The 49,853-nt window shown below is 69.6% G+C and carries 77 protein-coding genes (2 of these 77 cut by a window edge); 73 read left to right on the forward strand and 4 right to left on the reverse strand.

Going from position 1 to position 49,853, the window contains the following annotated elements; all coding sequences use genetic code 11:
- The 29 genes from ACFYMO_RS03640 to ACFYMO_RS03780 all read left to right on the forward strand — a co-directional run.
- A protein-coding gene (locus tag ACFYMO_RS03640) for a hypothetical protein (protein ID WP_388543862.1) crosses the window boundary here: on the forward strand, positions 1-152 show its 3' end. Its footprint begins 184 nt before the window's first position; the window shows 152 of its 336 coding nt (coding positions 185-336); its start codon lies beyond the left edge, outside the window; its stop codon occupies positions 150-152.
- The gene (locus tag ACFYMO_RS03645; protein WP_388543864.1) at positions 149-571 is read left to right on the forward strand and encodes a hypothetical protein; all 423 of its coding nucleotides are present in this window, start codon (positions 149-151) and stop codon (positions 569-571) included. The genes ACFYMO_RS03640 and ACFYMO_RS03645 overlap by 4 nt, the downstream gene beginning before the upstream one ends.
- Positions 568-954 (forward strand): hypothetical protein, encoded by a 387-nt coding sequence (locus tag ACFYMO_RS03650; RefSeq protein ID WP_388543867.1) that lies wholly within the window; start codon positions 568-570, stop codon positions 952-954. The genes ACFYMO_RS03645 and ACFYMO_RS03650 overlap by 4 nt, the downstream gene beginning before the upstream one ends.
- The gene (locus tag ACFYMO_RS03655; protein WP_388543870.1) at positions 951-1,229 is read left to right on the forward strand and encodes a phiSA1p31-related protein; all 279 of its coding nucleotides are present in this window, start codon (positions 951-953) and stop codon (positions 1,227-1,229) included. Before ACFYMO_RS03650 ends, ACFYMO_RS03655 begins: the two co-directional genes overlap by 4 nt.
- Positions 1,226-1,462 carry a hypothetical protein gene (locus ACFYMO_RS03660; protein ID WP_388543873.1) on the forward strand — a complete coding sequence of 79 codons (237 nt, stop codon included), beginning with the start codon at positions 1,226-1,228 and terminating at the stop codon, positions 1,460-1,462. Before ACFYMO_RS03655 ends, ACFYMO_RS03660 begins: the two co-directional genes overlap by 4 nt.
- Positions 1,459-1,782 (forward strand): hypothetical protein, encoded by a 324-nt coding sequence (locus ACFYMO_RS03665; protein ID WP_388543876.1) that lies wholly within the window; start codon positions 1,459-1,461, stop codon positions 1,780-1,782. The genes ACFYMO_RS03660 and ACFYMO_RS03665 overlap by 4 nt, the downstream gene beginning before the upstream one ends.
- Before the next feature lie 110 nt (positions 1,783-1,892).
- Positions 1,893-2,831: a YqaJ viral recombinase family protein gene (locus ACFYMO_RS03670; RefSeq protein WP_388543879.1), complete on the forward strand. Its 939-nt coding sequence runs from the start codon at positions 1,893-1,895 to the stop codon at positions 2,829-2,831.
- Positions 2,828-3,658 (forward strand): recombinase RecT, encoded by an 831-nt coding sequence (locus ACFYMO_RS03675; protein ID WP_388543882.1) that lies wholly within the window; start codon positions 2,828-2,830, stop codon positions 3,656-3,658. The genes ACFYMO_RS03670 and ACFYMO_RS03675 overlap by 4 nt, the downstream gene beginning before the upstream one ends.
- Before the next feature lie 73 nt (positions 3,659-3,731).
- Entirely contained in the window at positions 3,732-3,905 is a 174-nt protein-coding gene (locus ACFYMO_RS03680) for a hypothetical protein (RefSeq protein WP_388543885.1), read from the forward strand.
- Complete coding sequence (locus tag ACFYMO_RS03685; protein ID WP_388543888.1) at positions 3,902-4,276, forward strand: hypothetical protein; 375 nt, start codon at positions 3,902-3,904, stop codon at positions 4,274-4,276. The genes ACFYMO_RS03680 and ACFYMO_RS03685 overlap by 4 nt, the downstream gene beginning before the upstream one ends.
- A complete protein-coding gene (locus ACFYMO_RS03690) occupies positions 4,273-5,091 on the forward strand; it encodes a DNA adenine methylase (RefSeq protein WP_388543891.1) in 819 nt (272 codons plus the stop codon). The genes ACFYMO_RS03685 and ACFYMO_RS03690 overlap by 4 nt, the downstream gene beginning before the upstream one ends.
- A gap of 99 nt (positions 5,092-5,190) precedes the next feature.
- Positions 5,191-5,652: a hypothetical protein gene (locus ACFYMO_RS03695; RefSeq protein ID WP_388543894.1), complete on the forward strand. Its 462-nt coding sequence runs from the start codon at positions 5,191-5,193 to the stop codon at positions 5,650-5,652.
- Entirely contained in the window at positions 5,649-5,927 is a 279-nt protein-coding gene (locus tag ACFYMO_RS03700) for a WhiB family transcriptional regulator (protein WP_388543896.1), read from the forward strand. The genes ACFYMO_RS03695 and ACFYMO_RS03700 overlap by 4 nt, the downstream gene beginning before the upstream one ends.
- A gap of 109 nt (positions 5,928-6,036) precedes the next feature.
- Positions 6,037-6,957: a MarR family transcriptional regulator gene (locus ACFYMO_RS03705; RefSeq protein WP_388543899.1), complete on the forward strand. Its 921-nt coding sequence runs from the start codon at positions 6,037-6,039 to the stop codon at positions 6,955-6,957.
- 17 nt (positions 6,958-6,974) lie between these two features.
- Complete coding sequence (gene dnaB, locus ACFYMO_RS03710) at positions 6,975-8,309, forward strand: replicative DNA helicase (RefSeq protein WP_388543902.1); 1,335 nt, start codon at positions 6,975-6,977, stop codon at positions 8,307-8,309.
- Positions 8,306-8,542 (forward strand): hypothetical protein, encoded by a 237-nt coding sequence (locus ACFYMO_RS03715; protein ID WP_388543905.1) that lies wholly within the window; start codon positions 8,306-8,308, stop codon positions 8,540-8,542. The genes dnaB and ACFYMO_RS03715 overlap by 4 nt, the downstream gene beginning before the upstream one ends.
- Positions 8,543-8,732: 190 nt before the next feature.
- Entirely contained in the window at positions 8,733-9,935 is a 1,203-nt protein-coding gene (locus ACFYMO_RS03720; RefSeq protein WP_388543908.1) for a DNA cytosine methyltransferase, read from the forward strand.
- Complete coding sequence (locus ACFYMO_RS03725; RefSeq protein ID WP_388543911.1) at positions 9,932-10,540, forward strand: hypothetical protein; 609 nt, start codon at positions 9,932-9,934, stop codon at positions 10,538-10,540. Before ACFYMO_RS03720 ends, ACFYMO_RS03725 begins: the two co-directional genes overlap by 4 nt.
- On the forward strand, positions 10,537-10,968 hold the full coding sequence (locus tag ACFYMO_RS03730) for a hypothetical protein (RefSeq protein ID WP_388543914.1): 432 nt from the start codon (positions 10,537-10,539) through the stop codon (positions 10,966-10,968). The genes ACFYMO_RS03725 and ACFYMO_RS03730 overlap by 4 nt, the downstream gene beginning before the upstream one ends.
- Positions 10,965-11,717 carry a helix-turn-helix domain-containing protein gene (locus ACFYMO_RS03735; RefSeq protein WP_388543917.1) on the forward strand — a complete coding sequence of 251 codons (753 nt, stop codon included), beginning with the start codon at positions 10,965-10,967 and terminating at the stop codon, positions 11,715-11,717. Before ACFYMO_RS03730 ends, ACFYMO_RS03735 begins: the two co-directional genes overlap by 4 nt.
- The gene (locus ACFYMO_RS03740) at positions 11,714-12,034 is read left to right on the forward strand and encodes a hypothetical protein (protein ID WP_388543919.1); all 321 of its coding nucleotides are present in this window, start codon (positions 11,714-11,716) and stop codon (positions 12,032-12,034) included. The genes ACFYMO_RS03735 and ACFYMO_RS03740 overlap by 4 nt, the downstream gene beginning before the upstream one ends.
- Positions 12,031-12,546, forward strand: a complete 516-nt coding sequence (locus tag ACFYMO_RS03745; protein WP_388543922.1) for a hypothetical protein — start codon at positions 12,031-12,033, stop codon at positions 12,544-12,546. Before ACFYMO_RS03740 ends, ACFYMO_RS03745 begins: the two co-directional genes overlap by 4 nt.
- Positions 12,543-12,740, forward strand: a complete 198-nt coding sequence (locus tag ACFYMO_RS03750; RefSeq protein WP_388543925.1) for a hypothetical protein — start codon at positions 12,543-12,545, stop codon at positions 12,738-12,740. The genes ACFYMO_RS03745 and ACFYMO_RS03750 overlap by 4 nt, the downstream gene beginning before the upstream one ends.
- Positions 12,737-12,877, forward strand: a complete 141-nt coding sequence (locus ACFYMO_RS03755) for a hypothetical protein (RefSeq protein ID WP_388543928.1) — start codon at positions 12,737-12,739, stop codon at positions 12,875-12,877. The genes ACFYMO_RS03750 and ACFYMO_RS03755 overlap by 4 nt, the downstream gene beginning before the upstream one ends.
- Before the next feature lie 64 nt (positions 12,878-12,941).
- Entirely contained in the window at positions 12,942-13,565 is a 624-nt protein-coding gene (locus tag ACFYMO_RS03760; protein ID WP_388543931.1) for a hypothetical protein, read from the forward strand.
- Positions 13,562-13,792, forward strand: coding sequence for a hypothetical protein (locus ACFYMO_RS03765; RefSeq protein ID WP_388543934.1), 231 nt, complete (start codon positions 13,562-13,564; stop codon positions 13,790-13,792). Before ACFYMO_RS03760 ends, ACFYMO_RS03765 begins: the two co-directional genes overlap by 4 nt.
- 50 nt (positions 13,793-13,842) lie before the next feature.
- Complete coding sequence (locus ACFYMO_RS03770) at positions 13,843-14,022, forward strand: hypothetical protein (protein ID WP_388543937.1); 180 nt, start codon at positions 13,843-13,845, stop codon at positions 14,020-14,022.
- 189 nt (positions 14,023-14,211) lie between these two features.
- Entirely contained in the window at positions 14,212-14,532 is a 321-nt protein-coding gene (locus ACFYMO_RS03775) for a hypothetical protein (protein ID WP_388543939.1), read from the forward strand.
- Entirely contained in the window at positions 14,529-14,783 is a 255-nt protein-coding gene (locus ACFYMO_RS03780) for a hypothetical protein (protein ID WP_388543942.1), read from the forward strand. The genes ACFYMO_RS03775 and ACFYMO_RS03780 overlap by 4 nt, the downstream gene beginning before the upstream one ends.
- Positions 14,784-14,862: 79 nt before the next feature.
- On the opposite strand, the gene ACFYMO_RS03785 is transcribed toward ACFYMO_RS03780, so the two are convergent.
- From ACFYMO_RS03785 to ACFYMO_RS03795, 3 genes are all read right to left on the reverse strand, one after another.
- Positions 14,863-15,336 (reverse strand): GIY-YIG nuclease family protein, encoded by a 474-nt coding sequence (locus tag ACFYMO_RS03785; RefSeq protein WP_388543945.1) that lies wholly within the window; start codon positions 15,334-15,336, stop codon positions 14,863-14,865.
- Positions 15,333-16,826 (reverse strand): peptide deformylase, encoded by a 1,494-nt coding sequence (locus ACFYMO_RS03790; RefSeq protein WP_388543947.1) that lies wholly within the window; start codon positions 16,824-16,826, stop codon positions 15,333-15,335. Before ACFYMO_RS03790 ends, ACFYMO_RS03785 begins: the two co-directional genes overlap by 4 nt.
- A 114-nt stretch (positions 16,827-16,940) precedes the next feature.
- Complete coding sequence (locus tag ACFYMO_RS03795) at positions 16,941-17,213, reverse strand: hypothetical protein (protein ID WP_388543950.1); 273 nt, start codon at positions 17,211-17,213, stop codon at positions 16,941-16,943.
- Between the two features lie 197 nt (positions 17,214-17,410).
- On the opposite strand from ACFYMO_RS03795, the gene ACFYMO_RS03800 reads away from it, so the two are divergent.
- The 24 genes from ACFYMO_RS03800 (at position 17,411) to ACFYMO_RS03915 (ending at position 29,392) form a co-directional block, all read left to right on the forward strand.
- Positions 17,411-17,812 carry a DUF6907 domain-containing protein gene (locus tag ACFYMO_RS03800; protein WP_388543952.1) on the forward strand — a complete coding sequence of 134 codons (402 nt, stop codon included), beginning with the start codon at positions 17,411-17,413 and terminating at the stop codon, positions 17,810-17,812.
- Positions 17,813-17,893: 81 nt separating this feature from the next.
- A complete protein-coding gene (locus tag ACFYMO_RS03805; RefSeq protein ID WP_388543955.1) occupies positions 17,894-18,202 on the forward strand; it encodes a hypothetical protein in 309 nt (102 codons plus the stop codon).
- Positions 18,199-18,444: a hypothetical protein gene (locus tag ACFYMO_RS03810; protein ID WP_388543958.1), complete on the forward strand. Its 246-nt coding sequence runs from the start codon at positions 18,199-18,201 to the stop codon at positions 18,442-18,444. Before ACFYMO_RS03805 ends, ACFYMO_RS03810 begins: the two co-directional genes overlap by 4 nt.
- A complete protein-coding gene (locus ACFYMO_RS03815) occupies positions 18,444-18,761 on the forward strand; it encodes a hypothetical protein (protein ID WP_388543961.1) in 318 nt (105 codons plus the stop codon). Before ACFYMO_RS03810 ends, ACFYMO_RS03815 begins: the two co-directional genes overlap by 1 nt.
- A gap of 90 nt (positions 18,762-18,851) precedes the next feature.
- Entirely contained in the window at positions 18,852-19,019 is a 168-nt protein-coding gene (locus tag ACFYMO_RS03820; RefSeq protein ID WP_388543964.1) for a hypothetical protein, read from the forward strand.
- Positions 19,020-19,106: 87 nt separating this feature from the next.
- Entirely contained in the window at positions 19,107-19,325 is a 219-nt protein-coding gene (locus ACFYMO_RS03825) for a hypothetical protein (RefSeq protein ID WP_388543967.1), read from the forward strand.
- Between the two features lie 18 nt (positions 19,326-19,343).
- Positions 19,344-20,636: a hypothetical protein gene (locus ACFYMO_RS03830; protein ID WP_388543969.1), complete on the forward strand. Its 1,293-nt coding sequence runs from the start codon at positions 19,344-19,346 to the stop codon at positions 20,634-20,636.
- A 14-nt stretch (positions 20,637-20,650) separates the two neighbouring features.
- The gene (locus ACFYMO_RS03835) at positions 20,651-22,774 is read left to right on the forward strand and encodes an FtsK/SpoIIIE domain-containing protein (protein ID WP_388543972.1); all 2,124 of its coding nucleotides are present in this window, start codon (positions 20,651-20,653) and stop codon (positions 22,772-22,774) included.
- Between the two features lie 216 nt (positions 22,775-22,990).
- A complete protein-coding gene (locus tag ACFYMO_RS03840) occupies positions 22,991-23,551 on the forward strand; it encodes a DUF6919 domain-containing protein (RefSeq protein ID WP_388543975.1) in 561 nt (186 codons plus the stop codon).
- Entirely contained in the window at positions 23,548-24,024 is a 477-nt protein-coding gene (locus ACFYMO_RS03845; RefSeq protein ID WP_388543978.1) for a hypothetical protein, read from the forward strand. Before ACFYMO_RS03840 ends, ACFYMO_RS03845 begins: the two co-directional genes overlap by 4 nt.
- 18 nt (positions 24,025-24,042) lie before the next feature.
- Complete coding sequence (locus ACFYMO_RS03850) at positions 24,043-24,267, forward strand: hypothetical protein (RefSeq protein WP_388543980.1); 225 nt, start codon at positions 24,043-24,045, stop codon at positions 24,265-24,267.
- A gap of 11 nt (positions 24,268-24,278) precedes the next feature.
- Entirely contained in the window at positions 24,279-24,455 is a 177-nt protein-coding gene (locus ACFYMO_RS03855) for a hypothetical protein (protein ID WP_388543983.1), read from the forward strand.
- A gap of 12 nt (positions 24,456-24,467) precedes the next feature.
- Positions 24,468-24,779 (forward strand): hypothetical protein, encoded by a 312-nt coding sequence (locus tag ACFYMO_RS03860; protein ID WP_388543985.1) that lies wholly within the window; start codon positions 24,468-24,470, stop codon positions 24,777-24,779.
- 25 nt (positions 24,780-24,804) lie between these two features.
- Positions 24,805-25,194: a hypothetical protein gene (locus tag ACFYMO_RS03865; RefSeq protein ID WP_388543988.1), complete on the forward strand. Its 390-nt coding sequence runs from the start codon at positions 24,805-24,807 to the stop codon at positions 25,192-25,194.
- A gap of 166 nt (positions 25,195-25,360) precedes the next feature.
- The gene (locus ACFYMO_RS03870) at positions 25,361-26,050 is read left to right on the forward strand and encodes a hypothetical protein (RefSeq protein WP_388543991.1); all 690 of its coding nucleotides are present in this window, start codon (positions 25,361-25,363) and stop codon (positions 26,048-26,050) included.
- A gap of 83 nt (positions 26,051-26,133) precedes the next feature.
- Positions 26,134-26,391 carry a hypothetical protein gene (locus tag ACFYMO_RS03875; RefSeq protein ID WP_388543994.1) on the forward strand — a complete coding sequence of 86 codons (258 nt, stop codon included), beginning with the start codon at positions 26,134-26,136 and terminating at the stop codon, positions 26,389-26,391.
- 120 nt (positions 26,392-26,511) lie between these two features.
- The gene (locus tag ACFYMO_RS03880; RefSeq protein WP_388543997.1) at positions 26,512-26,754 is read left to right on the forward strand and encodes a hypothetical protein; all 243 of its coding nucleotides are present in this window, start codon (positions 26,512-26,514) and stop codon (positions 26,752-26,754) included.
- 143 nt (positions 26,755-26,897) lie between these two features.
- Positions 26,898-27,089 carry a hypothetical protein gene (locus ACFYMO_RS03885; protein ID WP_388544000.1) on the forward strand — a complete coding sequence of 64 codons (192 nt, stop codon included), beginning with the start codon at positions 26,898-26,900 and terminating at the stop codon, positions 27,087-27,089.
- On the forward strand, positions 27,089-27,631 hold the full coding sequence (locus tag ACFYMO_RS03890; RefSeq protein WP_388544002.1) for a class I SAM-dependent methyltransferase: 543 nt from the start codon (positions 27,089-27,091) through the stop codon (positions 27,629-27,631). Before ACFYMO_RS03885 ends, ACFYMO_RS03890 begins: the two co-directional genes overlap by 1 nt.
- Entirely contained in the window at positions 27,624-27,866 is a 243-nt protein-coding gene (locus tag ACFYMO_RS03895) for a hypothetical protein (protein WP_388544005.1), read from the forward strand. The genes ACFYMO_RS03890 and ACFYMO_RS03895 overlap by 8 nt, the downstream gene beginning before the upstream one ends.
- A gap of 26 nt (positions 27,867-27,892) precedes the next feature.
- Positions 27,893-28,156 (forward strand): HNH endonuclease signature motif containing protein, encoded by a 264-nt coding sequence (locus ACFYMO_RS03900; RefSeq protein WP_388544007.1) that lies wholly within the window; start codon positions 27,893-27,895, stop codon positions 28,154-28,156.
- A 4-nt stretch (positions 28,157-28,160) separates the two neighbouring features.
- Positions 28,161-28,352 (forward strand): hypothetical protein, encoded by a 192-nt coding sequence (locus ACFYMO_RS03905; protein ID WP_388544010.1) that lies wholly within the window; start codon positions 28,161-28,163, stop codon positions 28,350-28,352.
- Positions 28,353-28,357: 5 nt separating this feature from the next.
- Positions 28,358-28,624 carry a hypothetical protein gene (locus ACFYMO_RS03910; protein ID WP_388544013.1) on the forward strand — a complete coding sequence of 89 codons (267 nt, stop codon included), beginning with the start codon at positions 28,358-28,360 and terminating at the stop codon, positions 28,622-28,624.
- Between the two features lie 282 nt (positions 28,625-28,906).
- Positions 28,907-29,392 carry an HNH endonuclease signature motif containing protein gene (locus ACFYMO_RS03915; protein WP_388544619.1) on the forward strand — a complete coding sequence of 162 codons (486 nt, stop codon included), beginning with the start codon at positions 28,907-28,909 and terminating at the stop codon, positions 29,390-29,392.
- 144 nt (positions 29,393-29,536) lie between these two features.
- Here the strand turns inward: ACFYMO_RS03915 and ACFYMO_RS03920 are convergent, their stop codons facing one another.
- Positions 29,537-29,707, reverse strand: coding sequence for a hypothetical protein (locus ACFYMO_RS03920; protein WP_388544015.1), 171 nt, complete (start codon positions 29,705-29,707; stop codon positions 29,537-29,539).
- Between the two features lie 104 nt (positions 29,708-29,811).
- Between ACFYMO_RS03920 and ACFYMO_RS03925 the strand changes: the two genes are divergently transcribed.
- The 20 genes from ACFYMO_RS03925 to ACFYMO_RS04020 all read left to right on the forward strand — a co-directional run.
- Positions 29,812-30,351: a hypothetical protein gene (locus tag ACFYMO_RS03925; protein WP_388544017.1), complete on the forward strand. Its 540-nt coding sequence runs from the start codon at positions 29,812-29,814 to the stop codon at positions 30,349-30,351.
- Positions 30,352-30,518: 167 nt separating this feature from the next.
- On the forward strand, positions 30,519-32,321 hold the full coding sequence (locus ACFYMO_RS03930; RefSeq protein WP_388544020.1) for a terminase: 1,803 nt from the start codon (positions 30,519-30,521) through the stop codon (positions 32,319-32,321).
- A gap of 13 nt (positions 32,322-32,334) precedes the next feature.
- Entirely contained in the window at positions 32,335-33,765 is a 1,431-nt protein-coding gene (locus ACFYMO_RS03935) for a phage portal protein (RefSeq protein WP_388544022.1), read from the forward strand.
- On the forward strand, positions 33,743-34,510 hold the full coding sequence (locus tag ACFYMO_RS03940; protein ID WP_388544025.1) for a hypothetical protein: 768 nt from the start codon (positions 33,743-33,745) through the stop codon (positions 34,508-34,510). Before ACFYMO_RS03935 ends, ACFYMO_RS03940 begins: the two co-directional genes overlap by 23 nt.
- Positions 34,511-34,519: 9 nt before the next feature.
- Complete coding sequence (locus tag ACFYMO_RS03945) at positions 34,520-35,185, forward strand: hypothetical protein (RefSeq protein WP_388544028.1); 666 nt, start codon at positions 34,520-34,522, stop codon at positions 35,183-35,185.
- 15 nt (positions 35,186-35,200) lie between these two features.
- The gene (locus ACFYMO_RS03950) at positions 35,201-36,163 is read left to right on the forward strand and encodes a phage major capsid protein (protein ID WP_388544030.1); all 963 of its coding nucleotides are present in this window, start codon (positions 35,201-35,203) and stop codon (positions 36,161-36,163) included.
- Between the two features lie 2 nt (positions 36,164-36,165).
- Positions 36,166-37,155 (forward strand): glycosyltransferase family 4 protein, encoded by a 990-nt coding sequence (locus tag ACFYMO_RS03955; protein ID WP_388544032.1) that lies wholly within the window; start codon positions 36,166-36,168, stop codon positions 37,153-37,155.
- A gap of 12 nt (positions 37,156-37,167) precedes the next feature.
- Positions 37,168-37,584, forward strand: coding sequence for a hypothetical protein (locus ACFYMO_RS03960; protein ID WP_388544034.1), 417 nt, complete (start codon positions 37,168-37,170; stop codon positions 37,582-37,584).
- A gap of 32 nt (positions 37,585-37,616) precedes the next feature.
- Positions 37,617-37,946: a hypothetical protein gene (locus tag ACFYMO_RS03965; RefSeq protein WP_388544037.1), complete on the forward strand. Its 330-nt coding sequence runs from the start codon at positions 37,617-37,619 to the stop codon at positions 37,944-37,946.
- Between the two features lie 9 nt (positions 37,947-37,955).
- The gene (locus ACFYMO_RS03970) at positions 37,956-38,285 is read left to right on the forward strand and encodes an HK97 gp10 family phage protein (RefSeq protein ID WP_019357976.1); all 330 of its coding nucleotides are present in this window, start codon (positions 37,956-37,958) and stop codon (positions 38,283-38,285) included.
- Positions 38,286-38,302: 17 nt separating this feature from the next.
- Positions 38,303-38,686, forward strand: coding sequence for a hypothetical protein (locus ACFYMO_RS03975; RefSeq protein ID WP_388544039.1), 384 nt, complete (start codon positions 38,303-38,305; stop codon positions 38,684-38,686).
- Between the two features lie 57 nt (positions 38,687-38,743).
- The gene (locus ACFYMO_RS03980; protein ID WP_237735873.1) at positions 38,744-39,349 is read left to right on the forward strand and encodes a phage tail protein; all 606 of its coding nucleotides are present in this window, start codon (positions 38,744-38,746) and stop codon (positions 39,347-39,349) included.
- Between the two features lie 97 nt (positions 39,350-39,446).
- Complete coding sequence (locus tag ACFYMO_RS03985; RefSeq protein ID WP_388544042.1) at positions 39,447-39,803, forward strand: hypothetical protein; 357 nt, start codon at positions 39,447-39,449, stop codon at positions 39,801-39,803.
- Positions 39,804-39,841: 38 nt separating this feature from the next.
- Positions 39,842-40,210, forward strand: a complete 369-nt coding sequence (locus ACFYMO_RS03990) for a hypothetical protein (RefSeq protein WP_388544045.1) — start codon at positions 39,842-39,844, stop codon at positions 40,208-40,210.
- Between the two features lie 21 nt (positions 40,211-40,231).
- Positions 40,232-45,217 carry a hypothetical protein gene (locus tag ACFYMO_RS03995; RefSeq protein ID WP_388544048.1) on the forward strand — a complete coding sequence of 1,662 codons (4,986 nt, stop codon included), beginning with the start codon at positions 40,232-40,234 and terminating at the stop codon, positions 45,215-45,217.
- A gap of 1 nt (position 45,218) precedes the next feature.
- Positions 45,219-47,459 (forward strand): hypothetical protein, encoded by a 2,241-nt coding sequence (locus tag ACFYMO_RS04000; RefSeq protein ID WP_388544051.1) that lies wholly within the window; start codon positions 45,219-45,221, stop codon positions 47,457-47,459.
- A gap of 1 nt (position 47,460) precedes the next feature.
- Positions 47,461-48,558 (forward strand): DUF5047 domain-containing protein, encoded by a 1,098-nt coding sequence (locus ACFYMO_RS04005; RefSeq protein WP_388544054.1) that lies wholly within the window; start codon positions 47,461-47,463, stop codon positions 48,556-48,558.
- Positions 48,555-49,154: a hypothetical protein gene (locus ACFYMO_RS04010; RefSeq protein WP_388544057.1), complete on the forward strand. Its 600-nt coding sequence runs from the start codon at positions 48,555-48,557 to the stop codon at positions 49,152-49,154. Before ACFYMO_RS04005 ends, ACFYMO_RS04010 begins: the two co-directional genes overlap by 4 nt.
- Before the next feature lie 8 nt (positions 49,155-49,162).
- A complete protein-coding gene (locus ACFYMO_RS04015) occupies positions 49,163-49,774 on the forward strand; it encodes a hypothetical protein (protein ID WP_388544060.1) in 612 nt (203 codons plus the stop codon).
- Between the two features lie 62 nt (positions 49,775-49,836).
- Positions 49,837-49,853, forward strand: partial view of an N-acetylmuramoyl-L-alanine amidase gene (locus ACFYMO_RS04020; protein WP_388544063.1) — the 5' end (the start) only. 805 nt of this gene lie beyond the right edge of the window; 17 of the gene's 822 nt are visible here — the first part of the coding sequence; its start codon is at positions 49,837-49,839; its stop codon lies off the right edge, out of view.

A 49,853-nucleotide genomic window follows, 5' to 3' on the forward strand; every position in this document is an offset into this window, starting at 1 on the left:
CCGCCGAAGTAGGTGAGACGGCGGGCGGAACGTGCGGGGCAAAGCTCACTCCCCGGAGCGGCACCCGGCCGTGCGTGCTCCCCGCCGGACACCCCGGACACCATCAGGACCAGCACACGAACACCTGGCCCAACTCGGGCGGCGCGTCATGAGCCTCGAACTCCGCACGTACCGGACCGCACGCACCGCGAAGCGCTGCAACATGCACCTCTGCCACACCCGAATCCAGCCCGGAGACCGGTACCTGCGCGCGTCGCTCCCGCCGCTGGTCGATCCCAACTCCAGCGAGCACTGGTGGTCGATGAACGTCTGCACCGCATGCATGACCGACGAGGCGAAGGCCGCCGGGGTCCGGGCCGACGAGTTCAACGCCCGGTATCCCGTCGGTACCCGCGTCATCGCCTACCCCGGCGCCCGGCCGGAGGACGACGCCACCGCCACCCGCATCGACACGACGACCCGCAGCCGGGCCACCGTCCTCGGCGGCCACACCGCCGTCGTCTGGGTCCACGGCCACAGCGCCTGCATCGCCCTCACCCACATCGACGTGCTCCCTGGAGGTGCCGCATGACCGCCTGGGAACCGCGGCTGGCGGGCCACAGCCTGCCCACCATCAACCAGAACGGCGACATCGACGGCTTCGTCTACCACCTGCCCGGCACCGCCCAGCAGGGTCTGGCCGCACCGATGACCGACGAGCGGCTGGAGGAGATCCGCCGCACCATCCCCGAGACCTACCGGGGTCCGTGGGTTTACCGACCGAGCGACGAAGGCGACTGGTGGGTCGAGTACCCGTCCGACAACCCGCAGGCGGGGCACGTCGCGACCGTCCCCGACTACGGCGAGAACCTCGCCTTCTTCATCGCCAAGGCGCGCACCGCCGTGCCGGAACTCATCGACGAGGTCATGCGCCTCCAAGCCGAACTGGCCGCCGAGCGGGGTGAGTCCCGATGACGTTCACGCACGACGGCACGGTCTTCGACCTGGACATCGAGCACGCGGATGTGTTCGGCACCCACTGGACGTGGACCGGCGAGCACAGCCCGGCCGGTGAGCCGCTGATGCAGTCGATCCGCCGCCCCTACGGGCCCGGCCGCCCCAGCCACACCCGGCCCTACGACAGCCAGCCCCTCCCACTGCCCGACGTGTACGCCATGTACGGGCCACTCATCCCCATCCACCCGACCCGCATCAACGACGCGGCATGGACCAGAGGGGTGGCCGCGTGAACGGCACCGCCGCCGAGGTGTGCACCTACGCCATGGCCTTCGCCCTCGCCACACTCCGCGAACTCGTCCGCCTGCAGCAGCAGATCGCCGACCTGCAAGACGCCCTCGACGGCGCCCGCGAAGCCGTCGAAGCCGAACAAGCCGCGCACCAGAACACGCGGCTCCACGGCAGCAGCCGGCCCCGGGCGATCCCCGCCGTGACCAACCACGAACTCCCCAAGGAGGGGCAGTGACTCCGCCGATCGAGGCCCGCTGCGACCACTGCAAGCAGACCCGGCCCCTGTTCCTGTACGAGCCCGACCACAACATGCACGCCATCCCCGTGCCCTGCGAGTGGTGCGACCGGGAGAAGCAGCCCCTCCTGTGCGTCCGCTGCTGGGGCGCCGAGCGGGAGCGCGAGGACAACATGCCGATGTCCACCGCAGAGGAAGAGGCGACCGCGTTCCTCCTCGGCGCGGCGGCCAACAACAGCCGCATCCTCGCCCGACAGGCCGCCGACAAGGCCACCTGCGACGGCATCGCCGCCGCTACCGAGCGGGCCGAGGCCGCCTGATTCGTCCCGCGCCGGCGGATGACCAAGGGCCCCCGGCGCGGGCCACCAACCACCCCACAGGGACACCGCACCGCGGTGGCCCCGGCACACCACACCCGAAAGGAGGCGACATGCCCACCACCGAGCACCCCTACGCAGCCCCCGACGGCATCCTCATCGGACACCTCACCCCCGGCACAGCCGCATGGGACGAAGCCCGCACCGGCCTCACCGTCACCGCAACCGAGATCGCCGCCATCCTCGGCCTCTCCCCGTGGCAGTCCCGCTTCAGCCTCTGGCACAAGAAAGCCGGACTGCCCACCGCACCGTTCGAGATGACACCCGCCGTCGAGTGGGGCAACCGCCTCGAAGACCCCGTCGCCCAGAAGTGGGAGGACGAGCACCCCGGCCAGCTCGCGGCCCCCGCGGGCACGTGGCGGCACCGGGACCGCGAGTGGCAGCGCGCCACCCCCGACCGGCTCGTCTACCCCCAGCCCACCGACCCGTTCACCGTGCCCCACGAGGCCAACGGACTCCTCGAGGTGAAGACCTCACCCACCGGCGACGGCTGGGGCCCCACTGGCTCGGACGAGTTCCCCATCTACTACCGCTGCCAGGTGCAGTGGCAGATGGACACCCTCGGCCTCCCGTGGACGAAGTTCGCCGTCCTCATCGGCGGCTGCGACTACCGCGAATACCACGTCGACTACGACGAGGCCGACGCCACGCTCATGCGCGAAGCCGCCCTCACGTTCCTCCACGACGTGCGCCACGGTATCCGGCCCGCCATCGACGACAGCACGGCCACCTACCAGACGGTCCGCGCCCAGGCCGAGGGCCGCGACGACATCGACGTCGAAATCCCCGCCGAACTCGCCGACCGCTACCTCGCCGCCGTCCGCGACGAGAAGACCGCCGAAGCCCACAAGCGGCAGGCCGCCGCCGAAGTCCTCGACCGAATCGGCACCGGCTACCGCGCCGTCCACGGCGACCGGCGCATCGCCTACCGCACCGTCCGCGACGGCCACACCCACTCCCTCACCCCCTACCAGCAGAAGGACGCCGCATGAACCAGATCAGCAACGCCGTCGCCAAGAGGGACGACGGGCCCGCCGCGCAGCTTCAGCAGTACCGGGACGAGTACGCCGCCCTCGTCCCCTCCCACATCAACCTCGACCAGTGGATCCGCCTGGCCGTCGGCGCAATCCGCGGCAACGAAGACCTCGAGGAGGCCGCCCGCAACGACGTCGGCGTGTTCCTCCGCGAGATGAAGACCGCCGCCCGCCTCGGCCTGGAACCCGGCACCGAACAGTTCTACCTCACCTCCCGCAAGTCCAAGGCCCACCGCGGCCAGCCGATCATCAAGGGCATCGTCGGCTACCAGGGCATCGTCGAGCTCGTCTACCGGGCCGGCGCCGTGTCCTCCGTCATCGTCGAGACCGTCCGCCAGAGCGACACCTTCCGCTACACCCCCGGCCGCGACGAACGCCCCATCCACGAGATCGACTGGTTCGCCGACGACCGCGGCCCCCTCGTCGGCGTGTACGCCTACGCCGTCATGAAGGACGGCGCCACCTCCAAGGTCGTCGTCCTCAACAAGCGGCAGGTCATGGAGGCCAAGGCCAAGTCCGACAGCCGCAACTCGCAGTACTCCCCGTGGCAGACCAACGAAGAAGCCATGTGGCTCAAGACCGCGGTACGCCGGCTGGCGAAGTGGGTGCCGACGTCCGCCGAGTACATGCGCGAGCAGCTCCGCGCCGCAAAGGAAGTCGCCGCCGAGCCCGCCCCGGATACGCCGCCCCTGCCGCCCGTACAGGCCGCCCCCCTCGACGACGTCGACCCCGACACCGGCGAAGTCCTCGAAGGCGAACTCCTCGACGAGCCCCCCACCCAGTAACCCGCCCGGGCCGTCCCGCCCGCCGCTAACAGGCGGGGCGGCCCCAAGCCAACCGTACTCACAGGAGGCACCAGTGCAGATCTCAACCACCGGAAACAAGATCCTCGTCGAACTCGACCACGAAGAAGCCGCCGCCGTCCGCGACGACCTCGGCGACATCTGGGCCAGCAAGGTCAGCACCGCTGGCGACCGCCTCCACAGCCTGCTGGAGGACACCACCGCCGTCACCGAGGAGGCGGCCCGATGACCCGCCGCCTGTCTCCGGCTGAGCGTCTGGCCGCCACGGACCGGGACGCCACCCTCGCCGCCATCGCCGCCCGCACGTCCGACTGGGACCGGTTCCTGGTGGAGCAGGCCGTGTGGATGCTCGGCCTCCAGCAGGACGAGTTCTCCGCGAACGACGCACGCGGCCTCCTGCCCGACCTGGCGCACGGGCACCTCGGCGCCGCCTTCAACGCCCTCCGCTCCAGCGGGGTGATCGAACACACCGGGCAGTACGTGCCCTCCACCTCACCCACCACCCACGGACACCCCGTGGCGGTGTGGCAGCTCTCCATCAAGGGCCACCTCATAGCGATACAGCGCCGCCCCCGCCAGCAGGGGAGCGCCGCCGCATGAAGCCGCCGGTGCCGTACTTCGGCGGGAAGGCCCGCATTGCGAAGTGGATCGTGTCGCTGCTGCCCGAGCACCAGCACTACGTCGAGCCGTTCTGCGGCGGCCTGTCCGTCCTGCTCGCCAAGCGACCAGCTGCGATGGAGACCGTCAACGACCTCGACGGCGAGCTGATGAACATGTGGCGAGTCCTGCGCGAGCGGCCCACCGAACTGGTCCGAGCCTGCGCCCTGACCCCGCACTCCCGGACCGAGCTCGCGGTCAGCCACGAGCCCGCGTCCGACGAGCTGGAGGCGGCTCGCCGCACTTGGTCCCGGCTCGCACAGGGACGGTCCGGCACGCTGCGACAGACCGGGTGGCGGCACTACATCGACCCCGCCGGCTCCACCATCGGCATGCCGGGCTACATGTCCGCCTACGTCGACCGGCTCGCCGCCGCAGCGGAACGTCTGTCCGCCGTGTCTCTGGAGTGCCTGCCCGCCCTCGACATCATCGGCAAGTACGGCGCTGCGAAGGACGTGCTGCTGTACGTCGACCCGCCCTACCTCGGCACCACCCGCCCGTTCAGCAACTACCGGTGCGAGATGCGCGGCGAGACAGACCACCGGGAGCTCGCGGCCGCACTGCACGACTGCCGATCCGCAGTGGTGCTGTCCGGCTACGACAGCCCGCTCTACGACGAGCTGTACGCCGGCTGGAACCGCTACACGCAGCAGACCATGACCGGCAACGCCAAGACCGCGAAGGACCGCACCGAAGTCGTGTGGTCAAACCGGGTCCTGGCAGGCCAGTACGACCTGTTCGCGGAGGTCTCGGCATGAGCCTCCTCCACCTCCTCGCCGCCTGGACCGGCATCTCCATCCTCGCCGGCCTCGCACTCGGCGCCGCCATCAACCACAACACCAGGAAGGAACACTGACATGGCCCGCTACGCACACCGGCCCCTCACCGCCGCCCGCACCTACAGCAACGCCTTCCGGCTCACCACACCCCCCGCCGAGCCCACCGACGAGACCACCGGCGTCGACTGGATCGCCGTCGAGCGGGCCGCCCGCGACGACTACGACCCCCGCCTCCTCACCGACGACGAACGCCGCGAAGCCGCGCTCCTCCTCGGCCGCGCCGGATACGGCATCAAACCCACCTCCACCCGCCTGTGCATCTACGAGCGGCTCATCTGCGAATGGTTCGCCGACGCCGGCCTCCTGCCCCCGGAGCGCATCTGCACCGCCGACGGCTGCAACCGGGCCAAGGTCGGACTCGGCCTGTGCATCGGCCACCTCCAGGCCAAGCGAGCCGCAGAGAAGCAGGCGAAGAAGGCAGCCGAGGAAGCAGCAGCCAAAGCCGCCGCCGAGGCCCAACTGCTGGTGGAGGCGGCATGACCATCCGCGACCTGTGGCCCGAGCCAGCGCCCTGCCAGGACGACCCCGACCGTTGGTTCCCGCCCGGCGGCAGCCACACCCACGCCTGGAAGACCGCAGCCGCCCAAGCGATGCGCATCTGCCACACACGCTGCCCCATCCAACCGCAGTGCCTCCGAGACGCACTCACCGCCGAACAAGGGCAGCGGGCCGCCGACCGCCACGGCATCACCGGCGGACACACCCCCCGCGAACGCGCCGCACTCGACCCCACAACCACACGCACCGCCGCATAGCCAGCAAGCCGCCCGTCAGACCCGGAGGAAACGCCGTGACCTTGGATTCTTTGCAGCAGGCGCATGAGCCCGCCCGCCGGGGCGCCGCGCTGCGGGCGGAGGTGCGGTGATGGGCATCAAGCGTGTCGTCGAAGTCCTCCTCCACGCTCCCGCCGACCTGACACCCGCCGAACGCATGGTGCTTGTGGCCATCGGCGAGAACGTCCGGGACGAGGACCCCCAGCGGAAGACGTGGCCTGACTTCAACGCGCACGTCCTGGCGCAGCGTGCGGGGCTCACCGGGCAGGGCAGCCTGAAGTCTGCTCTGCAGCGGTTGGCGAAGCGCGGCCTCGAGGTGCGTATCCCGATCACGTTCGGCAAGGACGGTCGTGCTCTGTATGCGGTGCCGGGCAAGCAGTGCCGGTACCGGTTCCCCACCCTCGCAGAAGGGGAGGCCACAACCTCCCCTTCGAGTGGCCAAGGGGAGGTCACAACCTCGCCAGGGGAGGTCACAACCTCCCCTAAGGGGAGGTCAGGACCTCGGCAGGCGGGGTCAGAACCTCCCCCTACCCCTACCCCTAAGACCCCTCCCCCCTCCAAGGAGGACGAGGGCCCCGCGGCGCCGTCGAACCTTGCCGATCGCAGACAGCAACAGAACGACGACCTCGCCGACGCAGCCGCCTTCCTCGAACAGCTCCCACACCCCTGGACCATCGGACCCGTCACCGCCAAAGCCATGGCACCCGACCTCCTCCAGGCCATCGACAGCCAGGGCTGGGACCTCGACGCCGAGCTCACCGCCAAGCTCACCGAGAACCCCGACGGCATCCGCAGCTACCCGCCGATCCTCCGACGCCGCATCGGAGACCTGCCCAAGCGCATCCGCAAGCCCGCACCCGTTCCCGACCACCTGCCGCCCTGGTGCGGCGAATGCGCCGACGGCAACCGCGTCGCCGCCCAGCAAGGCCACCTCCGGAAGCTCTTCGACGCCGACGGCAACGGACGGCCCTGCCCCAAGTGCCACCCCACCCAGACCAGCCACGCCGCCTAACCCCTCAGGAGCATCCCGTGACCGACGAACACCTCGAGCGCACCCCACCCCAGGACCTCGACGCCGAACGCTGCACCCTCAAAGGGATGATCCTCGCCAAGAGGGCCATCAGCGCCGCCGTCGAAACCGTCGAAGCCGACGACTTCTACCGCCCCGCCCACGCCTCCCTGTTCCGCGCCATCACCGACCTCTACACCCGCACCGAACCCGTCGACCAGGTCACCCTCGCCAACTACCTCCGCGAGCTCGGCATCCTCGGCCAGGTCGGCGGCCCCTCCTACATCGGCGAGATCCTCAGCGCTGGCACCACCCCGGCCAACACCGGCTACTACGCCGAGATCGTCCGCGACTGCGCCGTCCGCCGCCGCATCGTCGAAGCAGGCATCCGCATCACCCAGATCGGATTCAGCGGGGAAGGCGAAGCCAGCGAAGCCCACGACGCCGCCCAGGCCGAACTCGCCTCCGTCACCACCATCCGCGAGGAAGCCGACTGTGCTCTCCTCGGCGACGACCTCCACGAGGTAGCAGCCGAGCTGGAGCAGCTCGCCGCCGAGGGCCGCAGCATGGGCGTCCCCACCGGCTTCGCCGACCTCGACACCCTCCTGCACGGCCTCCACCCCGGGCAGATGGTCATCATCGCGGGCCGGCCCGGGCTCGGGAAGAGCACTCTGGGCGTGGACATGCTCCGGTCCTGCTCCATCCGCTACAACCGGCCCGCCGCCATGTTCAGCCTGGAGATGTCCCGCCGCGGCGTGCAGCACCGCATCATCTCCGCCGAAGCCCGCATCGGCCTGCACAAGATGCGCGGCGGCCAGATGGCCGACCAGGACTGGGCCGCGTTCGCCAACACGCTGACCAAGCTTCAGCAGGCGCCGTTGACCATCGAGGCCACACCCAACCGCACCCTCACCCAGATCAAGGCACGCTGCCGACAGATCAAGCAGCAGACCGGCCTCGACCTGGTCCTCATCGACTACCTGCAGCTCGTCGAGACCAGCGGCCGACGGCGGGCCGAGAACCGGCAGCAGGAAGTCTCCGAACTCAGCCGCGGCATCAAGCTCATGGCCAAAGAGTTGGGCGTCCCCGTGGTGGTGCTGTGCCAGCTCAACCGCGGGCCCGAACAGCGCACCGACAAGAAGCCGCTGCTGTCCGACCTGCGGGAGTCCGGCTCGCTGGAGCAGGACGCCGACGTCGTGATCCTCCTCCACCGCGAGGACGCCTACGACCCGTACTCGCAGCGCGCCGGTGAAGCCGACGTCATCGTCGCCAAGCACCGCGACGGCCCCCAAGCCACGATCACCGTGGCGTTTCAAGGGCACTATAGCCGTTTTGTCGACATGGCGGCGACATGAACTTCACCCCGGAAGACATGGCCGAGATCCGCAAGCAGGGCGATCTGAAGTCGCTGTTCGCCGCGCTCCTCGGCAAGCCCGCCCCGCAGCCCGAGCAGCCAGTCGAGGACGAGGCGCCGCCGTACCACATAGCGCGCCCCGGGGCCTGGCCGTGCGGCACCGCCGCCTCCGGGCCCATCCCCAGCCCCACCTGCCCTGACTGCGCACCCCACTGGAAGGGAGAGACCGCATGAGCGACAACGGCTACGCCGATGGCTGCCCGCGCTGCCTGGCCGGCCCGACGGCGCCGACGACTGGTATCGCCGCCCGCGGGTCCCTCACCGCCGCGTACCGGTGCCGGGCCTGCCGCCACATATGGACCTGCACCTGGGCCGTAGTGCCCGGCCGCGTCCTCCCACCCCCGCCCCGACTGGAGGAGGCCGCATGATCCCGCGTATCGGCTCCCTGTTCACCGGCACCGGCGCCCTCGACCTGGCCGTGCAGGACGTGTACGGCGGCGACCTGGTGTGGCACTCCCAGTTCGAGCCGCCCGACAAGCACGGCAAGCCCGACCGGCACCAGTGGCCCGCGCAGATCCTGCACCGGCACTGGCCGACCGTGCCGAACCTGGGCGACATCACCGCCATCGACTGGCACGCCGTCCTCGAGGAGCACGGCCCGGTCGACATCCTCACCGGCGGCTTCCCCTGCCAGGACATCAGCAGCGCCGGCAAACGCGCCGGACTGGTGCCCGGCACCCGCTCCGGGCTGTGGGCGCACATGGCCCGCGCCATCTCCGTACTCCGACCCCGACTGCTGGTGATCGAAAATGTCGAAGGACTCCTTTCCCGAAAAGCCCACCGTGACCTGGGACCCGACAGCGAAGCTCTGGATGAGGGAACTGCCGGAGGGACTCTTCGAGCACTCGGAGCCGTACTCGGAGACCTGGCCACCCTCAGGTTCGATGCGGAGTGGGCGCGGGTGGCCGCATCGGAGGTCGGCGCTCCCCACGGCCGCAAGCGAGTCTTCATCTGCGCCTGGCCGGCTACTGAAGACGCCGACCGCGCAGCTCGCGGTGAACGGCGGATCGCAGCACCCGGACAAACGCAAGAGCGGGGGGCACGGGCCGACGCTGGCCGACGAGGTCGAGCACCTGCTGCCAACACCGATGGCGGGGGACGCGACCGGCACCCGCAACGCGACAGCAGGACGGTCGAACCCCGACTCGCAGCACCACAACGGGTGGACGCTGTCGGACGTCGTGTTCAGCGGGCAACTCCTGCCGACACCCACGGCTTCGGACGGGGACCGGGCGAGCTCGACGTACAGCCGGGGCAACCCGACACTGAATGGGGCGCTTACGGGCCCGCCATCCGACGCTGGGAGCACGTCCTCGGACGCCGGGCCCCGCGACCAGTTGACGATCTGGGACGCCTGAGCCCCGCCTTCACCGAATGGATGATGGGCCTGCCCGCCGGTTGGGTCGTCGACACCCCGGGCATCACCCGGCCCGCCGCGCTGAAGGCGTTGGGGAACGGGGTGGTGCGGCAGCAGGCCGCCGCCGCGCTCCGGCTCCTGCAGGACCGGATGCCCGCGGCCGCACGACTCGCCCCCGCCGGGCAGCCCGCCCTGGAGCGTGCCGCATGACCGGCCCGGTGCCGTCGTCCCGCCGCGGGCCCAGCAAGCGCCCGCTGAGCGCACACCAACTCGACGCCCTCCGACTCGTCGCCCTCGGCAAGACGCACAGCTACCTCGCCCGGGAGTTCGGCATCGACAGCAAGAGCGTCGGCAAGTTGATGACTGAGGTGTTCCGCAAGCTCGGCGCAGCGAACGCACCGAACGCTGTCCTCCTCGCCTGCCGGGCCGGACTCCTCGATGTGAGTCCTCCCGCCGTGCAGTCCAGCGAACTCCTCACCGCCCGGCAGCACGAGGCGCTGCTGTGGACCGCACGGGGCTGCACCGCGCACGAGGTCGTCGACCGGATGGGCGTGTCTCTCGACACGGTCCGCTGGCTCCTGCGCACCACCCACCGCCGGCTCGGTGCCCGCACCGCTACCCACGCCGTCGCGCTGGCCATGGCGCGGGGGCTCATCACCGCCACCGACATCGCCGAGCCGCCACACGGCCGTGAGAGCGCCGCAGGCGACCGGGAGGCTCCCGAGCCCCACCCGGACCACCAACGGCCGCCCAGCGGGCACACAGCCACCCGCACGGCCCCCGCCGCGACCACACCCAAGGAGGCAGCCGCATGAAACCCATCACCGACCCCTACGACACCCGGGACGAGGACGCCGCCGCGAAAGCCAAAGCGATCCTCCGCGAGGACGAGCCCCTCAACCCCTTGGAGCGGGCCGCCATGGACGCCATCAACGAGAAAGCGTGGGTGCTGTGGCACACCTCCACGATGCTCAGCTACGCCCACGGCGTCATCCGCCTCCTGTCCACCGCCCACCTGCTGCGCGACAAGAAACACGAGGACCACCAGGCGAAGTCACTCTTCGCCGAGGAACGGGCACGCGAGGACCGCAAGGCCCGCACCAACAGGCTGATCACCCGGCTCGACACGGTCATCACCCAGGCCGCCGACGCGCTCCGCAAAGGCGAGGACCCCATCAAGGTCGCCGAGGCACTCGAGAACCACCGGGACCGGGACCGCGGCGACAAGCAGGCCGCCGCGTGAGGGCCGCCGACCAGCCGCTGCTGCACGGCTACAGCATGCGCGATCTCGACCACGTCACCCGCTACACCATCGCCGCCGACCGCTGGCACCTGGCCGGCGCCGACGACCGGTACGCGGCAGTGCACCACGCCATCGTCGAGCACCTCCTCACCACCCCGGAGCGGCCCACCCGCCGTGACCTCGTCAACGTCGGCCTCCACGCCTCCAACGCCCATGTCGCCGACGAGATGCACCACCACGGCTGGGACCGCCGCGACATGCAAGCCGGCCGCGGCGCACTCCCCGGGTTCCAGCGCTTCTGGCAGACCCGCGGCCACCTCCCCTGGGACGAAACCCTCATCGAGCGGTATGCACTCGCCCAGATCTGGCCCCACCTCACCGACCTCCAGCAGCAGGCCATCGAAGCGCTGGCCGCCACCGGCGACCACCAGGCCGCCGCCGATGCTCTCGGCCTGCACCTGCCCGCGTTCTCCGCCCGGCTCCGCCTCGCCCGCCGTGCCGTCCTCGGCCTGTGGCACGAACACGAAACCCCCCGCCCCCTGCCGCGGGACAAGCGGGTCCGCACCAAGACCGGCACCTGGAACGGGCGCCGGCTCCTCACGGAAGCCGACCTCGACAAGCTCCGTCAACGCCGGACCGAGGGCGCCACCTACGCCCAGCTCGCTGCCGAGACCGGCTACAGCGCCGGCGCCCTCTGCAACCTCCTCCGCGGCAAACGCCGCCCAGTCGCCGAAAGGACCGCAGCATGACCCAGCACCCCAGCACCCCCGCCCGTGACGCCCTGTACGACGCGCTCACCACTGGCGTGACGCACGCCCAGCTCCGCCAGCACCACATCGACCAGCACGCCGCCGAAGTGCGCACCGTCGTCCGTGCCGAGACGTACCACGACGCCGCCGACGAGATGGAAGCCCGCCAAGCCCGGACTGAGCACGAGGAGCGCGAAAGGTTCGGCGGGCTCGACCACGAGACCGAGTTGCAGAGTGCCGCTGTTCGCGAGATGGCGGCCTATCTGCGCAAGCGCGCCGGTCAAGTCCGGGCTGCCACCGAGGAGCCGACCCGATGACCGATCCCAGCATCCCCGAGACGCCTGCTGTGCGCCCGCAGGACGGCCCCACAGGGGTTCCGGCGACACCCAGCCTGGCCGACACCGAGAACGCGCCGCAGGCGGGCGCACAGGACCGCGACTGCCCGGCGTGCGACGCGGGTCTCGACCACACCGAGCACTGCCCCACCCCCGAAACCCACAACTGGGGCTGCGGATGCGCGACAGACCAAGCACCCGCCGCATGGCGCCGCGAGCGGTACGCGGAAGCGATCACAGCGGACTACGTGGATCTGCGGTTCGTCCGTGACGACCTCGCCGTCGCCGCCATGGCCGTGGCCGACGCCGAGCAGGCCGAACTCCGCGCCGAGCGTGACCGGGCGCGTGAGGTGGCGGTCCGGCTGGAGAACCAGCTCGCCGCCGTCCGCGCGCTGCACGCCCGCGACGACTCCAACCCGCACGGCCCGTGGTGCAACACCTGCCTCACCACTTGGCCCTGCCACACCATCCGCGCCATCGAGGAGCAGCCATGACGTGGCAGCGGCAGGAGATCACCACAGCCTGTGACTCCTGCCGCGCCTACTGGAACACCCTCCAAGACCTCGGCGCCGAATGGGACGCAGCCGGCCGACCCAACGACCCCGACGGCTGGGGCCAGCAGATCGCCGCAGCCCTCGCCATGTACGGCGGACACCTCGGACAGCACCTCGACAGGAGCCACCCGTGACCGACCCCGCCCGGCAGCGCGAGACGCTCGCCAGCCTCGACCGGGCCCTCGACAGCATCACGGCGGCCGTGTCCGTCCCCGCCACCTTCCGCGCCCACCCAGAGACCACCATCCCCACCCGCCGCTACACCCGCTAGCCCACCGCCCGGCCGCCCCCACGGCCGGGCCACCATCCCGCACCCTGCGCGACAGGAGCCACCCATGGACACCACCACCTGCACCGTCTGCCAGCAGAACCTGTGGGACAGCGAGCTCGGGCATCAGGCGTGTGGCGCCTGCGTGCGCAAGCTTGACCGGCTGCTGCAGGATCTGGCCGGGCCGCGTGGGCTGTACGCCCAGCTCGCCACCGTCCTCACCCCCGGCACCGTCGGCGACAGCGCCCGCGTCTCCGGCAGCCGCACCGCACCGCTGCCCATACGGCTCGAGCCGCTGTCGCTGGCCAGCCGCGGGGGAGTCGTCACCATCCTCCAGACTTGGCTCGTCGACATCCACGAGCACCTGGGCTATCGGCACCCCCGCTGGCAGGGCGGGCTGCAGGGCCAGCTTGATCAGGCCGTCAGCCGGCTCCGCATCCTCCTCCCCTGGGCCGCCGAGAACCATGAGGCGTTCCGTGAACTCTTCACCGAGGTGAGGGACGCCGTATCCGCGTGTCGAGCCCAGGTGTCCGGCGAGCCGCCCGCCCGCCGCGTCACCGTCGTCTGCGCCCTGTGCGACGCCACCATGCGCATCACGCTCGACACCCCCGGCCGGCGCTGCCAATGCGGCACCCAATACGGGTGGGCCGAACTCCGGCAGCTCCCGTTGGCGGAGAGGGCCGCGGCATGAGCGACGAGACGGTTCAGCCGGCCAGCAACCGCATGCCCATCGTCACCGCCACCAACGGGCAGCCCTACATCGCAGCCTGCAACGTCCTCGCCCTCCTCCGAGCCGTCGCCGACTCGTGCCGCAACCTCGCCGACGACCCAGACTGTGACCTCGACACCGCAGCAGCAGCCATCGACCTCGAAGCCGACGCCCTCGAAGTCCGAGCCATCCACCACACCACCGAGTGAACCCGGCCCCCGCCAGCAACCGGCGGGGGCCTCGCCGTGTCACCCCCGGCATGACACCCCTCGACCTGCCCGGCCACGTCCGCATCACCATCGAAGCCGGCGACCCGCAGATCGCCACCCGCGCCGCCTACCAGCTCGCCCACCTCACCGGCGGCAGCGGACCCAGCGAACCCGAGGCCACCAGCGACGGCACATACAGCGTGTGGATCTACGCGCGGCCGGAAGCGTGAACCCTCAACACGGCTTCACCAAAACTCCCACCAAACTCATGGAAGACACCTCAACACATGTGCCCACACCCCTGCGCCGACCTCTACCTCCGCGCTAATGTCGTGTCACTGAGACGAGATATACGCAACCACGAACAGTCACGAGCAACGAGTGTCGAGTTACAGGATTTCTGAGCATGAGGGGCCGGCATGAGCGAACAGCCGTGGACCATCGACACCATCGCCCACGCCCTGCCACACCCCGAGCTCCGTGCGACCTTCATGCGCGACGTCAACCTGACGCCAGTCGACCGACTCCCCGACGTCATCGCCCGATGGACACGCTTCGTCGAACAGTGGGAAGCCTCCAAGCTCGGACTCGATCAGATCCAGTCCTACATTCGGGACCACGGCGAGCTCCCACCCGAGTACCGTGAGTCCCCCGAGGCCGAGGCCCACACCGACACGTTCCTAGAACAGCTCCGGGCCGACGCCGCAAACCGTCGGCAACATGGGAGCAACGCCGCGTGACCTGGCGCGTGATCATTCCGACTGACATCCAGCAGCAGGTATGGGCACTCCCCGACGACGGACGCGACAGCGTGCTCAGCCTCATCGACGACCTACGGGCAGACCCCCACAACGCCACCCAGAAGCTCACCAGGTACGACGACGGCCCCGTCCACATGCGCACCGCCGCAAAGGATCTGGTACTCGTCACCATCACCATCAACGACACCACCGGCGTCGTCACCTTCATGGAGCTCACCACCGCACACTGACCCACACGAAAGCCCCCGGCCGCAACCCGCGGCCGGGGGCATCGTCGTGTACGGGGTCAGGCGGTCAGCGGTAGCTGGGCTACTCCGCCTCGACCCAGTGCGCAGGACGGCTAGACACTCGCGTCTCACGGATGCAGATCCATTCAGCCCGACTGCGAGGCTTGCTGTTGTGCACGATGTTGTGTTGCGGCCGTTCTACCCTGATGGCGTGCGCCTCCACGGCTCGCGCTTCTGCTTGGCTGTCGCACCATTCGAGGCACAGGGTGGCGACCTCCGGCCACCATTTCTTGCTCTGTGCATGCTGTACCCAACGCTGCGGGGGCTTGGTGCTGATGCCGACATAGAGAAGCTGGTCATCACTGTCGCGGAGCCTGTACACCGCAGTACGGACGTCATCGCCCCGCGCTGCCGCCTCTTGCTTGGCGGCTTTCCTCCATGAGGTGTCCTCTTTGGGCTGTACGGCGTACCAGGTGTTTGGGTCATCCTCGATTTCAAAGGGGCCGAGGACAACGTAGTCGGTCATCTCCGAAGCGATGGGGTCGTCGATGCTCATCGTCCCTCCCCGTAGCTCCAGCGGCTCCCGGTGCCCCGATACTCAGATACCGGGATGGGCTCGACGCTCGGCCGCATGCGGGCCCGGTAGAGCATGCCGTGCAGGTGGTCGACTTCGTGGGCGACGAGCCGGGCCACGCCTCGCTCGAAGATCGTGATGCGCTTCTGGCCGTCGATGCCGGTGTGCTCGACGCTGACCGACAGGGGCCGGGGCACCATGCCACGCACGTCGAAAAAGCTCAGGCAGCCTTCGTACTGCTCGTCCGTCTCCTGCGACTCCTCGACGTACCGCGGATTCAGCAGCGTGATGCTCTCGCCGTCGGGGGTGCGGACGATGGCGGCAGCCCGGTCGATGCCGATCTGCGGGGCGGCGATGCCCATGCCCTTGCCGAAGTTGTGCACCGTGGATGCGCGCTCAGTCGCGGACACGAGCTCGGCGATGACGCGGCGGGCGTCCTCGGCCTCGTCAGGCAGGGTGAACTCGCGCGCCGTCTTCGTCAGGATCGGGTCGCCCTCCTGGACGATGCCGATCTCCTGCATGCGGTCGCTGGGCCTCACGGCGGTCACGTCCGTGGTGATCTCCTCCTCTGGTTGACTGCGGAACTTCCATTCGAGCCTGTAGCGGGCATGCAACGGCGGGTCCTCCGTCGACCACGAGAAGACGCGCCGGCCGTCCTCGTCGGTGCGACGGATCGCGGTACGGAACGGCATCGCCGTCGCTGTCATGGTGGTCTCGGTGCCCCACACGGTCGGGGCGAGATCGGCGGGGAAGTCCAGCCGGACGCTGAGCCGGCGGGTCGGGAGCCTCACGGCCCGCTGGAACCAGGATCCCCACTTGTCGTCGCCGACCGTGTAGCTGTACTCCAGCCACGCCGCCTCGCCCGGGTAGAGCGGGTAGCGGCCGTGCTCGTTCTCCAGCAGCAGCCACAGTTCCTTGAACGCGTCCCGGTCGTGCCGCACCGTCCACGTCAACGGCTCACCGTCGATGCTGGCGCTGAGGTCGATCTCTCCCCAGGTCAGCGGGTTCTCCCGATAGTGCTGATTGGAGCGCTCCGGGTTGCCGGGGTAGCGGTCGACGGAGATGCGGATCAGGTACTGGGTGATCGGATCCGGGCTGTCGTTGTACAGGCGGCGGCGCTGCGTGGCCCGGTACGTCGACCCGTCGTAGAACAGGGCGGTGTCCTCGTGCTCGACGATGAGGCTCGCCTCGTGCGGTGCCCCGTGGTCCGGACCCGAATGCTGGGCGGGAACGGGCCGGCCCTGCGCTTCCAGCTCGCGGTAGGCGTGCACGATGGCACCACCAGCCCGGAGCACCGTGTCCGTCTGGCGGGCGAAGGACTCCGACGGTCGCTGGGTGCCGCCCTCGACCTTCGAGACGTAGGACGGCGTGTAGCCCACCGCCTGGGCGAGCTTCGACTGCGAGAAGCCTCGCACGTCCCGCCAGTACTTCAGCTCGGCGACGAAGTCGATGCCTTGCTGCCTTTCAGGCATGGGTCCCCCTGTGCCTGTGCGTGATCTATGAGTGAGTGCTGCTCACGGTGTCCTCATGTGTGCGCTCCGCGATTACCTCAAGGCATGACGGACGACGACATGAGCCAGTACGAATCAGTCGGACGCCTGGGTGCTGCGCACGGTCTTACTGCGCAGCGGAGGGACGCCGGCCTGGATGCCGATACGCCGGATGTGATTCCGATCGTAAGGACTGTGCGCCGCGATCTTCCCGGGGGCGGCGTTGCGCTCCATGAGGTGCTTGACGATCCCAGCTTGGAGAGCTTGGCGGGCCCGGTCGAAGGACTCTTCGGCCTCCCTGTAGGTGGCGGTCAGCTTGTCGAGCTCCGTCAGGGCTGCCGCTTCCCGCTCTCTCTCCTCGCTCGTCATGACGGCATGTTGCCACACGTGGCAGCAGCCGTCCGGGTTCGGTCTCGGGAATCTTCCTCGAAGGACTTGCGCCTGCTTCGTCATGTTGCAACTATAGGTGTCATCGCGGCGGAACAACAGGCCACGAAAAAAGCCCCGTCCGGTGCGCCAACACCGAACGGGGCGAGGAAGCCCCTTATCGCAGAAGGAGCAACCCCATGAGCAGCAGTGTAGCCACGTCCGCCCCCGCCAGCTCGGGGGACCACCCCCGCCAGGCCGTCGCCTACGTCCGCGGTCAGCGTGTGATCGTCGACTGTCCGGCGTGGTGCACCGTCGTGCATGCCGCCCGGGACGAGTACTTCCTGGAGGACGTCTCCCACTCGTCCGACTCCCTGTCGGTTTCGGCGCCGGTGGGCGTGAGCCGCCGGGAGGACGTTCTGGTCGGGCACATCGCCGAGTGGTCGTTCGCCGGCGAGTCCCGCCCGAGGTTCGCGTTCGACGCGACGGGCTCCGGCGAGTTCTCCGAGCTGTCCAAGCACCAGGCGCGCGCCGAGCTGGACCGGATCGCCGCCCACGTCGAGCACCTGCGCCGCGTCGTCGACGCCATGCCCAGCGCCTGATCTCACTCTCACCCCGTAGCGGCCCCGGCCGTGCGACCCAACCGCCGGCCGGGGCCTTGATCCCCCATGGAGGGACCCGCAATGAATCCTGTCACGACCCTGTCCTCGTCTCCCGTCTCCCTGTCCGACGGCGACGCCGCCACGGTTTCGGACCTGTCCGCCCACCGCCGGGCCGCCGTGTCGGTGGCGGACGCGAATGCGGCCTACCGTGCGGAGTTGGTGACGGACTACATCGCCGCGCGTCGGACGGGGGTGTGGTTCGACGAGCTGCGGCTGCTGGCGGAGGCCCGCCGCTACGACGTGGCCAACCCGGACGACTCGGTGCCGCTGTTCGACGAGCTGCACGCCATCGAGCTGTTCGGCGCCCAGCCGGCGGGGGTGGCGGCGTGAGTGCCTGGCCGGCGGGGCTGGTGGCCCGCTATCTGACGGTGGGTGGGGCGGCGGTGGATCTGTTCGGCCCCGACCCGGTCAACAACTTCGGCGGCCCGTGCGGCGGCTGCGGGCAGCAGGTGTCGAACCGTCGGTCGGACCCGGACAGCCCGCAGGCGGGTCTCGCGGACGCCCGCGGTGAGGCGCAGGCCCACGCCAAGCAGTGCCGCGCGGTGCCGCAGCCCGAGGCGGGTGGTCGGTGATGCGGGCTGTTGTGGCGACGGTGGTCGTGTGGCTGCTGTCTCTGGCCGAGTTCTTCGTCTCGTGGGCTGTGGCTGCCGGTCTGGCGTCGTTCCTGTTCACGCAGGGTGTCGGGTTTTTGCCCGCGTTTCTGCTGGCGACGGGCGCCGGTGTGGTGGCCCTGTTCGTGGCTGACGAGTTCGTGTGGCCGGGCCGGTCGCGTCCGCTGGCGGATGTGGCGGCGGAGTGGGCTGACCGTGTCGCCGACTGGGGTGGCCTCGACTGGATCGACGCCGACCCCTCCGAGCAGCAGCCTTCCCGGTCCGATTCGCGGGGCTGACGGCTGCCCGATCCGCCCGGCACACCCCCAGTCGGGCGGTGAGGGGAGCCGGCCAGACCGGCCGGACCACCACTAGGGAGGGAAGACGAGATGGCTTCTAACGAGCTGGCAGACCGCGTGGTGACGCTGATGGAGCGGCTGCAGCGGATGGGTCGTTCCGAGCAGGAGATCAGGGCCGCGGTCGAGGAGGAGCTGGCCCCGCACAGCCGGGGTGAGACCGCGGTCGCCCTGAAGGCCCTGGAGAAGAACAGCCGCTGACCGGCTGTCCGCGGGTGCCCGGCACGAGGTCCGGGCGCCCAAGGAGAACCGGCCAAGCACCCCACCCCTGAGTTTTGGAAGGACGTCATGAACATCTCGATGTTGATCGCGGCGACGAGGGCGCGTCTCGCGCTGCTGATCGCGGGTCTGGCCTGGTTCGTCGGGCTGGACGCCCCCGCCCCGGTACGGCTCGCCATCGCCGGCCTCGTCGTCATGGCCCTCGTGTTCGACGGGGCCATCGACGAAGGCCGCATCCGCACCGATGCCGCCAGCAAGCACCAGAACCGACCGCACTCAACTGTCTGACCGGAAGGAGGCTGACCGATGTCTACCGCTACCGAGCACGTCAACGGCTACGAGCGCCAAGCCGCCGATCCGGTGGAGCAGGCGAAGGCGGACGCGATCCGATCCAAGTCCTACGCCGAGTCCGAAGCCCTGCGCATCGAGGCCGAGGGCAAGGCCAAGGCCGCCGAGATCGTCGCCAAGGAGGAGGCGGAGAAGCAGCGCCTCGCCAACGAGCGGGCCCGGCTGAAGCTGGAGAAGGACCAGGCCGCGCACGACCGGCACATGGCCGAGCAGCAGCGCAAGGCCGCTGAGGAGCGGGCCGCGAAGGACAAGGCCGAGCGGCAGGAAGCCGAGGAGGCGCAGCAAGAGGCTGACCGTGCCGCGGAGCAGCAGCGCAGCGAGAGGTACTGGAAGTGGGGGGCCCGCGGAATCTACGCCGTCGGTCTGATCATCGCCGCGCCGGTGCAGTTCCTGCACTTCTGGGACCCCGAGAGGCCGTTCCTCATCGCCGCGCCCGGCCTGCTGGAGGGTTTCGCTCTGGTCCTCGCGTGCGGCGCCGCGTGGGCGGTGGCCCACAAGCGCGACGTGGCCCCGTACCGGGTGGGCATCATGCTCGGTGCGCTGATCGCCGCCGCCATCAACCTGTACGGCGGTATGGCCGACGCGCGGATCGGTTTCAACGCGGGCCTGATCGGCGCCATCGCCTCGCTGGGTGGGCCGATCGTGCTGATGGCCTACGAGCATGGCATCGCGCAGAAAGCCGACGGCATTCCCTCGTTCCGGGAGCGGCGCGCGACGGAGAAGGCGGAGAAGGCCGCCGCGAAGGATCGGGAGCGGGCGAAGGCCGAGAAACGCGCCGCCGAGGAGAAGTCTGCGGCGGAGCGGCTCGACCAGAAGCGGCGTGCAGAGGTCGAGCAGGAACGCCGCGACAGCGACCGTCAGCGTCGGCACCCGGACGTGTGGGAGGTAGCAGAGTCGCTGCGTTCGGCCCGCGGTGAGGCGGTCGTCACCGAAGCCATCTGGAGCGAGGCGTGGTACGTCGTCACCGGCTCGAAGAGGGTCGGCTACACCACCGAGATTGAGGCGACGGCGCGTGCTGCGCAGGCCCGAATGAAGACGGTCACGGAGATGCCGATAGAGGGCGAGTTCTCCCTGATCACTTCCCAAAAGGCTGCCCGCTCGAAGAAGGCTCCTGACGCGCCCGACGGGCGCCGCTTCAACGGCGGCACACCGCCTCGCCGGACCCCCGGGGACACGCAGCCGTACAGCGCTGGGGCGAAGAAGCAGGCGGCCATCGAGCAGGCCAAGCCGGCTGCCGCCGACGGTAAGTGAGAGGACCCGACGAGATGAGTATCGACACCACTGTGCGGGTCCCCGCCGACGCCGCCGAGGCAGCCACCGACCGGCCTCCGCTGGCCCTCGTGAAGGACACCCCGGCTCCGTTTGAGGGGACGGTGGTCGAGCATCAGGGGCAGTCGGTGCGGCCGGCGTGGATCGAGTCGGGTGCGGCGCTCGCCGCCCGCGCCCGGCAGCACGCCGCAGACAACCGCCTGTACGTCGGGTGGACGGTGCGTGGCTACCGGCAGCTCGGCCGCCGCTGGCTGGACGCCCGCCGCGACGACTACCCGCAGATGATCGCCTCCGCCAAGGCAGAGCTGAAGGCGGCGTCGGGGGATGTGTCGGCCGAGGACTCGGCCCGCCGCAGCCTCACCGAGCGCCGCGCCGCATACCGGCTCCACAAGCGCTGGCACTGGATCAAGACCGGCGGCTGGGGGACCGCGGGCGCTACTGGTCTCGCCACCGGCGTCGTCACCGGAGGACTCTGGGTCGACCTGGCCCTCACCATCGGCACCTTCGTCGTCGGTGCAGTGAACGGACGGCCGACCCCGCCCGCCCCCGAGCCCACCAGGGGCGAGGTCGGCCCGTCCCAGGCGCCGCGGGAAGCGAGCCAGCTCGGCGAGGAAACCATGCGCCGCGCCCTCGTCGAAGCGGGCATCGTCCCCGAACGGCGCGCCGACGAGATCACCGGCGTCGGCCTGCCCCGCACCGAAGGCCCCGGCACCGCCTACACCGCGGAACTCCCCGCCGGTATCCCCGCCACGGCCGCCCTGACCAAGGCCGAACAGCTCGCCTCCGCCCTCGGCGTCCATCGGGACTGGATGGACCTCGACGTCGACCGGGGCGAAGGCTCCAACGCCTCACGCCTGAAGATCTGGGTGTCCGACCAGAACCCCTTCGACGTCGTGCGCCCCTCGCCGCTCCTGCAGCACCGCGGGCCGACCGACACCTGGCACACCGGGATCCCCGTCTCGTTCGGCAAGCGCGGCAACCCGATCTCCTTCCACATTCGCGACACGTCTCTCCTCGTCGGAGGCGCCACCCGCCGCGGCAAAGGCATGTTCCTCGCCAACCTCCTCATCGGGGCAGCCAAGGACCCGTGGGTCAACATCCGCGTCTTCGACGGCAAGGGCACCGCCGAGCACAACCCGTTCGCTCCGCTGCTGGCAACGTTCGTCAAGCGCGACCCCGAGCGCCTCGCCGTGTTCCTCCGCGGCGTGCTCGACGACCTGGACCGGCGGTCCGACATCCTCGACCAGCACAACCTCGAGAAGATCGACGATGAGCACTACGGCGAGCTGATGCGCCTCCTCGGCGGCATCGAGCTGCTCGTCATCGACGAACTCGCCACCTACACGCCCAAGGGCACCAGCAAGTGGGCCGACGAGATCACCGAGAACCTGGCGCAGATCGCCGCCGTCGCTGCCGCGCTCGGCATCATCCTCATCGACCTCACCCAGGTGCCCGAGGTGGATGTGGTCCGCGGCCGGCTTCGGCAGAACCACGTCGGCCGGGCCGCGGTGAAGACCGAGTCTGGTAGTGCCTCGAACACGATCCTCGGCGACGGCATGACTGGGGAGGGGTACAACGCGGCCAGCATCCCCATCAACCAGCCCGGCCGGCACTGGCTGTCCACCCCGGAGACTGGCGTTGTAGATGCCCGCTCCTTCCTGGTGAAGCCGGAGGAGAAGCGTGTGGCCGCGGCCGAGGCGATCGAGCTGCGGCGTGAGGCGGGACGACTGCCGGGTCAGTGGCACGACCCGATCGAGGCATACCTGATGCGAGAGACGGGCGTGTCGTCGGCTGCCGGCGGCGAGCGCGGCAACGGCCGCATCAGCCGGGTGACGGTGCTGGAGCGGCTGGAGATGCTGGCGAAGGCGACCGGCCGCGGGTCGGTCACCAACGGAGAGGTGATCTCTGCGTTCGCTGTGCACGAGCCGTCGAAGTACGCCCGCCGCGACGGGGAGTCCGACCGGGCCTACGCGACCCGCGCCGGGAAGCTCGTCAAGGACGCGCTCGACGCGGCCGGTGTCGAGCTGGAGACCCGCCGAGTGCCGTCCCCGGACGGCGGGGAGCGGTCGACGGGCTACACCCTCGACGACATCGTCCAGGCCGGTCAGAGCGCGAAATGAGGTCCGACAGAGGTACGTCGCCGACGGGATCGCCGCAGGTCGCAGGTCTGACACAGGTCCGACAGTCGCTGTCGGGAGCGCAGTCCTCGGACAGTCCGTGACGTACCTCTGACTGACCTCCCACCTGCACTTATCCCCCCACTGTCGTACCTCTCGACGTACCACAATGCCCGAAAGATCCACATATGCACCATCTGCCGAACAGGAGACTCGATCATGGGAATGTCCCGCGCGGACCGCCGCACATGGGCCGACGCCCGCACCGTCGCAGACCTCGGCCACCTCATGGCCCGCTGGCTGGAGGGCGACCTCAAATCGTGGCCCGGCAACGAAGCCGGCTACGGCCCCGACGAGGAAACCCGCCCGCTCGTGTCGCCTCTGGCTGCCGCCAACCGGGCCGGGTTCCTCACCACCTGCTCGCAGCCCGGGACGGATGGCGCCGGCTACGACGGAGCCCGCTGGAGGCAGCGCGCCGCCGTCGAGGGGTTCGTCGCCGACCCGGACATGCTGCAGCGCGTGAGGCGCGCCGCCCAGCGGCACGGACTCCGGGCCACGACAGGCGGCCAGTGGACTGTCGTCACCGACCGCAACGGCGAGCCGATCACCGTGTTCGGTCAGCGTGTTGACGGTCGGGTCCTGCGCAGCATGTGGCACGGCATCCACCGAACCGCCTACCGGGCCGTCGGCGACGCCCAGCCCGTCGCCGTCGTCCACCCGGTGTGGGGGCCGTCCGGCACCGGACCGCTGCAGAAGTTCCTCGCCGAGGTGGCCCGATGACCGCCGCCACCCTCGCCCCGGCGGTCGCCCCGGCGGGAGAGCTGGACCTGGAGACGCGCATGGCCATGGCCGACGCTGCGATGACCGTCCGCCTCGACGAGGCCGCCCTCGCCCACGCGGTGAACACCGCCCACCTCGACACGCCGACGGTGCCGCACCTGCCCGTCGACACCCAGCCGGCCGTCGAGCAGACCCCCGTCGCCGCGCTCCTCCAACGGGCCCGAGCCCGCATCCTCCGCGACGGCTGGTGCCGAGACGCCGCACACAACAGCGGCGGCGGCATGTGCCTCGCCGAAGCCATCCGGGCCGAAGCCCGCACCCACGCCGACGAAGGCGAAGCCCGTCTGCTGCTGCGCCGGGCTCTCGGCGGCGGTGACCCCATCCCCGAACAGAACCGGCGACTGGCCAGCACCGCGCACGCTGCGGCCGTCCTCGCCCAAGCAGCTACCAGCGCCGCCGACCGCGGCATCTGAAATCTGAAGGAGAAACACATGCCGAGCTACACACCCGCCCCCGGAGACCGGGTCCGAGTCACCCGACGCGACCCGACCGGCCGAATCAAGTTCGTCAAGACCGGGACAGTAGCCGCCCCCGCCGATTCCCAGGCATTCCGCTTTCACGACGACGCCGGCTACCGCGTCCACCTCACCACCGACCAGGCCCTGGCCGAGCACATGCACGGCTGGACACAAATCACCGAACCCATCACCCGCTGAAGGAGAACCCGATGCCCACCGCGAAGTACGTCCTCACCATCCGATCCCGGTCCGGCAAGCGCCTCCCCGGCTGCACCGGATCGAGCACCGGCATCGCCGTCTACAGCGACACCGACCTGAAGAAGCGCCTCAAGGAAGCCGCCAAGGACCCCGACCTCGCCGCGACCTACCGCCGCGCCAACGACTGAAGGAGAAACCCGATGGGTTGGAACATCTCGCACCGCCCCGACTGCGACGACATGCGCCGCTCGTACACCAGCATCAGCAACCTCGGCCAGCACATCGCGCACGTGCTGCCCGGCCGCGACTGGCGCCGCGTGCGCTCCATCTTCGCCCGGCGGTCCGGTGACCCGTTCACCGTCACCGCCCGCGACGCCGGCGACATGGCGCGCATCCTCACCACCGCCGCACAGCACCCCAAGATGCCCGCCGACTGGGCCCTCGACGCCCAGCAGCTCGCCGACTCAGCCCGCAACGCCGCCAACACCCGCAGCGCCTGGACCTGGCGCTAACCACACCCCACCGAAGGAGCACACCATGGGAATCTTCTCCGCCATCGACCAGCAGATCGCCCAGCACAAGGCAGGCAAGGACGGCCGGAAGTTCGCGAAGGCCGTCGTGATCGGCAAGACCTACTACTGCATCGTCCCCAACAAGACCTGGTCCGGCTCCTGGTCCGACCTCGTCCACGAGTACACGTTCACCCGCATGTCGTCGACCATCACCGGCCGGCCCATGCCCATGTGCGGCACCATGTCCGCCGAACGCGCCTGGAACCTGTACGGCCCGTTCTACACACACATCCCCAAGGGCCTGCAGACCCTCGCCGAGTACAACAACAGCTCCGTGTGCACCGACGACGACGTCGCCAAGAAGACCCAGCAGGAGTTCCTCAAGGAACTGGGCAAGGCCCTCGTCCGCGTCTGACCCGGCCCGCCCCTCCCGGGGATATCGGGAGGGGCGGTGTCGCCCACTGTAGGCCCCCGCCGAAGCGGGGGCCGTTGGGGCACGGAACGGTCACACCCGTCGCATACGGCTCCCGACGGCGTCAGGCCGTCGATACGATCCGCTTCTCAACCACAAGGGGGGAATCGTGAAGATCCGCATATACGCGACCGTGGCCGTCCTGTCCCTGCTGCCCCTCACCGCCTGCAGCAACAACGACGGCGGCGGACACGCCGACACCGAGCCGAAGAAGACCGCCGACAAGGGCTGCGGGAAAGACTCCGACCTGTCCCAAGCCGACTGGAACGAACTCTGCGGCCCCAACGCCGTCGGCAACGGCGGCAAACCCCGCAAGCCCGAGCAGCCCAAGAACCACAAGCTCGGCGAAGCACAAACCACCATCGGCGGCGACGGCACCGGCGAACTGGAGATCACACCCACCACCGTCGTCTACGTCGACAAAGCCACCGGCGAAACCCCCGACAACGACCTGTTCGCCGTCGTCACCACCAAAGACAAAGCCACCAACGCCGTCGACACCTCCGAAGAAGCCCCCGCCGGCGGAGGCGGCTGGAAATGGGCCACACCAGACGGGCAGGCCATCGGTGACGGCGACGGAGACGCCGCATTCAACGTCACCCCCGAACACTTCAACGGCGGCGGCAACATCGCAGCCGGCACATGGGCGTGGGACTCCGCCGTATTCGACCTCAGCGACGCCCAGCGCGGCGGCACCCTCCTCTACACCGACGGCGCCGGCACCACCTACCGGTGGAAAATGCCCAAGACCGACAGCGGCCCCGACGTGGACAAGCTGAAGAAAGACCTCGCCTACTAGCCAGCCACCCCCCTTGTGGCCCCGCCAAACCCCCAGTGCGGCGGGGCCACACCTCTACCCTGGAAGCAGCCCTTGGAGGTTCCATGCTCATCGTCCGTGCAGCCCGCGCCTACTACCGCCTGAATGTTCGGGCCTTCAGCGCCATCAAGCGGTCTGTCGAGTGGGTACCGCCGATCGCACTCATGGCCGCTGTGTCTGTCGGCTACCTCGGCTTCATGGCCGGCATGAAGGGCGCCGGTCACGACACCACAGTCTTCGCTCTGGTCGCCTGCCCGCTGTTCCTAGCGCTGGGAATGGCAACGGGACACGCCCATGTGGACCGGGTGACTCGGCGCCGTTGAGGTCTTGCTTGCCGGAGGATTCCCGGCTATGTCACACTGATCGCAGACGGGCTCACTGCGCCCTAAATGCCACCGGACCCCCGCCAGAGTGCGGGGGTTTCGTCATGTCGGGGGTGTGCCGTGGACGTCATCTACCTCCAGGTCGAAGACCTCGTCTTCGCCCACGAAGCCGCCGAACGTACCGGCGTCCCGCAGCAGGTGATCCGCAAGTGGGCGTCACGCGGGAAGATCCGCAAGTTCGACGGTGACGGCCGGCCCCTCGGTATCGGACACTTCGCCCGCACCATGTACGCCCTGCCTGAGATCGAAGCCCTCGCACGCACCTACCGGCCCACACCCCAACGCGCCCCGCGGGCCGCGTAGACCGGGTGCTCCAGCCCAGCTGTTGAGCCCCATGGTGGCCGCCCCGCCGAGGGCACGGGGCGGCCACCAACATCCTGACCCCTGCTGCCCGCCGTCGGGAGGGTGCGGGCAGCAGGACCCTCCCAACACAAGGAGCCCGCGCCATGACCCACGTGAAGAACCCGCCGCCGACGAACTACCACATCGAGTTCCGCGACGGCGACACCTGCACCGCCCGCGCCGTGTCCGCCATCGAGCGAGGGCCCGACTGGCTGACCCTCATGGACGACCAGATGCGCATCCTCTTCAGCGCACCCCGAGAGACCATCCTCTACTACGAAGCGGTGGTGGACTGATGCCGACGAGTGACGCCGAGGGCAAGGACTGGTCCCTGACCCGGTTCGAGCGGCACCTGCCCGACACCGTGTGCGACGTCGGCCCCGGAGAGGGCACCTACGCGCGACTGTTCCGGCCCGTGCACAAGGGCGTGTGGTGGACCGCAGTCGAGATCCACAAGCCCTACGTGGCCAAGTACAAGCTGCGCTCGACGAAGACCCGCACCATGTACGACGAGATCCACATCGAAGACGTGCGCGAGTCGGCGGACCACCTGTTCCACCGGGATCTTGTCATCCTCGGCGACGTCCTCGAACACATGCCGCGCGAAGACGCCGTCGCACTGCTGGAGCGCGTCGAGGCCGCCGGCGCGTGGCACATCCTCGTATCGGTGCCCATCGTCGACTCCCAGCAGGGCGCCGTCGACGGCAACCCGCACGAAGCCCATCTGCACCAGTGGGACCCCGACGACATGGACCACGTCCTCGCCCAGCTCGGCGGCGGCGTCGAGACCATGCGCGGCAACACGCTCGGCGTGTGGTGGTGGTCCCGCCGTGGCTGACCAGCCCATCGGGCAGATGCTCGACGCGATCGGCCTCACCGCCGACATCGACGACGGCGACATGACCATGGACGCCATCGTCATCCTCAAAGTCATCAAAGCCGACGGCAGCGTCCACCTAGTCAAAGGCCGCTCCGACGCGGTCGACTGGGTCACCGCACTCGGCATGGTCACCGCCGCACAAGCCGTCGAAAACAGCGGCTACGACCTCGCCGACGAAGACGACGAACCATGAGCGGCGGCTGGCAGGGCTCGGATCGTGTGAGCCGGCTACCCCGAGGCTGGAAGAAGATCCGCGCCGAAGTCCTCGCCCGGGATCCGATCTGCGTCCTCTGCGGCGTGCGGCCCAGTTCGCACTGCGACCACATCAAAGCCAAGACCGACGACCACCAGCCCGCCAAGTTGCAGGGCGTGTGCGCCGAATGCCACGGCCGCAAGTCCAGCGCCGAGGGCAACGCCGCACAACGCGCCAACCCGCGGCCCGGCAGACGGCGCCCACCCGAACGGCATCCAGGGCTGAGGTGACCACGTGCCCGCGTTCCTGATCCGCTATCCGAAGGGGCAGGGCGAGGACATCCTCGCCGAGGACAACCACCTCACCCTCACCATCGACCACGGCTGGGCTGTACTCGCCGACCCACACGGCACCTGCATCGCCATACCCGCACACAGCGGAGCCACCATCACCCGCATCGACCAGGACCAGCAGCCCGAGGAGTGATCCACGTGGCCAGCAAGGGGCGAGGACGCAGCAACAGGGGCAACCGCGGCAATGCCGCCGCCCTGAAGCAATACTGGGGCCCCGGCAAGGGCGGGACCACCAAGATCCGCTGGAACACCCCGTCGGACTTCACCCGGTGCAAGCGCCACCTCAAGCGCTACCTCGGCAGCCGCGCCGCCGGATATTGCGCCCGCCTCCACCGGGAGATGACAGGGGTCTGGCCCGGCGACCGCCGCAATGTCGGCCGCACTTCAGCACGGCGACGCCGCTGAACGACCACGCTGTCAGGGGCGGTTGAGATACTAGAAGCACAGACCCCGGCGAGTGCGGACACACTCCCGGGGCACGGCCGATCCAAGTAGGAGATCGACATGCCCAAGGCTACCCGCGCATGCGCACACTGCGGAACGGACATATCCCACCGTCACGGCAACGCCAAGTACTGCCAGCCATGCGGCGACCAGCAGGCCATAAACCTGCAAGGCCAGGGCACACGCACGTGCCCCTGCCAGATCGGCAACGAAGAGTGCGTGCCGGGCCGGCTGAGGAACGACATGTGCGAACTCCACTACCGCCGCGCAAGGACGACCGGCACCACGGACGACCCGCACCTGAACAATCTCCTGCGCTACGCCGTCGCCCCAACGGGATGCTGGGAGTGGCAGGGTGCGCGCTATTCCAACGGCTACGGCAGGACCTCACGCCAGATCCACGGGACACGATTGGCCCACCGAGTCTTCTACGCCGAACACTGTGGCCCCATCCCTGAAGGTGCCGAACTGGACCACCTGTGCCGCAACCGGGCATGCGTCAACCCTGGACATCTAGAGCCAGTGGCACGGGCCGTGAACATCCAACGCGGATACGACGCTCGTCAAGGTGGCAGGTGCAAGAACGGCCACGACTTGACTCGATCTGATGCGTATTACGTCGAGCCCAAGTCCGGCAGGCGACAGTGCCGGGAGTGCTGGCGTCGGAACTATCGAACCGCTCGACGGAACCTCAACGCCAGGCGAGCTGCCCAACCCAAGGCGAGCTGACAGGTAGCTGACGCAGCCACAAGGCAACCCTCCGAGCATGGGCAAGGCAGGCTGGGTGCCACCACGTCGGACCCCTCCTCTCCGGTGGTGGGGCACCGGTAGGGGCAGGGCGCAGGCAGGCGTGAGGCCATGCGAGGCATGTGATCAGGTGTCGAGCATGAGCAACTGTTCGAGTTGATGTTCGTCGAGTGATCGAAATCGGTGAGCTGCGAGCGGCGTCGGGCTGTGCGCGGCGGTCGAGGTTGATCGTCGCGAGCCGTGAATGATCAGTCGGAGTGATCGCGCACGATGATCCGTGATCTTCTCGAAGATCATCCGCCTCAAGATCACCTGGGGGGATGATCTTCCCCCCATGATCACAGCCATCGGGGCCGTATAGCACCTGACCGTCTGTACGGGTTCCCTAGGCCCCCGCCCTCTTGATCGTCCACCGTGACTCGGTCGCCCTGGAGGCGCCCACCCGCGGTGCTTCATCCGCCCACCCGCTCGCCCCGGAGGCGGGCCAGACCCTGGAGGTCGCCATGGGCACGCACGGTCCTATCCCCAAGCGCTCGGAGGAGCGGCGACGGCGGAACAAGGACGAGGGCCCCGAACTGGCGAAGGCTCCGTCGGGGGCGCCGGTGGATCTGCCGGAGCTTCCGGAGCCGGACGAGTTGTGGCATCCGATCGCGCGGGACTGGTACCTCAGCCTGCGGGAGTCGGGGCAGGCCGCGTTCTATCAGCCGTCGGACTGGGCGATGGCCCGGTATGCGGCTGAGCTGATGTCGCGGGGCTTGTCGTCGGATCGGCCGCCGAATGGGCAGTTCGTGTCGGCGCTCGACAGCGTGATGGCCCGGCTGCTGACGACGGAAGGGGACCGCCGGCGGGCTCGGATCGAGCTGGAGCGGAAGCCTGCGCAGCAGCAGGCTCCGGCAGGCGTGACAGCGATCGCCGACTACCGTGCTGCGATCGGGGGCTGACGTGCTGAGGTTCCTGGTGTGTGCGGGCAGCATGGAAGAAATGCTGTGCTGGGCTCGGCGGTACGAGATTCCGCAGGGTCAGTTCTCGTTCGCGGATGGCCGCCGGTCGCATGGCATCAGGGATGTCGTCGTGGTGCGGTTGCCTGGTTTCGAGCGGAGTCCTGCTCGTGATCAGGTCGAGGCGCTGGTTGCGCACCTTTCGCGTCGCGGGTTTGTGCTCGGGCAACTCGATGGCTGCGGAGTCTGAGCGGGTCCCCGAGGTCGTCACTCCGTTCACGATCGGGCCGACGTGGAAGCGGGGTCCGGACGGCCGGTTCCTCCTTCCCGAGTACACGCTGGGCTGGCACTGTCTGGCGTGGACTGCGACGTACCTGCAGCACCATGTGGGGGCGCCGTGGCGGTACACGCCCGAGCAGGCCCGGCTGACGCTGTGGTGGTACGCGCTGGATCCGGCGACGAACCGGTTCCTGTGGCGTGATGGTGTCCTGCAGCGCCTGAAGGGCTGGGGCAAGGACCCGGTGAAGGCGACGTGGGCGGGCTTCGAGTTCGTCGGCCCGTGCCGGCCGTCGGGGCGGGTAGCGGACGAGGGCGACGAGTGGGGGATTCCGCCGGGCCAGCCGATCGGGGTACAGCATCCTGCGGCGTGGGTGCAGATCGCGGCGGTGTCGCAGGACCAGACGCGGAACACGATGACGCTGTTCCCGAGCTTGTTCACGAAGCGGGCGCTGGAGGAGTACCGCATCGACCTCGGCAAGGAGATCATCTATGCCGACAAGGGGCGGGCCCGGATCGAGGCGGTGACGAGTTCGCCGCGGGCGCTGGAGGGCGGTCGTCCGACGTTCACGTCGATGGGCGAGACACATCACTGGGTGGAGTCCAACGGCGGCCATGAGATGGCGGCGGTCATCGAGCGGAACGCGACGAAGTCGGCGGATGGCCAGGCGCGGACGTTGGCGGACACGAACGCTTACGAGCCAGGTGAGGACAGTGTCGCGGAGCGGACGCGGGAGGCTTTCGAGTCGTCGCAGTCGGGTCGGGCGCTGGACACGGGCCTGTTCTACGACTCGTTGGAGGCGCCGGCTGAGGCGCTGCTGACGGAGGAGTGGATCGTTCCGACGTTGGAGGCGGTGCGGGGGGATTCAACGTGGCTGGACATCGACCGGTTGAAGGCGTCGATTCTCGATACCCGGAATCCGCCGTCGCGGTCGCGCAGGTTCTGGTTCAACCAGATCGTCGCTGCGGAGGATGCGTTTCTGGCTCGGTACGAGTGGGACGCGAATCCGCACGAGGGGATGGACCTTGCGCCGCGGGATGAGTTGGTGCTGTTCTTCGACGGCTCGAAGAGCGACGACGCGACCGGCTTGGTTGGCTGCCGTCTGTCGGATGGGCTGGTGAAGACGCTGGGTGTGTGGCAGCGGCCGGCGAACTGGCTGGAGGACACGCCGTGGCGGGTGCCGCGCGAGCAGGTCGACGGTGTTGTGGATCGCGTGTTTGCCGAGTACCGGCCGGTGGCGTTCTTCGCTGACCCGGGTTCGGGTTTCGACGAGGCGGACGGCGAGCGGTACTGGGATGGCTACATCGACGCGTGGGCGCAGCGCTACGGGCGTCAGCTGAAGCTGAAGGCCGTGTCGGGTGGCGCGAACCGGCACGCGGTCATGTGGGACATGCGGGACCGGCGCCGTCAGCAGACATTCACGGAGGCCGTGGACCGGTTCTACCGGGATGTGCTTGAGCGGCAGGTGCCGCATGACGGGCACAGGGTGCTGCGGCAGCACATCGCGAACGCTCGGCGCCGGACGAACGCCTGGGGCTATTCGATCGGCAAGGAGCATCGGGAGTCGGCGCGGAAGGTCGACTTGGCGGTGTGTGCGATCGGCGCCAGGATGCTGCGGCGGATGGTGCTGAACAGTGAGCAGTTCGGGAAACGGAAGGGCGCGCCTGGTAAGGGGCGGGTCGTCGTGTTGAGGTGAGGGGCGGTGACCTGTGGCCGCCACGATTCCTGAGCTGCCTTTGCTGGGTTTGTCGGATGATGAGTTGGCGCTGGTGACGGCGCTGCGCACGGATTTGATGGAGCACCGGTTCCGGCTGGAGCTGCTGGACAGCTATTTCAACGGCGAGCAGCTCGTCAGGGACTTGGGCATCAGCATTCCGCCGCAGCTGCAGGGTCTGCATACGGTGATTGGCTGGCCGCGGATCGGTGTGGAGGCGTTGGAGCAGCGGCTGGAGTTGGAGGCGTTCCGGTGGGCTGATGGTGCGGATGCGGAGGATCTGCGGGAGGTCGCCGAGGCGAACGATCTGTTCGATGAGTCGTCGCTCGCGCATCTGGACGCGCTGACCTACGGCCGGGAGTACATCGCGGTCGGGTCGGGGGATTGCGGTACGGATGACTGCCCGCCGCTGATCACCGCCGAGTCGCCGCTGGATATGACGCTGTTCTGGGATGCCCGTGCGCGGGTGGCGACCTCGGCGCTGCGGGAGTCGGTTGAGGATGGCGTGCGCGTGATCACGCTGTATCTGCCGGATGAGACGGTGCATGCGGCGGAGGCGAACGGCGGCTGGGAGGTCTTCGACCGGGACATGCACGGCCTGGGTGTGGTGCCGGTGATTCGCATGGCGAATCGGCAGCGGACCGCGGACCGGGTGGGCAAGTCGGAGATCACGCCGGAGGTCATGTCGATCACGGATGCGGCGTGCCGGCGGCTGATGAGCATGGAGATAACCTCCGAGTTCTATGGGGCACCTCCCAGGTACATCCTCGGTGCCTCGGAGGCCGCGTTTCAGGACGCTGAGGGCAACACCAAGTCGGCGTGGGAGACATACATCGGTCGGGTGCTGGCCCTGGAGCGGGATGAGGACGGGCAGATCCCGCAGGTCGGTCAGTTCCCTGCGCACGATCCGCAGACCTTCACGAAGATCATCGACCTGTATGCGCGGATCATGGCGACGCAGCTCGGTCTGCCGCCGCACTACCTGGGCTACACGACGGACAACCCGGCCTCGGCGGACGCCATCCGTAGCAGCGAGGCGCAGCTCGTGAAGCGTGCCGAGCGCCGCTGCCGCCGGTTCGGCGGGGCGTGGTCGGATGTGATGCGGCTGGCGCTGTGGGTGCGTGACGGAGAGCCGCCGGAGCGCACACGGCGGATCGAGTGCGTGTGGCGGGATCCGGCGACGCCGACGGTGGCGCAGCAGACGGACGCCGCGGTGAAGCTCGTCCAGGCGGGCATCCTCCCGGCGGACGGTGAGGTCGTGCTGGAGATGGCGGGCCTGTCGGAGGATCAGCGGCAGCGTGTGGCGGCGGAGCGGCGCCGTTCGCAGGGCCGCCAGGTGCTGGACCGGTTGAGTCAGCTCGGCGCGGAGGACCAGCCGGACGAGGAGCCAGAGGAGCCTGACGGTGGCGACGACGGTCTCGGATGACGGTGACCGTGTGGGTCGCTGGCGTCGTGCGCAGCGGGGTTTGACGCGGCTGCTCGGGCGGGATGTGCGGAAGCTGCGGCGGCTGATCGTGCCGACCCGTCTGGAGGCGTCGGTGCCGGATTGGGTCGAGGCTGTGCGGGCTGTGGTCGACGACTATGCGGACGCGTCGGTGTCGCTGGCCGCGGATTTCTATGAGGCGGAGCGTGTGGCGGCTCGGGTGACGGGTCGGTTCACGGTGCCGCTGATCGGTCCGCCTCCGGTGGAGAAGACTGAGGCCAGCCTGCGGTGGGCCACGAAGGACCTGTGGCCGCGGACCGAGGAGGAGGCGACGCCGGCGCAGCTTGCGCCGCTGGATGTGCGGCTGGAGCAGGCCGGGAAGAAGGCGGAGGCGGTCGCCCAGAAACTCGTGGCTGATCAGGGCCGGGAGGCGGTGCGGGAGGCCGTGCGCCGGGACCGGCAGGCCACCGGCTGGGCGCGTACCGCGGCGCTCGGAGCCTGCCATTTCTGTAAGGCCCTCGCGATCCGCGGCGCGGTGTATGAGCGGGATACGGCGAACTTCCGGGCCCATGACGGCTGCCATTGCGGCGTGGTCCCGATCTTCCGAGGGCAGTCGTTCGAGCTGTCCGACAAGGCCAAGGAGTGGGAGCGGCTGTACCAGGAGTACGCCGCACCGCACTCCGGAGACCAGTTGGCTCGCTTCCGGCGGGCGCTGGCTGAGCACGGGCATCTGCCTGCTGCTCACTGACACAACCCCGTGGCTGCCCTGGTGGTGGCCCTTTCTCAGCCCCAGGAGGGCGACTCAGCCATGCCCGAAGAGCCGAACAGCCCTGCCCCGGAACAGCCGGCGGAGGGCGAGCAGTCAACCGAGCCGCAGCAGACCGCCGAGCAGCCCCCGGAGGGCGGCAAGACGGATCCGTGGCACGACCCGGAGAAGGCACGCCGGGAGATCGAGAAGCTCCGTAAGGAAGCTGCGAAGTATCGGACTACGGCCAAGGAACTGGAGCCGTTCGCACAGAAGGCGTGGGAGGCCGAGGAGGCGCAGAAGTCGGAGGCCGAGCGGCTTGCCAGCCAGCTCAAGGCCGCCGAGGAGCGCGTCGCTGCGGTGCAGCAGCGGGCGGTCCGCGCGGAGGTGCGGGCTTTGGCCGCTGGCGAGTTCGCCGACCCGGAGGACGCTGCGGCGTTCCTGTCGCTCGACGGCTACGTGAGCGACGACGGAGAGGTCGACGCGGAGCAGATCCGCGCGGACCTCAAGGCGCTCCTCAAGGCGAAGCCGCATCTCGCGAAGCCGGCGGACACCAGCCCGCGGCGGCCTGCTCCGGACCGGTCTCAGGGCTCGTCGGGCAACGGCAATCGAACCCCATCTGACCCGTCGGCGGTGTTCGCCGACTTCATGAAGCAGGGCCTCGCACGGGGCCACTGAGAAAGGTAGCCCCCGATGGCAACCACCGATCCGATCAAGCTGTCTGCGGTCGACCCGGTCTTCCTTCCGGAGACCCTGGTCGCCCCGATCTTCGAGAAGTCCGTCGAAGGCTCCGCGGTCATGTCGCTGGCGCGGCGTGTTCCGCTGTCCATGACGGCGAACACGGCGGTGCCGGTGCCGCTGGACGTGCCGACCGCGGACTGGGTCGCCGAGGGCGGCAAGAAGCCGCTGTCGAGTGGCGGCGTCGAGGTCAAGCAGATGTCCGGAAAGAAGATCGCGACGCTGATCCCCGTGTCCATGGAGGTCGCCCAGTCCAACGCGGCGGGCCTGTGGACCCAGCTGCAGCGGGACCTTCCGACCGCGTTCGCCCGCGCCTTCGACATGGCCACCATCCACGGCAAGAACATGGCCGGCAGCACCGGCCCGTTCGCGGACTACCTGGCAATGACCAGCAAGAGCGTGTCGCTGGGCACCACGGCGCAGAACATGGGCGGCGTCTGGGGCGACTTCGTCGAGGGCCTGGACCAGATCATCGACGACGACTGGGACTACACCGGCACCGTCGCCGACAACCGGCTGAAGCCCAAGCTGCTGTCCGCGACATCGACGACGGGCGAGCCGCTGTTCGTGCAGACCCGGCAGCCGGGCGCCGGCACGGGGGCGGCTCTGCAGGGTGAGCTGATCGGCGAGCCGCTCGCCTACTCGCGTTCCGTCAGCGGCAAGCTGCGCCGTCAGTCGACCAGCACCGATTCCGGACTCCGGGCTGTGGGCGGCGACTGGTCGCAGGCGGCGTTCGGTGTGGGCATGGAGATCAGCGTCAAGCTGTCCCGTGAGGCGACGTACATCGACGAGGAGGGCGGCGTCCACTCGGCGTTCCAGGAGAACCTGGTGCTGCTGCTGGCCGAGGCGTACTACGGCTTCGTCCTGGGCGACGCCGAGGCGTTCGTCAAGTTCACCGGCACCCCCAGCGGGACCTGAGCATGAGGCTCGTCGCCCGGGTGCATGCGGCACCGCCGGAGCACAATGCGGGCGCCGAGCACATGCTCATCAGCATGCTGCGTCCGCTGGTGGAGCGCGGTCACGAGGTGGAGGTGTGGCTGTCCCGGTACGGGAAGGCCCATGAGGTCTACGAGTATCGGGGCATCCGCATCGTGCCGCTGGAGTCGCGCTTGGACTTCGCTACGGCGGTGCGCAGGGCGGATGTGCTGGTGTCGCATCTGGAGTGCGTGCCGTCGACGTCGTCTCTGGCCCGCGGCTACGGCAAGCCGATGGTGGTGATCTGCCACAACACGCACAGGACGACGTTCCGGGACGCCGCGGCTGGGCAGACGGCGCTGGCGGTGTACAACAGCCGCTGGATGGAGGCGGAGGCGGAGCTGTTCTTCGCCGAGTACCCGAAGTCCGTCCGCCCCGCGTCCAGCCTTATCGTGCGGCCTCCGGTGTTTGCCGACGAGTACAAGGCGAAGCCTGGCAGCGCGGTGACGCTCATCAACTGCTGCGAAGCCAAGGGCGGGAACGTGCTGCGGCGGTTGGCGGAGCGGATGCCGGAGCAGCAGTTCCTCGCGGTCCGCGGCGCCTACGGCGAGCAGGTCGACTTCGACGGTCTCGACAACGTCGAGGTGCTGCCGCAGGTGCCGGGGGAGGACATGGCCCAGCAGGTGTACGCCCGCACGCGGGTGCTGCTGATGCCGTCCTCGTATGAGTCGTGGGGTCGGGCCGGCTGTGAGGCGCTCGCTTCCGGGATTCCGGTGGTGGCGCATCCGACGCCGGGGCTGTGCGAGTCGCTGGGTGAGGCCGGGATCTTCGTCGACCGCAACGACCTCGACGGCTACGAGGCGGTGCTGCGGCGACTGCTGGGCGATCCGGCCGAGTACCGGCTGGCGGCGAAGCGGGCCCGTGCCCGGTCCCGGGAGCTGGATCCGGCGGCCGAGCTGGCTGCATGGTGCGACACCGTCGAGGCCCTCGCCTGAGAGGAGACCCAGATGGCGTACACGGTGCCGTCTGCGGAGGATCTGGCCCTGTATCTGGGTCTCGACGAGATTCAGGGGGCTCGGGCGGATCTGCTGCTGCAGCAGGCCACGAATCTGTGTCTGGCGGTGGTGACGCCGCTGCCGGATGGTGCGAAGGCTGTGGTGCTGTCGGCTGCGGGCCGCGCGTATGTGAACCCGCAGAGCGTCAGCTACGAGACGATCGGGCCGATGTCGGTGCAGCGCCCGCAGGGGTCCGGCGGCCTGTATCTGACGAAGGCCGACAAGTCGGCACTCAAGAGCATGGCGGGTCGTGGCGGGGCGTTCACGGTCGATCCGACGCCGGACACCGCGGACCCGTCGCCGACATATCCGATCGACTACTCCTACGGGCCGGGCCTGGAGTACGAGCCTGGCTGGGGCTGGGTCTGATGCCCGCCCCGTACCCGTATGGGGAGACGGTGGTGCGTCTGCGGCGTGGCGAGTCGCCGGGCCGGGACCCGCGGGGTCAGCCGATTCCGGGGCCGCTGGTGGAGACGGACATGCCGGGCTGTGTGGTGACGCCTCGGGCGGAGACGCCTGCAGTGGGTGGCCCGGAGCAGACGGGGCGGGACACGGTCATCGTCGGCTACACGGTCTACACGCCGCCCGGGAGCGATGTGCTGACGACGGACCAGTTCCGTATCCGCGGCGAGGTGTGCGAGGTGACCGGTCAGCCGGGCGACTGGGGCCGCAGCCCCTTCACAGGCACTGCGGGTCCGGTGCAGTTCGCTGCCGATCGGGTCACCGGCTAGGAGGTGCGCATGGCTGCGAAGTTCAAGATGTCCCGGAAGGGTGTCGGGGAGCTGCTGCGTAGCCGCATGGTGGAGGTGGAGATGCTGCGCCGCGCCGACGTCATCAAGGACGCGGCGGCCGGCATCTCCCCGGTGGGTACGGCGGCGTGGGATCCGCACCCGGGTCTGTACAAGGCGTCGTGGCATTCGACGAGTACGCGCCGTGGCGGGCGCCGTAAAGACCGTGCGGTGGCCACTGTGTGGAACAGCGCGCCGTATGCCCGGTGGGTGGAGTACGGCACCGAACGTGTCCACGCGCATCATGTGCTGCTGCGGGCGGCGCAGGCGGGCGGCCGGTGATGGCGGCGGTCGGGTCGGTGGATGTCGAGCTGGAGCTGATCGGCTGGCTGCAGGAGCGGCTCGGCGGCGGCGTGGTGGTGCGCGACGAACTCGACAACAACCTGCTGAACGAGCTGCCGACGGTGCAGGTGCAGCGGCTTCCGGCTGGCGGTGATGACGGGTTCCGGCTGGACCGGGCGCTCGTCGACGTCGACGTGTATGCCGCCACCCGCGGTGAGGCGATCGCCCTGTCGGCGACGATCCGCGGCGCTCTCCTCGGCGAGCTGCGGGGCAGCACGACCAGCAACGCCACGTGGGGGCGAATCTCCTCGGATCCGCCGCCCGCGATCCGCCCATACGAGAACACGGGGCTCCGCCGCTGTGGGGCCACGTATCAGATGTTCGTTCACCCGGTCTCCTGACCGGCCAGGCCCGCGCCGGACCTGTAAGCCAACCCCGCCCGTGTGCGGGGTTTTCGCATGTTGGGAGACCCCCTGATGGTCAACATCACTCGCGCTGCGGACTTGTCAGCGATCGGTGCGAACGGAGGTGGATGGACGGCGCCTGTCGGAACCACCTCCCCTGGCGATCCGCTGATCCAACCGACGGGGCTGTGGCAGCCCATCGGCGGCATCTCGGAGGACGGTCTGACGCAGGGCTTCGACGAGGACTCGGAGGAGTACACCCCCTGGGGCTACACGTCGCCGTGGCGCACGACCATCACCAAGTCCGTCCGCACGTTCGGCCTGACGGCGTGGGAGACCAGCCGGACAACGGTCAAGTCGATCCAGTACCGGATCGCCGAGGCGGATCTGGCGCCCGACGAGGACGGGCTGACGACCTACGCGGAGACCGCGTCGCCGCTGCCGGACCGCCGCGCCTGGTGGTTCATCGTCATCGACGGCAACGTCATGCAGGGGTTCTACGTGCCCGAGGGCGAGGTGTCGGAGCGCTCGGACGTGAACCACAAGCAGGACGAGACGGCCGGCTACGAGTGGACGATCACCGCCTATCCCGACACGGAGGGCAACACCGTCTACCACGCGGACCGTCTGCCTGCGACGCCCGAGTACACCGGGTCCTGACGGACCCCCATGACTGGTGGCGGGCCGCCCTCTGGCGCGGGCCCGGCCCGCCACCTCCCCACTGGCCCGCGCCCGGAAGAGAGAAGAGGCCCGCGCTATGCCCACGACGAAGAAGGAACTCGACGCCGCCGCCGCGCAGGAGGCGGAAGCCGAGCAGGAACTCGACCCCTACGTGCCGGTGCCCCTCGCCGGCTACGACGGCGTCACCAAGGACGTCCGAGCCCTCCCGGCCGGCCGCTGGCGCGCGTCCGCGTTCCGCGCCCTGAACTCCGGCGACATGGACGCCTTCATGGCGCTCGTCCTCCACGAGGACGACGTCGAGGTGTACGAGGACCTCGACCCGGACATGGACGCGATCGGCCGGTTCGCGGAGGCCGCGGCCCGCGCCGGGGGTGAGGACCTGGGGAAATCCGGTGGGCCGTCTCGGTCTGGCAGGAGCACCCGGAGGCGGTAAGAGCTGACCTCATCGACCGGCACTACGACATCACCGACGTGCTGGCCGGGCGGCGGACGTGGGCGTGGCTGCGGGTGCTGATCCAGCATCTGCCGCCCGAGTCGCACACGATGACCGCCATCCGCAACAGCCTGTCCGACGTCGAGCTGGATGAGCAGGCGGACCTGGGCGAGCCGGAGAAGGGCCGCTGGTCGCAGGCCGAGCAGTTGCTGGCGCTGCTGGCGGACCGGGTGGCGCAGCTCCAGTACACGCTGATCTGCGTCAACACGGAGAAGAAGTCGCAGCGGCCGGATCAGCCCGAGCCGATCCGCCGCCCTGGGGCTCAGCCCCGCAAGAAGAAGACGGCACCCATGTCGGACGCTGCCGCCGAGCGGCTGTTCCAGCTCATCAACGGAGGCGCGGCCTGACGCGCGGGAGGGAGTCCTCCTGTGGCCATCTCCGTCGGATCCGTCGAGGTCGATGTCATCCCCAACACCAAGGGGATCTACAACCACCTCAAGTCAGCCTTGGTGCCCGCCGCGGCGAAAGCCGGAGAGGACGCGGGCAAGGCGGCCGGGCGTAGCTTCGGGCCGGCGATGCAGTCCGAGGTGGGGCAGGTCGGCCTGCAGATCGGGCAGCAGATCGGCGCGCAGATCGCCGCCCGCATCACCGCCGAGATCCGCGGTGCGCTGCGGGACGGTGTCACCCAGGGCGGGCGGACTGCCCGCCCGGCGGCGGCGAAGCAGGGCGAGCAGGCGGGCGGGGCGTTCGCGAGGAGCGCCCGCGCCCGCATCGAGGCCGCGTTCCGGTCGCTGCCCGACGTCACCGTCGGCGCTGACACGTCCGAGGCAGACTCCGACCTGCAGGCCCTGCGGGCCCGCATGGAGACCCTCGCGGGCAAGCGCATCGGCGTCGACATCGACACGGGCGAGGCCCGCGCCGAAATCACAGAGCTGGAGGATCAACTGCGGCGGCTGGGCGCCGCTCACCCCAACCCGACTGTGCGGGCCGACACGGCCGCGGCGCGGGCACAGCTCGCCGAGGTGCGTGCCGAGCTGGACCGGATCTCGGCGGACCGCACCACGATCCGCCTGGAGGCCGACGGCACGTTCGGGCAGCGGCTTCGTGCCGCGGTGCAGCAGGCAGAATCGTCCCTCCCCAACATCAACATTGGGGCGGACACCACCCCCGCGCAGGGCGAGATCGCTAGCCTGCGGGCCCAGTTGACGGCGCTGCGGGACGTGCGGGTCGGCGTCGATATCGACGCGGCCACCGCCCAGGCGAAAATCACCGAACTGCAGGGCCGACTGGAGCGGCTTTCCGCCTCGGACGCGGACGTGGCGGTGCGGGTGGACGCGGCTGCTGCCGCGACGCAGCTCGCCGCCGTGCAGGCCATGGTGAACCGTCTCGACGGTCAGACGGCGCGGGTGCGGGTGGACACGTCCGCCGCGGTGCGGGCCCTCATTCAACTGTCGATCGCGGTGGGTGGCGTCGCTGTCCTGCCCGCTGTGCCCGCCCTGGCGGCGGGCCTCGGCGCGGTCACCGCGGCGGCCACCGTCGCGGCGGCCGGTGTGGGTGCTCTGGCCGCGGTCGCGGTGCCCGCGGTGAAGGACATCGCCGGTGCGCTGCAGGCGCAGAAGGCGGCGCAGGAGGCGGCGTCGCGGGCGACCGCGTCCGGCGGGCAGGCGTCTGCGCAGGCGGCCCGGCATGCCCTGACGCAGGCGAGCGCCCAGCAAGCGCTGGCTGCGGCGGAGCGGAACGGGGCCCGGCAGATCGCGCAGGCCCAGCGGCAGGTGCGTCAGGCCCGGCAGGCTGCCGCGGACGCGGCGGCGACCGCGGCGCAGCGGCAGGAGGCGGCTGCCCGTGCGGTGCAGGATGCGGAGCGGGCATTGTCGTCGGCTCAGCGTGATGCCCGGCAGGCGCAGCAGGATCTGACGGATGCGCGCCGTGAGGCGGCCCGCGAGCTGGAGGATCTGAACGCACGGTTGGCTGGGGCACAGCTCTCTCAGCGGGATGCGGTGCTGAGTGTGCGGGAGGCGCAGGTTTCGCTGGCCCGCACGATGAAGGATGCGGGGTCCAGCGAGCTGGATCGTGCTCGTGCGCAGCTCGCCTACGACCAGGCGGTGCAGCGCCTCAAGGACCAGACGGTTGAGACGAAGCGACTGAAGGCGGAGACCGCGGCGGCGAACAAGGCCGGGGTCTCGGGTAGCGACACGGTGCGGTCGGCTCAGCAGCGGCTGGCGTCGACGCAGCAGCAGGTGGCCGACCGGGCGCGCGGGGTGCGGGACGCGCAGGTGGAGGCGGCCCGCGCGCAGACGCAGGCGGCGCGGGATGTGGCTGCCGCGCAGGAGCGGGTGGGTGAGGCCACCCGGAACGTGGCGGTGGCGCAGCAGTCGGCTGCGGATGCGGTGTCGAGTGCGCAGCGGCAGATCCGGTCGGCTGAGCTGTCGGCGGCGGGTGGCGCGGATCAGGCTGCTGCCGCACAGGCGAAATACCGGGCGGCGTTGGCGAAGATGACGCCGGCGACGCGGGGCACGTTCAACGCGTTCGTGTCGCTCCGGAAGGCTTTCACCGCCTGGTCGCGGAGCTTGCAGCCGGCTGTGATGCCGATCTTCACGCGGGCCCTGAACGGGATGAAGAACAGCCTGCCGGGCCTGACGCCGCTGGTACTGGCGGCGGCCCGCGGCATCAAGACACTCCAGGACCGGGTGTCGGCCGGCTTCAAGTCCCCTTGGTGGAAGAGCTTCAAGAAGGACGTGCAGGGCAGTGTCGAGCCTGCGGTCGTCAGCCTCGGCGTCAGCTTCGGCCGGATCTTCAAGGGCATGGCCGGGATCGTCCAAGCGTTCCTGCCGCACATGGACTCCATCTCCGAGCGGATGGAGTCGATCACCGGCCGGTTCGCGAACTGGGGCACCGGGCTGAAGGGCTCGCCTGAGTTCGAACGCTTCCTGGACTACGCGGCGAAGTTCGGACCGAAACTCGCGTCGACCCTGGGCGACCTGGGGCGGGCGTTCCTCGACGTGTCGCAGGCGCTGATCCCTCTGCAGGGCCCGGTCCTCGATGTGCTGGGCGCGCTGGCCCGGGGTATCGCGTCGATCGCAACGACCCTGCCGTGGCTGATCCAGCTCATGTACGCGGCGCTGATCGTGACGCGGCTGTGGACGATCGGCATGGTCATCTTCAACGCGGTCATGCAAGCGAACCCGATCACGTTGATCATCCTGGGGATCATCGCGCTCGTCGCGATTGTCGTCTACGCCTACAAGCGTTGGGGCTGGTTCCGGACCGCTGTGCAGGCGGCGTGGGAGGGCATCAAGACCGCGGCCCTGTGGGCGTGGAACGTGGTGCTGAAGCCGGTTTTCAATGCGCTGGTCGTCGCGATCCGCTGGGTCGCGAAGATCGCCGTGTGGCTGTGGCACAACGTGCTGAGCCCGGTGTTCCACGGGATCGCCGTGGTGGTCACCTGGTGGTGGCAGAACATCGTGCGCCGGTACTTCGGGCTGGTGCGGGGTGCGTTCCGCCTGGTGGCGAAGGTCGCAACGTGGCTGTGGCGGAACATCTTGTCGCCCGTGTTCCGCGGCATCGGGAGGGTCATCTCCTGGTGGTGGACCAACGTCGTCAAGCGCTACTTCGGCTTCGTGAAGTCGGCGATCCGCACGATGGCGGGCGTCTTCAAGTGGCTGTGGAAGAACATCATCAAGCCCGTGTGGTCGGGTATCCGGACGGCGATCCGCGTCGCCTGGGAGAAGGGCATCCGGCCCGCCTTCAACGCCATCAAGAGCGCGGTGTCGAAGGTCGCGGACAGCTTCCGGAAGGCTAAGGACGCCCTGGGCAAATCCTGGGCGAAGATCAAGAGCCTGACGAAGAAGCCGATCAAATGGGTGATCGACTTCGTGTACAACAAGGGCGTCCGCGGCCTGTGGAACACGGCCGCGAAGGTCCTGCCGATCAAGAAGCTGCCGGTGTTCAAGTTCGCCACCGGCGGCCCGGTTCACGGCCCGGGTACGGCGACGTCTGACAGCATCCCCGCACGGCTGTCCCGCGGCGAGCACGTGTGGACCGCGCGCGAAGTGCAGGGAGCCGGCGGACACGGTGCCGTCGAGGGGCTCCGGGCTGCGGCCCGCGGGGGAGCGGGCCAGAGCGGTCCGGCTCCCGCGGCTGGCGGTGTGCCCGGATTCGCACTGGGTGGAGCCGTCGACTGGTTCAAGGGGGCAGGTGAGCAGCTCGCCGGGGGTGCTCGTGCGGTCGCCGGGTCCGTCTCCAAGGGTCTGGGCAAGCTGAAGGATGCCGCCTTGGGCGGCGTGTACAAGGCCGCGTCGGCGGCGGCCAAGCCCATCCGATCCCTGATCAACAAGGTGCCCGGCGGCACCAAGGGCTGGGGCTCGCTGGCCAAGGCCGTCCCCTCTGGACTTCTCACCGAGGCGCTGTCCGCCATCAAGGGGTCGGAGACCTCGGAGCTGGGCGGGCAGGGCGTCGCCCGTGCGCTGAAGTGGGCGCGCTCGCAGGCAGGGAAGCCCTACCAGTGGGGCGGCGCAGGCAACCCGAGCTTTGACTGCTCGGGGTTCCTCAGCAGCATCCAGAAGGTCATCCAGGGCAAGAAGCCCAAGGGGCGCCTGTGGTCCACGTTCTCCTTCTCCGGGAAGAGAGCTCCGGCTGGGTGGGAGTACCACAAGCGCAGCCCGTACCAGATCGGCATCACGAACAAGGGCAAGGGGCACACGGCGGGCACCTTGGCCGGGACGAACGTGGAGTCGCGCGGTGGCGACGGCGTCGTCGTCGGCTCCCGGGCCCGCGGCTACAACAGCCCGATGTTCGGGAAGAACTGGTACGGGTTCAAGCCTGCCATCGGTGGTGGCGGCGGCAAGTCGGTGAAGGCCGCGCAGGCCACGGCTCGCCAGATGTTGGGTGAGTTCGGCTGGTCGCAAAAGCAGTGGCCGCCGCTCAAGAAGTTGTGGACCCGTGAGTCCGGGTGGCGCTGGAACGCGAAAAACCCCAGCTCAGGCGCCTACGGGATTCCGCAGGCGCTTCCGGCTTCCAAAATGCGGTCGGCTGGCGCGGACTGGCGCACCAACCCGGCCACACAGATCAAGTGGGGCATGGGCTACATCAAGAAGCGCTACGACTACGGCACCCCGGCGAGGGCCTGGGCGAGGTGGCAGTCAAGGTCGCCGCACTGGTACGACGACGGTGGTCTGCTCCAGCCCGGCCTCAACCTCGTCGCGAACGGAACAGGCCGGCCCGAGCCGGTACTGACTGGCAGGCAGTGGGACGTACTGACGGGGGCTGCAGCACGTGGCACCGACGAGCCCGCACTCGGCGACCTCTCGGTGACCGTGTACGTCGGCGATCGGGAGATCACGGATATCGCGCGGGCTGAGGTGCGGCGGTCGAACGGTGAGGTTTTGACGGCGCTGGGTGCGCGGGCGGGGAGGTGACATGGCGATCCCGGGAAATCTCCTCAGTGCGACGACGGAGATGGTGGATCCGAACACGTCCGGCTGGGCGGCGCGGCTGAACTGTGCGCTGTCGCTGGCGTCGGGTGGGCGGAATGGTGACGGCTGCCTGAAGCTCACCTCGGCGGCGGCTGGGGAGATGCAGGCGCGCACGTTCTCGTCGGTGCCGGTGGAGGCCGGCTCGCTGTACTGGACGTTCGCGGACGCGTCGTCGTCGGCGCAGCCGGAGCGGATCGGTATCCGCTGGCTGGACGCGGCGGGCGCCGAACTGTCGGTGACGTGGTCGCTGACGACGGCGACAGCCTCGGCGAGCTGGCATCGCGTGTCGGTGGCCGGGGTCGCCCCCTCCAGCGCGGCGCGGGCGCAGGTGCTGCTGTCGTCGACCGTCGCCGGGGCGGGAGTGGTGCACTACTGGGAGAACGTCTACCTGGGCCTGCCGATCCGCTACCCCGGCAACCTGCTGTCCTTCAACGCTGAGGCGGGCGGGGAGGTCGACGCGTCGGCGTGGGCTGCGGAGTCGAACGCGACCGTCTCCCGGATCGCGCCGGTGTCGAGCTGGTCTGCGTCGTTCTACAACGCGGGCGGCGAGCAGGTCGCGGTGACCGCCACAGCGGCGGGTGATGCGAGCGGCGAGTGCGTGGAGCGACCGCCCGTGACGCCGGGCGTCGAGTATGTGGCGTTCGCCTACCTGGGGCCCGCCACCACCGGGTCGGCGACGTGGGTGGAGCTGCGGTTCTACGACGAGACGGACACGGTGCTGGAGGCGCACCGGGGGCCACTGGCGCCGCCGGGTACGGGCATGTACCGGCAGCTCACCTCCGGGATAGCCCCGGCGGGCGCGGTCGCCGCCAGTCTGGCGGTCGGCATCACCGGAGCCGGCGCCGGGGAGACGGTACGCACTGAGGGTGCGTTCGTCGGCGCGGTGGGCGCGGTACCGAACCCCGCGATCCGCACCGGCAACCTCCTCACCTGGGCGGACTGGGACTTCGAGGAAGGCGTCGGATCGTGGGCGGTCGCCTCCGGACCGGCCACCATCGCCCGGTCGTCGCCGTGGGGCGCGGAGCACGTCTTCGACTACTACGCGCTTACCGTGTCGTCGGCCACGGCGTCGGGGAGTGTCCTGCGGTCCGGCATCTATCCAGGTGTGACGGCGGGCGACAACTGGCGCGCCGAGACCTGGTTCAAGGTCAGCGCGGGCGGGTGGCAGATCGCGATCGCTGTCCGCTGGTACGACGACACCGATACCTACCTGTCCAGCAGCACCGCGATCACGTTTGATGCGCCGACGCCCGGCTGGTGGCTCCTCGTCGATGACGCTGTCGCCCCGGCCGGCGCCACTCAGGGCCAGGTGGAGGTCACGCTCACCGCGACGTCGGGTAGCAGCGTCATGCAGCTCGACCGGCCGGCCCTGTGGCAAACCTTGCCGCGGGAAGAGGTAGCTGCGTTCGATGAGCAGGCGATGGTGCAGCTCATCCTGCGGGAGCTGAGCGTCGGGCATCTGATGACGGTGTGGCGGGTTACGCCGGACGGTGGCCGCACTCTGGTCCGCGGCCCGGAGGGGCTGTATGACGGCTACTCGATCCCGGCCGACAGCCTGGTCATCGAGGACTATGAGGCGCCGCTCGGGGTGCCGGTGTACTACGTGATCGAGACGGTGGCGGTCGACGACAGCGCCCACAGCCACAAAATCACGGACACGGTGACGCTCACCGCAGGCGACCCCAACTACGCGTGGCTGACCGATCCGGCCCGGCCGGGTGTGGGACTGCAGGTGGCGGTGAAGACCGGGCCGGAGTGGCAGCAGGCGATCGAGCAGACCGTGTACCGGGTGCGTGGCCGGGCCACGCCCGTGGTGCTGGCGGACGTGCGTCAGTCCCGCGAGGGCAGCCTCGTCTGCTGGACACGCACCGACCAGGAGCGGGACGCACTCCGCTTCCTGCTGTCGACCGGGAACGTGCTGTTGTGGCGGTGCGCGCCCGGCATGGGCGAACCCGACGTGTACGTGGCGGTGGGCGAGGTGCAGTACCCGCGGATCGTGACGTATGCCCGCGAGGAGTGGCGGGAGTGGACGCTGCCGCTGACCGAGGTGGACATGCCCACTGGCGGGCAGGTCGGCTCCGCCACCTGGACCGTGTTCGACGTGGTTCTCGAGTACGACAGCGGCTACGACGTCCTCGACCGCTACGAGACGGTTTTCGACCTCGCCATCGACAGGAGGTCGTGACGTGTACCCGCCTCCCTCCGGCCGGTTCCTGCCGACGCTGGTGGAGGCCCACACCCCCGTCACCGTCGTCCAGCTCCACAAGGCGGACGGCAGTGTTGTGGAGGTGGAGCACACCGCGGGCTCGGTGACGGTGGACAGGTCGCAGGCTGTGCGCCGCACCGCCACCGTGTCCGTCCCCGACACCGGCCTCATCCCCAGAACGCCAAGCGAGCAGCTCACCATCTACGGGGCGCGGCTGCGTATCGAGCGGGGCATCCGCTACGGCAACGGCAGCATCGAGACGGTGCCGGTGTTTTGGGGGCGGGTCGACACAGTGGACGGCGATCCCGACTACGGCCCGGTGGACATCAAAGCCTCGGGCCTCGAGGCGACGGTGGCGGACGACAAGTTCACGGCCGCCTACTCGACGCGCGGCGGTGTCACCGCGGTGACCGCCATCCGCGGTCTCATCCAGGAGTCCATCCCGGGCGCGGTCGTCACCAGCTACGCCACCGACCAGGTCATCGGGGTGCGCACCTGGGATGCGGAGGGGGATCGGTGGGCGGCGGTGCAGGAGTGCGCCACCGCCATCGGCGCCGAGGTGTACGCGGACGCCGACGGGCAGTTCGTCATCGCCGAGCTGCCGGACCTGCTGGTCGCGCCGATCTCGTGGCAGGTGGATGCGGGGGAGCGGGGGGCGCTCGTCTCCGCCAGCCGCGGCTACAACCGCGACGGCATGTACAACTGGGTGACGGCTCGTGGGGAGAACACCGAGGAGGACACCCCGCCTGTCTCGGCCTACGCCGCCGACGAGGACCCGACGTCGCCGACCTACGTGTACGGCAGCTTCGGCCGGGTGCCGACGTTCTACAGCAGCGCGACGTTGACGACGACGACCCTCGCTCAGGCCGCGGCGAACAAGCTCCTCCGCGACAGCCTGAAGCCGAACGCCACCGCGGACCTGTCCAGCGTCCCGAACCCGTGCCTGGAGCCGGGCGACGTCCTCCGCGTCACCTACGCCAGCGGAGACCGCGACCTCCTACAAGTCGAATCCTTCTCCCTCGACCTGGTCGGCGGCGACTTCACCGTGCAGTGCATCGGCGGACGGGAGGACTCGTGACCGGGATCAGCCCCCAGCAGCTCGCCGCAGCCATCCGCGGCGCCGCCGTCGAAGCCGGCCAAACGGCGCCCGTCGTGCGCGGCGCCGACTGGCGGCTCGCCACCGTCACCACCGTCAACAGCGATGGCACCGTCGACTGCGACGAGATCCGCGCCCGCCGTCTGCCCAGCTACCCGGCACCGCAGACGGGGGACGTCATCGTCGTCACCCGCTCCAGCTCCGGCAACTGGGCTGCGCTCGGCCGGCTGGAGAGCAGCGGCGCCGGCTGGACCAGCCTCACGCTCGCATCCGGCTACGTGTGGCCGGGCCACGGCTACAGCCCCGCCTACCTGGTGCAGGGCCGCCAGGTGACGTTCCGCGGTCGGGTCGGGCCGTCATCCGGAACCATCGCCAACGGGTCGACGATCGCCACGATCCCTACCGCGATCCGCCCGCCGGCCGGTGTGGAGGCCGGTTTCGGGGTGGCCCGGGACTCCACCATCAACCCCGCGGTCGTCCGCGCGGAGATCACCGACAGCGGCATTCTGCGGATCTACGAGACGACGAGTCAGCCCTCCTGGATCGCGCTCGACGGCATCACCTACTGGACCATCTAGGAGGCCCCGTGCCCACCGACGACTACGGCCAGGGCGTGCCCTGGCTGGAGAACTCCGACAAGCCGGATCTGCGGGCCGGGACGAAGGGGCTGGCCGACGCCCTCACCCCGCGGTCGATGATGCGGTTCTCGACGGCTGCCGAACGCAACGCCACCATCACGTCGCCCGTGGCCGGGATGGTGGCCTGGCTGGCGACGGAGCAGCTGTTCACGGGCTACGACGGCACCGCCTGGGTCGTCCTCGCCGCGGGCTCCTCCCAGTGGACGACGATCAGCCTCGCGTCCGGCTACGCGCACGACGGCAACAGCAACGGCACCTGCCAGTACCGGTTGGTCAACTTCTTCGGCGAGATCAGCCTGATGTTCCGGGGCGGGGTCGGCATCACCTACTCCAGCGGCAACCCGCCCAACAGCAGCCAGATCAACGCTACGGCGTTGCCCGTGGCCGCCCGGCCGTCGACCAAGCGCACCATCACCTGCGCCTGCAGCGTGGTCGACACCACCCTGTCCAGCGTGAAGTTGGACATCAACCCGGAGGGGACGTTGGTCCTCATCGGCATCGGCTCCTCGTCGGAGAACCCGCCCTGGGTCAGCCTCAACGGGACGTTCTGCTCCCTCTGAACCTGCACCACCTACCGCAGCCCCCGCCGCGTCGGCCGGGGCCTTTTCTGTGAGGAGGCCCCATGGCCACACCCATGTC

This window comes from Streptomyces sp. NPDC007025 (genome assembly GCF_042869455.1).
GTDB lineage: Bacteria > Actinomycetota > Actinomycetes > Streptomycetales > Streptomycetaceae > Streptomyces.

Excerpts from the sequence above, each read along its gene's own strand:
- ACFYMO_RS03645 (WP_388543864.1), top strand. The coding sequence starts at position 149 with ATGAGCCTCGAACTCCGCACGTACCGGACCGCACGCACCGCGAAGCGC.
- ACFYMO_RS03650 (WP_388543867.1), top strand. The coding sequence starts at position 568 with ATGACCGCCTGGGAACCGCGGCTGGCGGGCCACAGCCTGCCCACCATC.
- ACFYMO_RS03655 (WP_388543870.1), top strand. The coding sequence starts at position 951 with ATGACGTTCACGCACGACGGCACGGTCTTCGACCTGGACATCGAGCAC.
- ACFYMO_RS03670 (WP_388543879.1), top strand. The coding sequence starts at position 1,893 with ATGCCCACCACCGAGCACCCCTACGCAGCCCCCGACGGCATCCTCATC.
- ACFYMO_RS03675 (WP_388543882.1), top strand. The coding sequence starts at position 2,828 with ATGAACCAGATCAGCAACGCCGTCGCCAAGAGGGACGACGGGCCCGCC.
- ACFYMO_RS03685 (WP_388543888.1), top strand. The coding sequence starts at position 3,902 with ATGACCCGCCGCCTGTCTCCGGCTGAGCGTCTGGCCGCCACGGACCGG.
- ACFYMO_RS03690 (WP_388543891.1), top strand. The coding sequence starts at position 4,273 with ATGAAGCCGCCGGTGCCGTACTTCGGCGGGAAGGCCCGCATTGCGAAG.
- ACFYMO_RS03695 (WP_388543894.1), top strand. The coding sequence starts at position 5,191 with ATGGCCCGCTACGCACACCGGCCCCTCACCGCCGCCCGCACCTACAGC.
- ACFYMO_RS03700 (WP_388543896.1), top strand. The coding sequence starts at position 5,649 with ATGACCATCCGCGACCTGTGGCCCGAGCCAGCGCCCTGCCAGGACGAC.
- ACFYMO_RS03705 (WP_388543899.1), top strand. The coding sequence starts at position 6,037 with ATGGGCATCAAGCGTGTCGTCGAAGTCCTCCTCCACGCTCCCGCCGAC.
- ACFYMO_RS03715 (WP_388543905.1), top strand. The coding sequence starts at position 8,306 with ATGAACTTCACCCCGGAAGACATGGCCGAGATCCGCAAGCAGGGCGAT.
- ACFYMO_RS03720 (WP_388543908.1), top strand. The coding sequence starts at position 8,733 with ATGATCCCGCGTATCGGCTCCCTGTTCACCGGCACCGGCGCCCTCGAC.
- ACFYMO_RS03725 (WP_388543911.1), top strand. The coding sequence starts at position 9,932 with ATGACCGGCCCGGTGCCGTCGTCCCGCCGCGGGCCCAGCAAGCGCCCG.
- ACFYMO_RS03730 (WP_388543914.1), top strand. The coding sequence starts at position 10,537 with ATGAAACCCATCACCGACCCCTACGACACCCGGGACGAGGACGCCGCC.
- ACFYMO_RS03740 (WP_388543919.1), top strand. The coding sequence starts at position 11,714 with ATGACCCAGCACCCCAGCACCCCCGCCCGTGACGCCCTGTACGACGCG.
- ACFYMO_RS03745 (WP_388543922.1), top strand. The coding sequence starts at position 12,031 with ATGACCGATCCCAGCATCCCCGAGACGCCTGCTGTGCGCCCGCAGGAC.
- ACFYMO_RS03750 (WP_388543925.1), top strand. The coding sequence starts at position 12,543 with ATGACGTGGCAGCGGCAGGAGATCACCACAGCCTGTGACTCCTGCCGC.
- ACFYMO_RS03760 (WP_388543931.1), top strand. The coding sequence starts at position 12,942 with ATGGACACCACCACCTGCACCGTCTGCCAGCAGAACCTGTGGGACAGC.
- ACFYMO_RS03765 (WP_388543934.1), top strand. The coding sequence starts at position 13,562 with ATGAGCGACGAGACGGTTCAGCCGGCCAGCAACCGCATGCCCATCGTC.
- ACFYMO_RS03770 (WP_388543937.1), top strand. The coding sequence starts at position 13,843 with ATGACACCCCTCGACCTGCCCGGCCACGTCCGCATCACCATCGAAGCC.
- ACFYMO_RS03775 (WP_388543939.1), top strand. The coding sequence starts at position 14,212 with ATGAGCGAACAGCCGTGGACCATCGACACCATCGCCCACGCCCTGCCA.
- ACFYMO_RS03785 (WP_388543945.1), bottom strand. The coding sequence starts at position 15,336 with ATGAGCATCGACGACCCCATCGCTTCGGAGATGACCGACTACGTTGTC.
- ACFYMO_RS03790 (WP_388543947.1), bottom strand. The coding sequence starts at position 16,826 with ATGCCTGAAAGGCAGCAAGGCATCGACTTCGTCGCCGAGCTGAAGTAC.
- ACFYMO_RS03795 (WP_388543950.1), bottom strand. The coding sequence starts at position 17,213 with ATGACGAGCGAGGAGAGAGAGCGGGAAGCGGCAGCCCTGACGGAGCTC.
- ACFYMO_RS03800 (WP_388543952.1), top strand. The coding sequence starts at position 17,411 with ATGAGCAGCAGTGTAGCCACGTCCGCCCCCGCCAGCTCGGGGGACCAC.
- ACFYMO_RS03805 (WP_388543955.1), top strand. The coding sequence starts at position 17,894 with ATGAATCCTGTCACGACCCTGTCCTCGTCTCCCGTCTCCCTGTCCGAC.
- ACFYMO_RS03815 (WP_388543961.1), top strand. The coding sequence starts at position 18,444 with ATGCGGGCTGTTGTGGCGACGGTGGTCGTGTGGCTGCTGTCTCTGGCC.
- ACFYMO_RS03820 (WP_388543964.1), top strand. The coding sequence starts at position 18,852 with ATGGCTTCTAACGAGCTGGCAGACCGCGTGGTGACGCTGATGGAGCGG.
- ACFYMO_RS03825 (WP_388543967.1), top strand. The coding sequence starts at position 19,107 with ATGAACATCTCGATGTTGATCGCGGCGACGAGGGCGCGTCTCGCGCTG.
- ACFYMO_RS03830 (WP_388543969.1), top strand. The coding sequence starts at position 19,344 with ATGTCTACCGCTACCGAGCACGTCAACGGCTACGAGCGCCAAGCCGCC.
- ACFYMO_RS03835 (WP_388543972.1), top strand. The coding sequence starts at position 20,651 with ATGAGTATCGACACCACTGTGCGGGTCCCCGCCGACGCCGCCGAGGCA.
- ACFYMO_RS03840 (WP_388543975.1), top strand. The coding sequence starts at position 22,991 with ATGGGAATGTCCCGCGCGGACCGCCGCACATGGGCCGACGCCCGCACC.
- ACFYMO_RS03845 (WP_388543978.1), top strand. The coding sequence starts at position 23,548 with ATGACCGCCGCCACCCTCGCCCCGGCGGTCGCCCCGGCGGGAGAGCTG.
- ACFYMO_RS03850 (WP_388543980.1), top strand. The coding sequence starts at position 24,043 with ATGCCGAGCTACACACCCGCCCCCGGAGACCGGGTCCGAGTCACCCGA.
- ACFYMO_RS03855 (WP_388543983.1), top strand. The coding sequence starts at position 24,279 with ATGCCCACCGCGAAGTACGTCCTCACCATCCGATCCCGGTCCGGCAAG.
- ACFYMO_RS03860 (WP_388543985.1), top strand. The coding sequence starts at position 24,468 with ATGGGTTGGAACATCTCGCACCGCCCCGACTGCGACGACATGCGCCGC.
- ACFYMO_RS03865 (WP_388543988.1), top strand. The coding sequence starts at position 24,805 with ATGGGAATCTTCTCCGCCATCGACCAGCAGATCGCCCAGCACAAGGCA.
- ACFYMO_RS03875 (WP_388543994.1), top strand. The coding sequence starts at position 26,134 with ATGCTCATCGTCCGTGCAGCCCGCGCCTACTACCGCCTGAATGTTCGG.
- ACFYMO_RS03885 (WP_388544000.1), top strand. The coding sequence starts at position 26,898 with ATGACCCACGTGAAGAACCCGCCGCCGACGAACTACCACATCGAGTTC.
- ACFYMO_RS03890 (WP_388544002.1), top strand. The coding sequence starts at position 27,089 with ATGCCGACGAGTGACGCCGAGGGCAAGGACTGGTCCCTGACCCGGTTC.
- ACFYMO_RS03915 (WP_388544619.1), top strand. The coding sequence starts at position 28,907 with ATGTGCGAACTCCACTACCGCCGCGCAAGGACGACCGGCACCACGGAC.
- ACFYMO_RS03920 (WP_388544015.1), bottom strand. The coding sequence starts at position 29,707 with ATGATCTTCGAGAAGATCACGGATCATCGTGCGCGATCACTCCGACTG.
- ACFYMO_RS03950 (WP_388544030.1), top strand. The coding sequence starts at position 35,201 with ATGGCAACCACCGATCCGATCAAGCTGTCTGCGGTCGACCCGGTCTTC.
- ACFYMO_RS03955 (WP_388544032.1), top strand. The coding sequence starts at position 36,166 with ATGAGGCTCGTCGCCCGGGTGCATGCGGCACCGCCGGAGCACAATGCG.
- ACFYMO_RS03960 (WP_388544034.1), top strand. The coding sequence starts at position 37,168 with ATGGCGTACACGGTGCCGTCTGCGGAGGATCTGGCCCTGTATCTGGGT.
- ACFYMO_RS03970 (WP_019357976.1), top strand. The coding sequence starts at position 37,956 with ATGGCTGCGAAGTTCAAGATGTCCCGGAAGGGTGTCGGGGAGCTGCTG.
- ACFYMO_RS03980 (WP_237735873.1), top strand. The coding sequence starts at position 38,744 with ATGTTGGGAGACCCCCTGATGGTCAACATCACTCGCGCTGCGGACTTG.
- ACFYMO_RS03985 (WP_388544042.1), top strand. The coding sequence starts at position 39,447 with ATGCCCACGACGAAGAAGGAACTCGACGCCGCCGCCGCGCAGGAGGCG.
- ACFYMO_RS04000 (WP_388544051.1), top strand. The coding sequence starts at position 45,219 with ATGGCGATCCCGGGAAATCTCCTCAGTGCGACGACGGAGATGGTGGAT.